The organism is Bacillus sp. EB106-04-04-XG123 (assembly GCF_058791855.1).
In genome coordinates this window covers 746,340-800,909 of the sequence record NZ_JBYTDZ010000001.1, presented here as the reverse complement: position 1 = coordinate 800,909, position 54,570 = coordinate 746,340, and the positions used below count along the sequence as shown (strand labels likewise).

At 40.7% G+C, this 54,570-nt stretch carries 70 protein-coding genes and 1 other annotated feature (2 of these 71 running past the window's edge); of the genes, 62 read left to right on the top strand and 8 right to left on the bottom strand.

Features of this window, described 5'->3' with window-relative positions; translation table 11 throughout:
- The 12 genes from AC3WTB_RS04240 to AC3WTB_RS04185 all read left to right on the top strand — a co-directional run.
- Positions 1-210: the 3' portion of a metal-sulfur cluster assembly factor gene (locus tag AC3WTB_RS04240; protein ID WP_024425066.1), read on the top strand. It extends 99 nt beyond the left edge of the window; only the last 210 of its 309 coding nucleotides appear in the window; its start codon lies off the left edge, out of view; it ends in the stop codon at positions 208-210.
- A gap of 123 nt (positions 211-333) precedes the next feature.
- On the top strand, positions 334-1,779 hold the full coding sequence (locus AC3WTB_RS04235) for an FAD-binding protein (protein WP_492333369.1): 1,446 nt from the start codon (positions 334-336) through the stop codon (positions 1,777-1,779).
- Entirely contained in the window at positions 1,776-2,324 is a 549-nt protein-coding gene (locus tag AC3WTB_RS04230) for an MFS transporter (RefSeq protein ID WP_039177758.1), read from the top strand. The genes AC3WTB_RS04235 and AC3WTB_RS04230 overlap by 4 nt, the downstream gene beginning before the upstream one ends.
- Before the next feature lie 137 nt (positions 2,325-2,461).
- Positions 2,462-3,499 carry an N-acetyl-gamma-glutamyl-phosphate reductase gene (argC, locus tag AC3WTB_RS04225; protein WP_047201777.1) on the top strand — a complete coding sequence of 346 codons (1,038 nt, stop codon included), beginning with the start codon at positions 2,462-2,464 and terminating at the stop codon, positions 3,497-3,499.
- Between the two features lie 22 nt (positions 3,500-3,521).
- On the top strand, positions 3,522-4,742 hold the full coding sequence (argJ, locus tag AC3WTB_RS04220) for a bifunctional ornithine acetyltransferase/N-acetylglutamate synthase (RefSeq protein ID WP_039177764.1): 1,221 nt from the start codon (positions 3,522-3,524) through the stop codon (positions 4,740-4,742).
- Positions 4,743-4,756: 14 nt separating this feature from the next.
- Positions 4,757-5,533 (top strand): acetylglutamate kinase, encoded by a 777-nt coding sequence (gene argB, locus AC3WTB_RS04215; protein ID WP_212040183.1) that lies wholly within the window; start codon positions 4,757-4,759, stop codon positions 5,531-5,533.
- The gene (gene argD, locus AC3WTB_RS04210) at positions 5,530-6,681 is read left to right on the top strand and encodes an acetylornithine transaminase (protein WP_492333368.1); all 1,152 of its coding nucleotides are present in this window, start codon (positions 5,530-5,532) and stop codon (positions 6,679-6,681) included. The genes argB and argD overlap by 4 nt, the downstream gene beginning before the upstream one ends.
- 70 nt (positions 6,682-6,751) lie before the next feature.
- Positions 6,752-7,813: a carbamoyl phosphate synthase small subunit gene (locus AC3WTB_RS04205; protein ID WP_039177774.1), complete on the top strand. Its 1,062-nt coding sequence runs from the start codon at positions 6,752-6,754 to the stop codon at positions 7,811-7,813.
- The gene (carB, locus tag AC3WTB_RS04200) at positions 7,806-10,886 is read left to right on the top strand and encodes a carbamoyl-phosphate synthase (glutamine-hydrolyzing) large subunit (RefSeq protein ID WP_268503016.1); all 3,081 of its coding nucleotides are present in this window, start codon (positions 7,806-7,808) and stop codon (positions 10,884-10,886) included. Before AC3WTB_RS04205 ends, carB begins: the two co-directional genes overlap by 8 nt.
- Positions 10,883-11,833, top strand: coding sequence for an ornithine carbamoyltransferase (gene argF / locus AC3WTB_RS04195; protein ID WP_144490910.1), 951 nt, complete (start codon positions 10,883-10,885; stop codon positions 11,831-11,833). Before carB ends, argF begins: the two co-directional genes overlap by 4 nt.
- A gap of 102 nt (positions 11,834-11,935) precedes the next feature.
- A complete protein-coding gene (locus AC3WTB_RS04190) occupies positions 11,936-12,115 on the top strand; it encodes a YjzC family protein (RefSeq protein WP_008348517.1) in 180 nt (59 codons plus the stop codon).
- Positions 12,116-12,278: 163 nt separating this feature from the next.
- Positions 12,279-13,544: an MFS transporter gene (locus AC3WTB_RS04185; RefSeq protein ID WP_492333367.1), complete on the top strand. Its 1,266-nt coding sequence runs from the start codon at positions 12,279-12,281 to the stop codon at positions 13,542-13,544.
- 126 nt (positions 13,545-13,670) lie between these two features.
- On the opposite strand, the gene AC3WTB_RS04180 is transcribed toward AC3WTB_RS04185, so the two are convergent.
- Positions 13,671-13,865 (bottom strand): YjzD family protein, encoded by a 195-nt coding sequence (locus AC3WTB_RS04180; RefSeq protein ID WP_003211779.1) that lies wholly within the window; start codon positions 13,863-13,865, stop codon positions 13,671-13,673.
- A 212-nt stretch (positions 13,866-14,077) separates the two neighbouring features.
- Here AC3WTB_RS04180 and AC3WTB_RS04175 point away from each other — a divergent pair, with 212 nt between their 5' ends.
- From AC3WTB_RS04175 to AC3WTB_RS04160, 4 genes are all read left to right on the top strand, one after another.
- Positions 14,078-14,818, top strand: a complete 741-nt coding sequence (locus AC3WTB_RS04175; protein WP_144495199.1) for a hypothetical protein — start codon at positions 14,078-14,080, stop codon at positions 14,816-14,818.
- A 73-nt stretch (positions 14,819-14,891) separates the two neighbouring features.
- Complete coding sequence (locus AC3WTB_RS04170; protein ID WP_059374928.1) at positions 14,892-15,467, top strand: hypothetical protein; 576 nt, start codon at positions 14,892-14,894, stop codon at positions 15,465-15,467.
- Between the two features lie 91 nt (positions 15,468-15,558).
- Positions 15,559-16,521, top strand: coding sequence for a BMP family ABC transporter substrate-binding protein (locus tag AC3WTB_RS04165; RefSeq protein WP_058838840.1), 963 nt, complete (start codon positions 15,559-15,561; stop codon positions 16,519-16,521).
- 13 nt (positions 16,522-16,534) lie between these two features.
- Complete coding sequence (locus AC3WTB_RS04160; RefSeq protein ID WP_024425054.1) at positions 16,535-16,732, top strand: ComZ family protein; 198 nt, start codon at positions 16,535-16,537, stop codon at positions 16,730-16,732.
- Positions 16,733-16,742: 10 nt separating this feature from the next.
- On the opposite strand, the gene AC3WTB_RS04155 is transcribed toward AC3WTB_RS04160, so the two are convergent.
- Positions 16,743-16,976, bottom strand: coding sequence for a hypothetical protein (locus AC3WTB_RS04155; RefSeq protein WP_058838841.1), 234 nt, complete (start codon positions 16,974-16,976; stop codon positions 16,743-16,745).
- A 171-nt stretch (positions 16,977-17,147) separates the two neighbouring features.
- Here AC3WTB_RS04155 and AC3WTB_RS04150 point away from each other — a divergent pair, with 171 nt between their 5' ends.
- The 9 genes from AC3WTB_RS04150 to AC3WTB_RS04110 all read left to right on the top strand — a co-directional run bounded on the left by AC3WTB_RS04150 (position 17,148) and on the right by AC3WTB_RS04110 (position 27,109).
- Positions 17,148-18,086: a beta-ketoacyl-ACP synthase III gene (locus AC3WTB_RS04150; RefSeq protein WP_024425052.1), complete on the top strand. Its 939-nt coding sequence runs from the start codon at positions 17,148-17,150 to the stop codon at positions 18,084-18,086.
- A gap of 21 nt (positions 18,087-18,107) precedes the next feature.
- Entirely contained in the window at positions 18,108-19,349 is a 1,242-nt protein-coding gene (gene fabF / locus AC3WTB_RS04145) for a beta-ketoacyl-ACP synthase II (RefSeq protein ID WP_039177794.1), read from the top strand.
- Positions 19,350-19,426: 77 nt separating this feature from the next.
- A complete protein-coding gene (locus AC3WTB_RS04140; protein ID WP_064498297.1) occupies positions 19,427-20,230 on the top strand; it encodes a DUF2268 domain-containing putative Zn-dependent protease in 804 nt (267 codons plus the stop codon).
- A 149-nt stretch (positions 20,231-20,379) separates the two neighbouring features.
- Positions 20,380-21,360, top strand: coding sequence for an ABC transporter ATP-binding protein (locus AC3WTB_RS04135; RefSeq protein ID WP_492333366.1), 981 nt, complete (start codon positions 20,380-20,382; stop codon positions 21,358-21,360).
- Positions 21,357-22,379, top strand: coding sequence for an ABC transporter ATP-binding protein (locus tag AC3WTB_RS04130; RefSeq protein WP_041089820.1), 1,023 nt, complete (start codon positions 21,357-21,359; stop codon positions 22,377-22,379). The genes AC3WTB_RS04135 and AC3WTB_RS04130 overlap by 4 nt, the downstream gene beginning before the upstream one ends.
- A gap of 85 nt (positions 22,380-22,464) precedes the next feature.
- Positions 22,465-24,099, top strand: a complete 1,635-nt coding sequence (locus AC3WTB_RS04125) for a peptide-binding protein (RefSeq protein WP_039177804.1) — start codon at positions 22,465-22,467, stop codon at positions 24,097-24,099.
- A gap of 216 nt (positions 24,100-24,315) precedes the next feature.
- Positions 24,316-25,266: an ABC transporter permease gene (locus AC3WTB_RS04120; protein WP_034621771.1), complete on the top strand. Its 951-nt coding sequence runs from the start codon at positions 24,316-24,318 to the stop codon at positions 25,264-25,266.
- 33 nt (positions 25,267-25,299) lie between these two features.
- Complete coding sequence (gene opp4C / locus AC3WTB_RS04115) at positions 25,300-26,199, top strand: oligopeptide ABC transporter permease (RefSeq protein ID WP_080772319.1); 900 nt, start codon at positions 25,300-25,302, stop codon at positions 26,197-26,199.
- Between the two features lie 157 nt (positions 26,200-26,356).
- Positions 26,357-27,109: a YjbA family protein gene (locus AC3WTB_RS04110; RefSeq protein ID WP_039177811.1), complete on the top strand. Its 753-nt coding sequence runs from the start codon at positions 26,357-26,359 to the stop codon at positions 27,107-27,109.
- A 35-nt stretch (positions 27,110-27,144) separates the two neighbouring features.
- On the opposite strand, the gene trpS is transcribed toward AC3WTB_RS04110, so the two are convergent.
- Complete coding sequence (trpS, locus tag AC3WTB_RS04105) at positions 27,145-28,140, bottom strand: tryptophan--tRNA ligase (RefSeq protein WP_024425046.1); 996 nt, start codon at positions 28,138-28,140, stop codon at positions 27,145-27,147.
- A 53-nt stretch (positions 28,141-28,193) separates the two neighbouring features.
- Positions 28,194-28,414: a binding site (T-box leader), on the bottom strand.
- 482 nt (positions 28,415-28,896) lie between these two features.
- Here trpS and AC3WTB_RS04100 point away from each other — a divergent pair.
- From AC3WTB_RS04100 to spxA, 8 genes are all read left to right on the top strand, one after another.
- Positions 28,897-30,534 (top strand): peptide ABC transporter substrate-binding protein, encoded by a 1,638-nt coding sequence (locus AC3WTB_RS04100; protein WP_059374935.1) that lies wholly within the window; start codon positions 28,897-28,899, stop codon positions 30,532-30,534.
- Between the two features lie 116 nt (positions 30,535-30,650).
- Complete coding sequence (locus tag AC3WTB_RS04095) at positions 30,651-31,595, top strand: ABC transporter permease (RefSeq protein WP_269103946.1); 945 nt, start codon at positions 30,651-30,653, stop codon at positions 31,593-31,595.
- A gap of 3 nt (positions 31,596-31,598) precedes the next feature.
- On the top strand, positions 31,599-32,516 hold the full coding sequence (locus AC3WTB_RS04090; protein ID WP_048238483.1) for an ABC transporter permease: 918 nt from the start codon (positions 31,599-31,601) through the stop codon (positions 32,514-32,516).
- A gap of 12 nt (positions 32,517-32,528) precedes the next feature.
- Positions 32,529-33,608 (top strand): ABC transporter ATP-binding protein, encoded by a 1,080-nt coding sequence (locus AC3WTB_RS04085; protein ID WP_064498299.1) that lies wholly within the window; start codon positions 32,529-32,531, stop codon positions 33,606-33,608.
- Position 33,609: 1 nt separating this feature from the next.
- Positions 33,610-34,530: an ABC transporter ATP-binding protein gene (locus tag AC3WTB_RS04080; RefSeq protein ID WP_024425041.1), complete on the top strand. Its 921-nt coding sequence runs from the start codon at positions 33,610-33,612 to the stop codon at positions 34,528-34,530.
- Between the two features lie 103 nt (positions 34,531-34,633).
- Positions 34,634-34,921 carry a hypothetical protein gene (locus AC3WTB_RS04075; protein ID WP_492333365.1) on the top strand — a complete coding sequence of 96 codons (288 nt, stop codon included), beginning with the start codon at positions 34,634-34,636 and terminating at the stop codon, positions 34,919-34,921.
- A gap of 137 nt (positions 34,922-35,058) precedes the next feature.
- On the top strand, positions 35,059-35,637 hold the full coding sequence (locus AC3WTB_RS04070; protein WP_024425040.1) for a GNAT family N-acetyltransferase: 579 nt from the start codon (positions 35,059-35,061) through the stop codon (positions 35,635-35,637).
- Positions 35,638-35,830: 193 nt separating this feature from the next.
- The gene (gene spxA, locus AC3WTB_RS04065) at positions 35,831-36,226 is read left to right on the top strand and encodes a transcriptional regulator SpxA (RefSeq protein WP_003211421.1); all 396 of its coding nucleotides are present in this window, start codon (positions 35,831-35,833) and stop codon (positions 36,224-36,226) included.
- A 39-nt stretch (positions 36,227-36,265) separates the two neighbouring features.
- On the opposite strand, the gene AC3WTB_RS04060 is transcribed toward spxA, so the two are convergent.
- From AC3WTB_RS04060 to AC3WTB_RS04040, 5 genes are all read right to left on the bottom strand, one after another.
- Complete coding sequence (locus tag AC3WTB_RS04060) at positions 36,266-36,931, bottom strand: TerC family protein (protein WP_064498301.1); 666 nt, start codon at positions 36,929-36,931, stop codon at positions 36,266-36,268.
- A gap of 230 nt (positions 36,932-37,161) precedes the next feature.
- Complete coding sequence (locus tag AC3WTB_RS04055) at positions 37,162-38,358, bottom strand: site-specific integrase (RefSeq protein ID WP_492333364.1); 1,197 nt, start codon at positions 38,356-38,358, stop codon at positions 37,162-37,164.
- Positions 38,359-38,362: 4 nt separating this feature from the next.
- Positions 38,363-38,842, bottom strand: coding sequence for an ImmA/IrrE family metallo-endopeptidase (locus tag AC3WTB_RS04050; RefSeq protein WP_492333363.1), 480 nt, complete (start codon positions 38,840-38,842; stop codon positions 38,363-38,365).
- A 460-nt stretch (positions 38,843-39,302) separates the two neighbouring features.
- Entirely contained in the window at positions 39,303-39,866 is a 564-nt protein-coding gene (locus AC3WTB_RS04045) for a DUF4352 domain-containing protein (RefSeq protein WP_492333362.1), read from the bottom strand.
- Positions 39,867-40,170: 304 nt separating this feature from the next.
- Entirely contained in the window at positions 40,171-40,554 is a 384-nt protein-coding gene (locus tag AC3WTB_RS04040) for a helix-turn-helix domain-containing protein (protein ID WP_211063162.1), read from the bottom strand.
- Positions 40,555-40,721: 167 nt separating this feature from the next.
- Here AC3WTB_RS04040 and AC3WTB_RS04035 point away from each other — a divergent pair, with 167 nt between their 5' ends.
- The 29 genes from AC3WTB_RS04035 to AC3WTB_RS03895 form a co-directional block, all read left to right on the top strand.
- Complete coding sequence (locus AC3WTB_RS04035) at positions 40,722-40,964, top strand: helix-turn-helix transcriptional regulator (RefSeq protein WP_492333361.1); 243 nt, start codon at positions 40,722-40,724, stop codon at positions 40,962-40,964.
- 12 nt (positions 40,965-40,976) lie between these two features.
- Positions 40,977-41,291 carry a hypothetical protein gene (locus tag AC3WTB_RS04030; RefSeq protein WP_024720071.1) on the top strand — a complete coding sequence of 105 codons (315 nt, stop codon included), beginning with the start codon at positions 40,977-40,979 and terminating at the stop codon, positions 41,289-41,291.
- Positions 41,288-42,034: a Rha family transcriptional regulator gene (locus AC3WTB_RS04025; RefSeq protein WP_024720072.1), complete on the top strand. Its 747-nt coding sequence runs from the start codon at positions 41,288-41,290 to the stop codon at positions 42,032-42,034. The genes AC3WTB_RS04030 and AC3WTB_RS04025 overlap by 4 nt, the downstream gene beginning before the upstream one ends.
- Before the next feature lie 58 nt (positions 42,035-42,092).
- Positions 42,093-42,662, top strand: coding sequence for a helix-turn-helix domain-containing protein (locus AC3WTB_RS04020; protein ID WP_284724883.1), 570 nt, complete (start codon positions 42,093-42,095; stop codon positions 42,660-42,662).
- Positions 42,659-42,943 (top strand): YqaH family protein, encoded by a 285-nt coding sequence (locus AC3WTB_RS04015; RefSeq protein ID WP_492333360.1) that lies wholly within the window; start codon positions 42,659-42,661, stop codon positions 42,941-42,943. The genes AC3WTB_RS04020 and AC3WTB_RS04015 overlap by 4 nt, the downstream gene beginning before the upstream one ends.
- 205 nt (positions 42,944-43,148) lie before the next feature.
- A complete protein-coding gene (locus AC3WTB_RS04010) occupies positions 43,149-43,436 on the top strand; it encodes a hypothetical protein (protein WP_492333359.1) in 288 nt (95 codons plus the stop codon).
- Positions 43,429-43,608, top strand: coding sequence for a YjzJ family protein (locus tag AC3WTB_RS04005; protein WP_492333358.1), 180 nt, complete (start codon positions 43,429-43,431; stop codon positions 43,606-43,608). Before AC3WTB_RS04010 ends, AC3WTB_RS04005 begins: the two co-directional genes overlap by 8 nt.
- Complete coding sequence (locus AC3WTB_RS04000; protein WP_492333357.1) at positions 43,608-44,501, top strand: hypothetical protein; 894 nt, start codon at positions 43,608-43,610, stop codon at positions 44,499-44,501. Before AC3WTB_RS04005 ends, AC3WTB_RS04000 begins: the two co-directional genes overlap by 1 nt.
- The gene (locus tag AC3WTB_RS03995; protein ID WP_492333356.1) at positions 44,473-45,270 is read left to right on the top strand and encodes a PD-(D/E)XK nuclease-like domain-containing protein; all 798 of its coding nucleotides are present in this window, start codon (positions 44,473-44,475) and stop codon (positions 45,268-45,270) included. Before AC3WTB_RS04000 ends, AC3WTB_RS03995 begins: the two co-directional genes overlap by 29 nt.
- A 188-nt stretch (positions 45,271-45,458) precedes the next feature.
- Positions 45,459-46,121: a DnaD domain protein gene (locus AC3WTB_RS03990; protein WP_492333355.1), complete on the top strand. Its 663-nt coding sequence runs from the start codon at positions 45,459-45,461 to the stop codon at positions 46,119-46,121.
- Positions 46,024-46,953 carry a DnaA ATPase domain-containing protein gene (locus AC3WTB_RS03985; RefSeq protein WP_335351097.1) on the top strand — a complete coding sequence of 310 codons (930 nt, stop codon included), beginning with the start codon at positions 46,024-46,026 and terminating at the stop codon, positions 46,951-46,953. Before AC3WTB_RS03990 ends, AC3WTB_RS03985 begins: the two co-directional genes overlap by 98 nt.
- The gene (locus AC3WTB_RS03980; protein ID WP_492333354.1) at positions 46,954-47,130 is read left to right on the top strand and encodes a hypothetical protein; all 177 of its coding nucleotides are present in this window, start codon (positions 46,954-46,956) and stop codon (positions 47,128-47,130) included.
- Positions 47,131-47,223: 93 nt separating this feature from the next.
- Positions 47,224-47,442: a hypothetical protein gene (locus AC3WTB_RS03975; RefSeq protein WP_034282981.1), complete on the top strand. Its 219-nt coding sequence runs from the start codon at positions 47,224-47,226 to the stop codon at positions 47,440-47,442.
- 118 nt (positions 47,443-47,560) lie between these two features.
- Positions 47,561-48,016, top strand: a complete 456-nt coding sequence (locus AC3WTB_RS03970) for a DUF1064 domain-containing protein (protein WP_492333353.1) — start codon at positions 47,561-47,563, stop codon at positions 48,014-48,016.
- A gap of 113 nt (positions 48,017-48,129) precedes the next feature.
- On the top strand, positions 48,130-48,285 hold the full coding sequence (locus AC3WTB_RS03965) for a hypothetical protein (protein ID WP_162842487.1): 156 nt from the start codon (positions 48,130-48,132) through the stop codon (positions 48,283-48,285).
- A 75-nt stretch (positions 48,286-48,360) separates the two neighbouring features.
- Complete coding sequence (locus tag AC3WTB_RS03960; protein ID WP_488701931.1) at positions 48,361-48,561, top strand: XtrA/YqaO family protein; 201 nt, start codon at positions 48,361-48,363, stop codon at positions 48,559-48,561.
- 17 nt (positions 48,562-48,578) lie between these two features.
- Positions 48,579-48,827, top strand: coding sequence for a hypothetical protein (locus AC3WTB_RS03955; RefSeq protein WP_492333352.1), 249 nt, complete (start codon positions 48,579-48,581; stop codon positions 48,825-48,827).
- A complete protein-coding gene (locus tag AC3WTB_RS03950; RefSeq protein ID WP_492333351.1) occupies positions 48,824-50,083 on the top strand; it encodes a DNA cytosine methyltransferase in 1,260 nt (419 codons plus the stop codon). Before AC3WTB_RS03955 ends, AC3WTB_RS03950 begins: the two co-directional genes overlap by 4 nt.
- Before the next feature lie 29 nt (positions 50,084-50,112).
- Positions 50,113-50,664, top strand: a complete 552-nt coding sequence (locus tag AC3WTB_RS03945) for a dUTP diphosphatase (protein WP_492333350.1) — start codon at positions 50,113-50,115, stop codon at positions 50,662-50,664.
- 3 nt (positions 50,665-50,667) lie between these two features.
- Positions 50,668-51,039 carry a hypothetical protein gene (locus AC3WTB_RS03940; protein ID WP_342488950.1) on the top strand — a complete coding sequence of 124 codons (372 nt, stop codon included), beginning with the start codon at positions 50,668-50,670 and terminating at the stop codon, positions 51,037-51,039.
- Complete coding sequence (locus tag AC3WTB_RS03935) at positions 51,039-51,467, top strand: YopX family protein (RefSeq protein ID WP_492333349.1); 429 nt, start codon at positions 51,039-51,041, stop codon at positions 51,465-51,467. Before AC3WTB_RS03940 ends, AC3WTB_RS03935 begins: the two co-directional genes overlap by 1 nt.
- Positions 51,464-51,940: a YosH family protein gene (locus tag AC3WTB_RS03930; protein ID WP_492333348.1), complete on the top strand. Its 477-nt coding sequence runs from the start codon at positions 51,464-51,466 to the stop codon at positions 51,938-51,940. Before AC3WTB_RS03935 ends, AC3WTB_RS03930 begins: the two co-directional genes overlap by 4 nt.
- Positions 51,941-51,949: 9 nt before the next feature.
- Positions 51,950-52,741, top strand: coding sequence for a DNA-methyltransferase (locus AC3WTB_RS03925; RefSeq protein WP_492333347.1), 792 nt, complete (start codon positions 51,950-51,952; stop codon positions 52,739-52,741).
- A complete protein-coding gene (yqgA, locus tag AC3WTB_RS03920; RefSeq protein ID WP_492333346.1) occupies positions 52,738-53,163 on the top strand; it encodes a cell wall-binding protein YqgA in 426 nt (141 codons plus the stop codon). Before AC3WTB_RS03925 ends, yqgA begins: the two co-directional genes overlap by 4 nt.
- 12 nt (positions 53,164-53,175) lie before the next feature.
- Complete coding sequence (locus AC3WTB_RS03915) at positions 53,176-53,316, top strand: hypothetical protein (RefSeq protein ID WP_492333345.1); 141 nt, start codon at positions 53,176-53,178, stop codon at positions 53,314-53,316.
- Positions 53,313-53,510, top strand: a complete 198-nt coding sequence (locus tag AC3WTB_RS03910) for a hypothetical protein (protein ID WP_492333344.1) — start codon at positions 53,313-53,315, stop codon at positions 53,508-53,510. Before AC3WTB_RS03915 ends, AC3WTB_RS03910 begins: the two co-directional genes overlap by 4 nt.
- 89 nt (positions 53,511-53,599) lie before the next feature.
- Complete coding sequence (locus AC3WTB_RS03905) at positions 53,600-53,722, top strand: hypothetical protein (RefSeq protein WP_255222326.1); 123 nt, start codon at positions 53,600-53,602, stop codon at positions 53,720-53,722.
- A gap of 17 nt (positions 53,723-53,739) precedes the next feature.
- Positions 53,740-54,195, top strand: a complete 456-nt coding sequence (locus AC3WTB_RS03900; protein ID WP_176966786.1) for a sigma-70 family RNA polymerase sigma factor — start codon at positions 53,740-53,742, stop codon at positions 54,193-54,195.
- 159 nt (positions 54,196-54,354) lie between these two features.
- Positions 54,355-54,570, top strand: the 5' portion of a protein-coding gene (locus AC3WTB_RS03895; RefSeq protein ID WP_492333343.1) for a hypothetical protein. The gene runs 6 nt beyond the window's last position; 216 of the gene's 222 nt are visible here — the first part of the coding sequence; its start codon is at positions 54,355-54,357; its stop codon lies beyond the right edge, outside the window.

Below are 54,570 nucleotides of genomic sequence, written 5' to 3'. Positions count from 1 at the left end.
GTCGATCTTGATGAGAATGGAAAAGCGGATATCACCATGACCTTAACATCAATGGGTTGTCCTCTTGCACCAATTATTGTGGATGAAGTCAAAAAAGCATTAAGTGATCTTCCAGAAGTAAAAGAAACAGAAGTTCACATCGTATGGAATCCGCCTTGGACACGAGACAAAATGTCAAGATACGCAAAAATCGCGCTCGGTATTCAATAAGCACAAAATGAAAAATGCCTGGTATGAGATAAACTCATGCCAGGTTTTTTTATGAAAAATTAAGGTGGAGGAAGAGAATGGCTTGATATAATGGATGTAATTTTATAGAACGGAGTACCTATCATGAAACGAAAATGGCTATGGGTCGTTCTTTTGATCGTATATGCTACTGCATTTTTTGTATCAATCACTATACGAGAAGGCCAAACACACAAAAAACAGGATCTTGAGGCTTTTACTGATGTTAGTCATCTCATGCCTGTCAAAATCAAAAAAGTTGTTCAAGGGAAAGAAATAGACACGTTAAAAGAAGTATTGAAAGAAGCAAAAGCAAAACACCTGCCGATTTCTATTGCCGGTAAACAGCATAGTATGGGCGGCCACACATATTATGAAAACGGCATCGTGCTCGATATGACGGAATTCCGCCAGATTTTAGCGTTTGATCCTAAAAAGAAAACGATTCGGGTTCAAAGCGGCGCTACATGGGATGATATACAAAAATATGTGAATCCATATGGTCTTGCTGTGAAGGTAATGCAATCGCAGAATATCTTTACAATTGGCGGATCTTTAAGTGCAAATGCACATGGACGTGACATTCGTTACGGGTCACTCATTGACACAGTTCGTTCCTTCAGGCTGTTAAAAGCAGATGGTGAGATCGTCACAGTAAAGCCAGGCGATGATTTATTTACTGCCGTCATTGGGGGATACGGTTTGTTCGGCGTCATTTTAGATGTGGAGCTTTCTTTAACAAAAGATGAACTATATAAAATGGAGACAACCTCTCTGGGTTACGATGAGTATACGGATTATTTTCAAAAGCATGTCAAACACAATAAAGAAGTACGCATGCATCTTGCCAGAATCTCAACAGCGAAATCAAACTTTTTGAAAGAGATGTATGTGACGAATTATTCACTCACTTCACAACAAGGGATCGCATCATATCAAGAGCTGAAAGAAGACCAACTCGTCATGCCTTTGAAATTTATGCTCGGCCTTTCAAGAAGATTTGATATGGGAAAAGATCTGCTCTGGAATTTGCAAAAAAAGTATTTCTTAAGTCAAAATGATCAGTTGATCACAAGAAACAATGTGATGCGTTCTGACTCTGCCTTTTTAGAATATGAAAATGAATCTGACACAGATGTGCTGCAGGAATATTTCGTCCCAGTTGACCGTTTTCGTTCGTACATTGATGACATGAGATCCTTTTTACAACAAGAAGATTTGAATCTAATGAATATCACAATACGTTATGTACAAAAAAATGAAAAAGCGGATCTCTCCTATGCGAAACAAGATATGTTTGCACTTGTGCTTTTAGTGAATTACGGGTTCGAAAAAGAAGAGAAGGCGAAAGCCGAGCGAATCATTCGGAAAATGACAGATATCACGCTGCAGCACGATGGAAGCTATTACTTACCGTATATGCCTTATCAAACGAAAGCGCAAATGAAGCGGGCGTATCCTAAAACCGATGTATTCTTCCAAAAGAAAAAACAAGCAGATCCAGATGGCACGTTCACCAACTACTTTTATGAGAGGTACAATACACAATGAATGCAAAAGCAATGAAATGGTTCGTTTACTCACAAAGTCTGCTGTTTTTCGCCAGCAGTTTGATTTTCCCTTTTTACATTCTTTTTATTAAAAATGTTGGGTCAAGCTATTCACAGTTTGGTCTTGCCTACGGCCTGTTTGGTTTAAGCGGAGCATTTATTCATTTACTCTTAGGGAAACTACCCGAAACCACCGACAGGCGGCTCTTTTTAATCATTCATTCGTTCGGTATGGCGTTTCTTTTGCTGCTTTTTCCGCATATAACAGAAGTGGAGCAAGTGTATATGATTCAGCTGGCACTTGGTGCGCTAGGCGGCTTTCAAAAGCACGGAGAGAAACTGCTCGTCACTGATCTGACAACAGAGAACAAAAGAATGAAAGAAGTCGGTCACTATCATTTTTGGACAGCCCTTTTTTCATCCATCGCCATTATGCTTGGAGGCCTGTTCGCTGATTTCTTTACCGTTTACTTCATTTTTTATGCAAGCTCTATATTATATTTATGCAGTGCGCTCATGGTCATCTATATCAAAAACGAAAGATAAATCCGCATGTCTCATGAAGATATGCGGTTTTTTTGTTGAAAAAAAATGAAAACAAATATTAAATATACAATTGAATTAATTTTTATACATGTTATAATGTTAAATAATTTCACAAAGATCAAGAGGGTGTATTGACGTTGAAAATAGGTATTATAGGTGCTACAGGGTACGGTGGTGCGGAATTGGTTCGTATCTTCAAGCATCACCCGCATGTGGAGGAATGTATATTGTATTCATCAAGTGGTGATGGGCAATCATACAGTCAATCTTATCCGCATCTAACAACGATTACTGACCAAACATTAAAAGCCATTGACCCGGCTGCTATTGTGCAAGAGACAGATGCTGTGTTTTTAGCGACGCCAGCAGGCGTATCAAGTGAACTGACGCCCAAGCTTATGAATCAAGGAGTGCCGATCATTGATTTATCAGGTGACTTGCGCATTCAAGATGGAGCCACCTATGAAGCTTGGTATAAACGAAGGGCAGCGGATGAAGCATCTGTTCAACAAGCGGTGTACGGTTTATCCGAACTGAATCGTGACAAAATTCAACAAGCTGAAGTGATTGCCAATCCGGGCTGCTTTCCTACCGCAGTTCTTCTCGGTTTAGCACCGCTCATCAAACAGAATGTCATCGATGAATCTATGATTATAATAGATGCAAAAACAGGGGTGTCCGGTGCCGGACGATCTGCCTCACTTGGAACGCATTTTTCAGAACTAAACGATAACTTTAAAATTTATAAGGTGAATGAGCATCAGCATACGCCAGAAATAGAGCAAATATTAAGAGAATGGAATCCGCAGACGGCGAACGTCACATTTTCTACGCATCTTGTCCCGATGACAAGAGGGATTATGGCGACGATGTATACACAGTTAAAAACGGATGTCACAAAAGAAGAATTGATGAAGCGAATGAAAGGCTTTTACGAAGATTCCTATTTTGTCAGAGTGAGAGATCACGGCGTTTATCCACAAACGAAAGAAGTATATGGCAGTAACTTCTGTGATATTGGCTTTCATTTAGATGAGCGAACAGGGAGACTTACAATCGTGTCGGTCATAGACAATCTCATGAAAGGCGCGGCCGGCCAAGCGGTTCAAAACTTCAACATCATCAAAGGCTTACATGAAGAGGCGGGCCTCACAATGACACCTCTTTATCCATAAGAGAACAGGGGAGACAACAAACATGATCGAATTGAATGAAAAAAGCATTGTCAAAATAGACGGTGACGTATCATCACCAAAAGGCTTTGAAGCGAAGGGGATTCACATTGGCTTGCGCTATTCAAAAAAAGACCTTGGCCTCATCGTCAGCGAAGTACCAGCAGCAAGTGCAGCGGTCTACACACAAAGTCACTTTCAAGCTGCGCCTCTCAAAGTCACACAACAAAGCTTAAAAAAGACAGGACAATTAAAAGGTGTCATTGTCAATAGTGCCATCGCCAATGCATGTACTGGTGAGCAGGGATTAAAAGACGCATACGACATGCAGGCAGCCTGTGCAGATATGTTAGGTGTAGCACCTGATTACATTGCTGTTTCTTCTACTGGTGTCATTGGGGAATGTCTGGAGATGGATAAAATCAAAAAGGGCATCGCCGAGTTAAAAGAAGCAAAAGCCGAAAAAGGCCATTTTGAAGAAGCGATCTTAACGACAGATACTGTCATTAAAAATACAACATACACCCTTACGATAGACGGAAAAGAGATCATCATTTCAGGCGCAGCAAAAGGCTCTGGCATGATTCACCCGAACATGGCGACAATGCTTGGCTTTGTCACAACAGATGCAAATGTCGAACAGGAAGCCTTACAGCAAGCGCTTCGTGACATTACGGATGTGACCTTTAATCAAATTACCGTCGATGGAGAAACGTCGACAAACGATATGGTGCTCGTGATGGCAAATGGCATGGCAGAAAACGATGTACTCAATGAAGAGCATCCAGAATGGCCATTGTTTAAAGAAGGATTAAAACTAGCTTGTGAGGATTTAGCCAAAGAGATTGCGAGAGATGGAGAAGGTGCAACGAAATTAATTGAAGCGAAAGTCGCTGGTGCTAAAAATAATTTGGAAGCCGGCATCATTGCGAAAAAAATCGTTGGTTCAAGTCTTGTCAAAACCGCCGTATATGGTACGGATGCTAACTGGGGCCGAATCGTTGGAGCCATTGGTCATAGCGCAGCTTCCGTCACTCCGGAAGAGGTAGAAGTTTATTTAGGCGGACAATGTTTATTCAAACACAATGAACCGCAGCCATTCTCAGAAGAGGAAGCAAAAGCATATCTAGAGCAGGATGAGATTACGATTTTCATTCAAATGAGTGAGGGAAATGGTGAAGCAGCAGCTTGGGGCTGTGATCTCACCTATGATTATGTGAAAATTAACGCGAGCTATCGCACATAAAGAAGGAGATAGGCATGGATAAAACGATCGTGTTCAAGTGTGGAGGCAGTGTCATTCGAGAACTTTCAGATACATTTTATGAAAATGTCCGCTCACTTCAAGCTGCTGGATTTAAGCTGGCTATCGTGCATGGCGGAGGACCTGAAATCACCGACATGCTGCAAAAATTAGAAGTGAAAACAGAATTTGTTGACGGTCAGCGTAAAACAACGAAGCCTGTGTTAGAAGTAGCCGAAATGGTTCTCTCGGGAACAGTCAATAAATACTTTGTGTCAGAGCTCGCAAAGCATGATATATCATCTGTCGGCGTATCCGGTAAAGATGGGCAGATGTTAGTCGCCGATTTCCTTGATCAAGAGGTTTATGGGTACGTTGGCGAAATCAAAGAAGTTCATCCAGAGATGGCGGAAGCACTCATGGAGAAACAATTCATTCCTGTAATTGCGCCGCTGTCTATGACGGAAGAATGCCAAACCTTAAATGTGAATGCTGATTTAGCAGCATCAGCTGTCGCCGGAGCCATGAAAGCTGATAAGCTCATGTTTGTCACAGATGTTGAAGGCATTTTAAAAAATGGTGAACTATTAGATGTCGTCACCGAACAAGAAGCCCTTTCACTCATTGATGAAGGCATTATTTCCGGGGGAATGATTCCAAAAGTACAATCAGCTTTGAGTGCTTTATCAGGTGATGTGGATGAAGTGATGATCGTAAATGGCAAAGGCAGTATCTTTACAGGAGAAACCTTTAAAGGCACAAGAATCGTAAAACAAAAGGAGGCGGTCCTGTGAGTCATCTTTTTCAAAACTATGGACGGTGGAATGTTGAGATTAAAGAGGCAGCAGGTTCTTGGGCAGTCGATACAAATGGAAAAAAATATTTAGACTTTATCCAAGGCATTGCAGTAACAAATTTAGGCCACAATCATCCAAAGGTCAATCAAGCCATTAAGGAACAGCTTGATCACGTCTGGCATGTGTCGAATCTGTTTGAAAATGGTCTGCAAGAAAAAGCAGCAGAAAAGCTGGCAGCAAACAGTTCAGGGGATCTCGTATTTTTCTGCAATAGCGGAGCAGAGGCAAATGAAGGTGCCATTAAATTAGCACGTAAAGCGACAGGGAAAACAAATATCGTCACATTTTTGCACTCTTTCCATGGGCGCACGTATGCTGGTATGGCTGCTACGGGTCAAGATAAAATCAAAACTGGCTTTGGTCCTATGCTAGAAGGCTTTCACTATGTACCGTTTAATGATCCAGACGCTATGTCAGCCTGTGCAGTCGATGATGTGGCAGCGGTGATGCTGGAGGTTGTGCAGGGTGAAGGTGGAGTGAATCCAGCGACACCAGAATTTCTAGAAGCAGTTCAAGCATTTTGCACAAAGCATGAAGCACTGCTGATTGTAGATGAAATTCAAACGGGCATTGGTCGTACAGGAACAGCATTTGCGTACGAAGAGACGTGTCTTGATCCTGATATTATCTCTGCGGCAAAAGGGTTAGGAAACGGCTTTCCAGTTGGTGCAGTTATAGGGAAAAAAGCTCTAGGAGATGCATTCTCCCCAGGTTCACATGGTACAACATTTGGTGGAAATATGCTTGCCATGGCTGCTGTGAATGCGACACTCGATGTAATTTTCCAAGAAGAGTTTCTTTCAGAAGTGAAAGAAAAGGGCGATTACTTGTTAGAAAAGCTGCAAAATGTCAAACAGCTGAATATTGTAAAAGAAGTGCGGGGAAAAGGATTGATGGCAGGTATTGAATGTGATCAGCCAGTTGGTGATTATATCACAGCTCTTAGAGAACAAGGGTTGCTGGTGCTTCCAGCTGGTCCAAATGTCATTCGTTTATTACCTCCGCTGAATGTGAAGAAAGCAGAGCTGGATCAAGCGATCGAAGCAATTGTTCAAGTATTAGCCAATAAAACAGTTTCGGTGTAAATTTTTTTACAAAGAAACGTATAAAAATACATTTATATCATTAATTATTCAATTTTGGGGTGACATAAGCATGAAAGGTTATTTAAATTTAGAAGATGGAGCCTCTTTTGAAGGAGATCTGACAGGAGAAGCTGGCATCACAGGTGAAGTGGTCTTTTTTACAGGTATGACAGGTTATCAAGAGGTGCTCACAGATCCTTCCTATAAAGGTCAGATCATTGTTTTCACATATCCGCTGATCGGAAATTACGGCATTAATCATGAAGACTTTGAGAGCAAAAAGCCTCAAGTAAAAGCGGTGGTTGTTTACGAGGCAGCAGAGCATTTTTCACATCATCTTGCAGCGGTCAGCTTAAAAGATTATTTACAAAAGTGGAATATTCCGCTTCTGACACATACAGATACGCGTGCAGTCGTGCAAAACATCCGGGCAAATGGAACGATGAACGCTGTGCTTAGTGTAGACGAAAACGAAACGCCGCCTGCAATGAAACAAGACAATGTCGTCGCACAGGTGACAGATAGCGAGATCTACACACAAGGCAGCGGTGAGGAACATGTGGCGCTCATTGATTTTGGCTTTAAAAAATCAATTGCAGATTCGCTTGCAGCGCGCGGCTGTAAAGTAACCGTCATTCCATATAAACAAATGGAAAAGGTGTTTGAGATCAAACCAGATGCCATCCTGCTGTCAAACGGACCTGGAGATCCGAAAACCATGACACCGTATTTAAAAACGATTCATGACATCATGATGACATTTCCGACACTTGGAATCTGCTTAGGTCACCAATTAATCGCTCTTGCACTTGGCGGAGATACGTATAAGCTGCCATTTGGCCACAGGGGAGCGAATCATCCTGTACAGGATACAGAATCCAAACGTGTCTTTATGACAAGTCAGAACCACAGCTATGTGGTGAATGAAAAAAGCATGAATGATAAAGAAGTGGATGTGAAATTCCTTCATGTCAATGATGGATCTGTAGAAGGGTTCATTCATAAAGAAAAGCTGATTATGTCAGTTCAATTTCATCCAGAAGCACACCCAGGGCCTGCTGAAAGTGAATGGGTATTCGATGATTTTATTGAGAAAGTGAAACAAGCAAGGAGAGAAGTCGCACATGCCTAAAGATCAAAGCATACAAACCATTCTAGTCATCGGGTCTGGTCCAATCATCATTGGTCAGGCAGCAGAATTTGATTACTCAGGAACACAAGGATGTATGGCCTTAAAAGAAGAAGGCTACAAAGTCATCTTAGTGAATAATAACCCAGCAACCATTATGACAGACGAGTCATTTGCTGATGAAATCTATTTTGAACCGCTTTCAGTTGATTCAGTGACAAGAATCATTGAAAAGGAAAAACCAGATGGTCTTTTAGCCAACCTTGGCGGACAGACGGCTTTAAACCTTGCTGTCGAGCTAGAAAAAGCCGGTGTGCTGAAAAAGCATGGGGTAACTCTGCTCGGAACGTCAGTTGAAACAATTGAAAACGGTGAAGATCGAGAGAAATTCCGTGCTCTCATGAAGCATTTGAACGAACCTGTGCCAGATAGTGAAATTGTGGATAATGCGGAAGATGCCCTTCAATTTGCAAAAGAAGTCGGCTTCCCAGTCATCCTAAGACCAGCATACACACTTGGCGGTAAAGGCGGCGGAATCGCTCTAACAGAAGAGGCATTTAAGCCGCTCATTGAAGGAGCTCTTTTAGCGAGTCCAATTCACCAGTGTTTAGTTGAAAAAAGCATAGCTGGCTTTAAAGAAGTCGAATATGAGGTCATGAGAGACCGTCAAAATACGTGTATCACGGTATGCAACATGGAAAATATCGATCCAGTTGGTGTGCATACAGGAGACTCAATTGTCGTTGCACCTTCCCAAACACTAACGGATCAGGATTATCAAATGCTCCGTTCAGCGAGCCTGAAAATCATTTCAGCGCTGGATGTAGTCGGCGGCTGTAACATCCAATTTGCCCTTGATCCACTCAGTAAAGAATACTTTGTCATTGAGGTGAATCCTCGGGTCAGCCGTTCATCCGCTCTTGCATCAAAAGCAACAGGCTACCCGATTGCGAAAATGGCAGCTAAGCTTGCGGTGGGGTATACGCTAGACGAATTGAAAAACCCGCTCACAGGCACAACCTATGCTAGTTTTGAGCCGGCACTCGATTATGTTGTCGTGAAATTCCCGCGCTGGCCGTTTGATAAATTTAAACAGGCAGACCGTCAATTAGGCACAAAAATGAAGGCTACTGGCGAAGTCATGGCGATTGATCGGAATTTAGAATCAGCCATCCAAAAAGCAGTTGCATCCCTTGAAATTAAAACGAAGGGCTTCCACCTGCCAGAACTGAAAGAGCAATCGACAGAACAATTATTTGAACTCATCAAAACACCAGACGATCGCCGATTTTTCGCAGTTATGGAGCTTCTTTCAAGACAAGAAACGGTTGAAACGATTCATCAAACGACGAAAATCGATCGATTCTTCTTACATGTGTTCCAGAATATGATTACGCTCGAGCAAGAATTGAACGATCATAAGGGGACGCTATCAAAAGATACCTTGAAAAAGGTAAAAGAAAAAGGATTCCTTGATGAAACGATTGCTCTTCTTACGGGTCAAACGGAAGAGTCAATCAGGCAGCTCCGTCAAGAGTACGGGATTGCTGCTTCATTTAAAATTGTCGACACATGTGCGGCGGAATTTGATGCAAAAACGAATTACTTCTATTCCACCTACTTTGGAAAAAGTGATGGTGAGCATCAAGAAAAAACAAAGCAGCGTGCTCTTATCATTGGCTCAGGTCCGATTCGAATCGGGCAGGGGGTCGAATTTGATTATAGTGCCGTTCATGGCGTTCTTACCTTGCAAAAGCTTGGATTTGAAACCATCATGATGAACAACAATCCAGAAACAGTCAGTACTGATTATGAGATTGCAGATCGTTTATATTTTGAGCCGATTACATTAGAGCACATCCTAAACGTTGTGGAAGCAGAACAAATTGATTTTGTCATTGTCCAATTTGGCGGACAGACTGCGATCAACGTCGCAGAAGGCTTAGAAAAAGCCGGTGTCACGTTGTTAGGTACATCCTTTGCTACGCTGGATGCACTTGAAGACCGTGATTTATTCTATCAGCTTCTTGATGAACTGAACCTTCCTCACGCAAAAGGAGATACAGCTCATTCAAAAGAAGAAGCACTCGTACATGCGAAAAGCATCGGTTACCCTGTATTAATTCGCCCATCGTATGTCATTGGCGGAATGGGAATGATCGTTGTTCAGTCAGAAGCACATTTGGCATCACTGCTCGATCAGCCAGATCATTTGCCATACCCAATCTTAATTGATGAGTACGTCACTGGAAAAGAAGTTGAAGTGGATCTTATTTCTGACGGAAAAACAGCCTTCATTCCAACGATCGTAGAACATATTGAGAAAGCGGGCGTGCACTCAGGTGACAGCTTTGCCATTTTACCAAGCATCTCAATCAGTGAAGATATCAAACAGCAGGTGCATACTGCGTCTGAACAAATAGCGAAGAAATTAGCGTTCAAGGGCATTATGAATATCCAATTTGTCATCAAAGGTGATCAGGCGCTTGTATTAGAGGTGAATCCGCGGGCAAGCCGGACTGTTCCAGTCGTCAGTAAGGTAATGGGCATTGATATGATCCCAATGGCCACTCAATTATTAGCTGGTGCGGCGCTTGAAGAGCTAAACCCTGCAACGAAAAACAAAGGGGGGACAGCGGTCAAATTCCCAGTGTTCTCATCCCATGCCATTCAAGATATCGACCTCAAGCTGACACCTGAAATGAAAGCGACAGGAGAAGGAATGTGTGTAGGCAAGAACGCCGAAAGCGCCTTGAAAAAAGTGTTTGCACCGATCTGGAAGAAAAAAGGAAGCCTCTTTATACAAGGCAGTGAGCAATTGATCGATGAAGCGAAACATGCAGGCTTTGACGTCTGGACTGGCAGCTTTGAATCCTGGCTGCAGAATGAAGATAAATCCCTTCATATTCATTTAGGAGAAGATGAAGAGGCAAAAGAGCAGCGTGTAAAAGCACTCACACACGGCGTTCAAGTTCTAACTGAATATGAAACAGTTCAAGCATTCCTGCAAGGGAAAAATGGAGATGTATCACCAGTATCACTCCATGAATTATATAAAAAGGAAGTGACGGCATGAGTCAAATCGACGTGCAACCGGCATTATACGGAAAAGACTTTTTATCGTTAAAAGATTTCTCAATCCATGAGATTGCTTATTTAATTGAAAAAGCGGAAGAAATGAAACAAAACCCATATCAAGATTTATTCAAAGGGAAAACGTTAGCAATGATTTTTGAAAAATCTTCGACTAGAACCCGTGTCTCGTTTGAAGCGGGGATGACGCAGCTAGGAGGACATGCGCTCTTCCTCAGCTCAAATGATTTGCAAATTGGCAGAGGGGAAACCATCAGTGATACAGCGCAGGTGCTGTCTGGCTATGTCAACGGTATTATGATTCGAACCTTTGAGCATGAGAAGGTTGAAGAGCTTGCACAATACGCGTCTATTCCAGTCATTAATGGATTAACGGACTACTCACATCCATGTCAGGCACTTGCTGATTTATTAACGATTAAAGAAACAAAAGGCACGTTAAAAGGAATCAAAGTCGCCTATATCGGTGACGGAAATAACGTGGCGCACTCCTTGATGGTCGGCTGTGCGCAGCTAGGCTGTGACATTGCGGTTGCATCACCAAAAGGCTATGAACCACTTCAAGAAGTAACAGACACTGCCCGTGAGTTTGCGAAACAATCAGGTGCAGAAGTGACCGTGACGACAGATCCTGTCGCAGCTGTAAAAGATGCAGATGTTATTTATTCAGATGTGTTTACAAGCATGGGACAGGAAGCAGAAACAGAGAAACGTCTTGCTGAATTTAAAGAATATCAAATCAATGACGAACTGATGAGTCATGCGGCAAAGGACTATATTTTCCTTCATTGTCTCCCGGCACATCGCGGCGAAGAAGTGACGGCAGATATTATTGACGGGCCGCACTCAAAAGTATTTCAGCAGGCAGAAAACCGCCTGCATGTGCAAAAAGCGTTAATGAAAGAACTTATGTATCAACCATCCAAATAAATCAAAGTGTCCCTGACTCGTATGAGCAGGGACTTTTTGCATAAAGGATTGGAGTGGCAAGGGACGGGACATAATAACATCAATCGAGAAAGGAGGATGAAAATGGGTCAGCAGCATCAATTTAAATCAGGGAATAAGGCACCGAATAATGGTGTATATATCGAGATCGGTGAAACTGGCAGTATGGTGAAAGATCCTTTAAAGATTAAGCTTAAAGCAGGCGATGTCTTTCCTGATAACTCGAACCATAATCGTGTTTGGACTTACCAAAGAAAGCCGTAAGCAATTGACTAAGAGTCATAAGGAATAAGTCTTTAGAGGCATGTGTCATGCCTCTTTTTTCTTTATAATAAAAAACAATTAAGTTCCAATTTTCAAATAAATAGTATGAAAAAAAGAGAACTTAAGGTAAAATATGTAATATATTGTTGAAAGGATTTGTGTGATGGAAAAGATGAATCTCAGTGAAAGTGTTTGGAATAAACGCTTCACCTCATTATTCATATCAAGACTCATTAAAAACACAGGGGAAAGTTTTGCTTTTACATCCGTCCTTTGGCTATTGATTTTAAGAGGGGATGGAGCGCTCGGTACAGGACTTCTTCTAGCAGTAACTGTTCTCCCTTCATCTTTGTTAGCCCCAATATTAGGACCTCTTATGAAAAAGCATCATTTGTCTAAATGGATGTTCGCTTCAGATGTTGTTCGAGCAACAATTGTACTCATTATTCCACTTCTGCACTTTTCGCATCTATTGCCTCTATGGTTATTGATCTCATTAATGGTTATTCAATCGGCAACAGGTGCAGCATATAATCCAGCTTCGGTGGCCATCTTACCGCAGATTGTTCCAAAGCATCTCATTCAAAAAGCAAATGCGATCCTGCAATCTTCTTTTGAGATTGTTGCACTTGCAGCAGTCATGGTGGCTGGTCTTTTGGTTAAATTAATTGGACCTGCTGATACCCTGCTGATCACCACTGCTTTATTTGTTATTTCTGGTCTGTTTATTATCGGGGTTAAGCTGAAGAAAACCGATGAAGAAAAAGCAGCAGGCATTAAACAAGCGAAGAATACATATTTGTATAACTTAAAAAGAGGGTTTCTCGTTGTCAAAAACCATCACACTTTATTTGCACTCACACTGTATTGTATCTTAATGAATGTCGCAGCAGCTCCGTGGCAGGCGCTCTCAGCAGTATACGTAGCAGAAGCGCTGCAAAGCGACTCCATGGTGTATTCCATTTTAAGAGGCGTTGCTGCAGTTGGCGCGTTTATGATGGGCTTTGCTCTAGCGAAGGTCAAAATTAAGAGATTTGGTTTGTTCTTTATTGTCGCTGGCATGATTGAAGGGGCTGCGTTCTTTATTACAGGGATGAGTACATGGCTGCCGGTCGTTCTGCTTGCTTCCTTTATTTTTGGAGCTGCTGTCAGTGCGATCAATGTACCGGAAATGGTCATTATTCAAACGTCTGTTGATCAAGAGGATCAGCCGCAAGTATATGCTGTGATCAATGCGTCATCAAATGTCTTTCTCCCGCTTGCAGCTGTCGTATCAGGCGTTCTGGCAGAAAGATTTGGAGCGGGACCTGTCATTGCTGGCGGAGGAATCCTTGAAATTTTATCAGGTATCGCGATCTTCCTGTTTACAGGGCTTGCGAAAAGCCATTTGACAGCGGACAAACAAAAGTCCGAAACTGTCGAGGTGTGAACAATAAAAACCCCCTGTATGTTATAGACAGGGGGTTTTAGCATGCCGCTTTTCAATCACGCAGAAAAAAAGAAAAAAGAGCTAAACATCATTTTAGCTCTTTTTCACAAATCGTTTTCTTGCATATTAAGAGTGTTTTGTTGAACTTTCCGTTTCTTTCATTGGACTTACTTCAGCAAAGATGAATAAAATAACCGTAAACACAACTGCAAGAATGGAAGTGAGCGTAAAATCATAAGCAGCTCCATTCATAGAGGCAACGATGTAACCAGCCATATGTGTCAGCAGAAAAGTCCAAATGAGGGTGATAATATAATGCATAATCCCACCGTCCTTTATGTAACAATCTATTGATTATCATACCATAGATGCAAGTGAAGGGAAAAGACTGTTTTCCGCCTTTATGTGACCATTTTTAGACCTTCTGCTATAAAAATAAAAAGAATTCTTCTGTCTTTAGGGGATTTCCTTATTCCTACAAGAGTTGTTGTTCATATCATAGAAAGCAGAATCACTGAAAGGAGGCTGGCCATATGGGTGTAAGCGAACGTTTTTTCCAGCTTGGTTCCCAGTGGAACATCATTCACCTTCCTCAAAAACCAAATGGCTTTGGCATTCTAATCCTCGGTGACCGAAATCACTTTGTGCAGGAAAATACATCATTCTGGCTTCAGCATTATGGAAGAAACCAGCTTTTAACTGCCTTAAAGGATGAAGGATATACATTGTTTAATAGTCAACTTCATGGGAATCACTGGGGATGCGAAGATGCTGTTTTTAGTGCCAAGCAGCTCGTGCATCACACATTAAAACAAGAAATATTAAACCGGGAAATTCATGTGCTCGCAGAGGGAATGGGCGCACTTGTTGCCATGAGCCTTGCTAAGGAGATGCCTGAAGTGTTAAGGTCCATTGCGATGATGAATCCATGTCTGAATCTGGATGCACAACGAGAAAGAGAAAAGGAACACAAATTCTTTTACAAGCAGCTGATCAAAGAGTTAGCAGAGAGCTATGGCTGTTCTGAAAAGGAAGCTGAAACGTATCCACTGCCTTCTTGCCCTGTTCATTCTGCTCATGTGCCGATTCATATATGGCAAAGACTAAACGGTGCACCTTATGCATATGAACTTCACGCAAAACCTTTTATTGATCAGCATATGAAAAATCCAGAACATTGTCAGATCGATCTCACACTGCATATGTTTGATCATCCGAGAAGAATCTTTCAATCCATTCACAAGTTTTATAAATCGCATGAAAGAGAATTGTGATGAATAGGATGATAACAGCCCTTCATAGAAAGGGCTCTTCTTTTTATTCGATATTAAAAAAGGGGACATGAACATGGAAACAGGACTGATCATAGGGGCAGATGAGTTTTTTGGCCTGACACTTTGTGAATATATGATGAAAGAGGGCATTCAAGTGGATATCACGCGTCCTCATGATCTTAAAGAAGAACAAAAAGGACTGTTAGAAGAGCGGATGATGTGGCTGGGCAGAAATGATCTCGTTCGTGTCATTGACCTTCAGGATAGCAAAGACACGTATGATCTCATTTTTATTCAATCAGAGGAACCGCATAACAGGCAGGAAGACATCAAAGCAAAGCATGGCATGTACCGGATTCTTTTTGATAAACCTGAAAACGAATCAGCAAAACAGAATGTGCCGGCAGTGATTCTTCCTCACATGTTCGGACCATGGACACTCAATGAAGATCAAACAAAGCGTGCAGATTCATTTTTTGTAGAAGATGTGGCGAAGAACTTGTTACAATGGGCATCAGACACAGGTCAAAGACAGGACATGACGTATGAATTGAAGGTAGAAAGCGAAACAGATGACAAAAAAGCAGAAGATATGATAGCTGAATGGAAAAGACAAAACTCAACATTTTTCGACAAAAAGCAAGAATGATCTTCCATCTTATCTTTTTTCAGTATAAAATAAACCTATATTTAACATACAGGTTCATCACTGCATGTTGCAAAAGGGAGTTGAACATGGCATGAAGTACCAGCGGCTTGTCATGATCTTTTCGTTCCTTCTTCTATTATCTGCCTGCTCGCAGGCGCCTTTAAAAGGAAAAATTGAGAAGGTGGGTTTACTCGTCCCCGATACGATCAATGATCAAGTTTGGGGAACGAAAGGTTATAAAGGCTTATTAAGTATCCAATCAACATTTGGTGTAGATGTTTATTATAAGGAAGGAATGGTCGACAAGGAGAAAATCGTTGATGCCATTGAAGAATTCCATAAAAAAGGAGTCAATTTGATTATTGGCCATGGCAATGAATACAGTGAAATTTTCAACTTGATCAGTGAAGATTATCCAAACATACAATTTATTACGGTCAATGGAAACAAGCCTCAGGCGGACAATGTCACAAACGTGACATTTAAAGGTGAAGCGATGGGCTTTTTCGGAGGCATGACAGCTGCACATATGTCTAAAACAAAAAAGATTGGTATTCTTGCTACATATGATTGGCAAAGTGAGGTAGACGGCTTTATCAAAGGGGCAAAATATCAAGATGAACATGTACAAGTGTTAGCAGAGTTTGTCGAAAACTGGGATGATGCTGACAAAGCGGTGGAGCTCTATCAAAAATTAAAAAAGCAGGGCGTAGATGTTGTGTATCCCGCAGGTGATGGTTATAATATCCCTGTCATTGAACAAATCAAAGCCGATAATTTATCAGCGATCGGGTACGTGACCGATCAATCCAACCTCGGAAGTCATACGGTTTTAACGAGCACTGTCCAGCATGTTGATAAAGCGTACAGCATCATTGCAAAGAAATTTAATGAAGGCAAGCTAAATGAACAAGGTGAGTACTCCTTTGATTTTAAAGAAGGAGTGATCGAGATGGGGAAATTTAGCACCACCATTGACGACGCTTTTGTGAAAGACATTGAAAGTGATATTGCGTCTTACAAAAAAACTGGCAAACTGCCAAATGAAAAGTGAGGAGACGACGATCATGCAGCACGAAAAATCGATGGAATTTTTACAAATTGCCATGAAGTATTTTCCGCAGGCAAAGGAAGAATTAGATAAAGCAGGGATTCAGCTTGAGCCTGAAGCGCTTCAGCCGCTGCTAACATTATTTACATCTGTCATGCAGGAAGCATACGAGCTTGGAAAAGCAGATGCAGAATCAGAAAAAGCCACAGAATAGTGGCTTTTTTTTATGATAATTTTTTCTTGAAGGCACTAATCATAGGACCAACATCTTTAAACACAGGCTTCAGCTCATCGATGGAGTTCATAATGTTCCCAATTTGATTCATGACATGCATGTAGTCAATTGAGTCATCACTTGAAGATGTCTCCGCACGTTCCTCCTTTGCCTCTGACTTGGTTTTCTCCTTTTCAATCGGCTGTCCAAACATCATTGCTGAGAAAATATCTTTTTGCGCCATATCACATGTTCCTTTCTACTATTGGTATATATCATTAATCTATGAAAAAAGTGAGAGGAAAGGTTAGACGTTTGTATTGCCAAGAAGAAAAAAATAAGGTAAAATTAGTACCAGATACTAATATAAGATCACAATATCACATGCTCGTATGAGTAAAAGGAGTCTTATTCAATGAATGCTGGAATTATTGGCCTTGGCCGCTATATACCTGAAAAAGTATTAACAAATCATGATTTAGAAAAAATGGTTGAAACTTCTGACGAGTGGATTCGTACTAGAACAGGTATAGAAGAAAGAAGAATTGCATCTGATGATGTCAATACATCTCATATGGCGCTTGCTGCTGCAAAAAAAGCATTAGCTGACGCAGATGTGGCTGCAGAAGATATCGATATGATTCTTGTGGCGACAGTCACGCCAGATCAAGCATTTCCGACAGTCGCTTGTATGATTCAAGAGCAGCTCGGTGCACATAAAGCATGTGCAATGGATATTAGCGCTGCGTGTGCTGGCTTTATGTATGGGCTTGTTACTGGAAAACAATTTATCGAATCAGGAACTTACAAACACGTGCTTGTCGTCGGTGTTGAAAAACTTTCTCGCATTACCGACTGGGATGACCGCAATACAGCTGTTTTGTTTGGAGATGGAGCTGGCGCTGCTGTGCTGGGAGAAGTCAGCGAAGGCAAAGGAATTCTATCATTTGAACTCGGAGCAGATGGAAGCGGCGGGAAGCACTTGTACTTAGATGAAAAAGATCATACAATCATGAATGGACGAGAAGTATTTAAATTTGCTGTAAGACAAATGGGCGAGTCAAGTGTAAACGTCATTGAAAAAGCTGGACTATCAAAAGAAGACGTTGACTTCTTGATCCCGCATCAAGCAAATATTCGCATTATGGAAGCAGCACGCGAACGCTTAGAGCTGCCAGTTGAAAAAATGTCGAAGACTGTCCATAAATATGGAAACACATCAGCAGCTTCTATTCCAATTTCACTATGTGAAGAAATCGAAGCCGGAAAAATTCATGACGGCGATGTGATTGTAATGGTTGGTTTTGGCGGCGGATTAACTTGGGGCGCAATCGCTATGCGATGGGGCCGATAAAAGAGTGGGGTGCACAAATTAATGGATAAGAAACGAGTAGTTGTTACAGGATTAGGTGCTTTGACACCACTTGGCAACGATGTAGAGTCAACATGGAAAAATGCTTTAGCGGGTGTATCAGGGGTTGGACCGATTACACGTGTCGATTCAAGTGAATATACCGCAAAAGTAGCAGCAGAACTAAAAGATTTTAACATTGAAGATTACATGGAGAAAAAAGAAGCGCGAAAAATGGCACGCTTTACGCAATATGCAGTCGTTGCTGCTCAAAAGGCGCTCGAAGATTCACGTCTTGAAATCACAGATGAAATCGCACCGCGTGTTGGTGTATGGGTTGGGTCTGGTATTGGCGGACTTGAAACATTTGAAGAGCAGTTCGAAGTGTATTCAAATAAAGGGGCAAGACGCGTAAGTCCATTCTTCGTCCCAATGATGATTCCTGATATGGCGACAGGTCAAATCTCTATTGCACTTGGTGCAAAAGGAGTTAACTCTTGTACAGTGACAGCATGTGCAACAGGTACAAACTCAATTGGTGATGCATTTAAAGTCATTCAGCGCGGAGATGCAGATGCAATGATCACAGGCGGAACAGAAGCGCCGTTAACAAAAATGTCGTTTGCGGGTTTCTGTGCGAACAAAGCCCTTTCGACAAATCCTGATCCAAAGACAGCAAGCCGTCCGTTCGACAAAAACCGTGACGGATTTGTCATGGGTGAAGGTGCAGGGATTATTGTTCTTGAAGAACTTGAGCATGCGTTAAAACGTGGTGCGACCATTTATGCTGAAATCGTTGGTTATGGTTCAACTGGAGATGCCTACCATATTACGGCGCCAGCTCCAAACGGTGAAGGCGGCGTCCGTGCAATGCAAGAAGCGATTCGAGATGCAGGTTTGTCTGTGGAAGACATTGATTATATCAATGCCCACGGAACAAGCACACCTTACAATGATAAATTTGAAACAATGGCGATTAAAGAAGTGTTCGGAGAGCATGCGAACCAGCTTGCAATCAGTTCAACAAAATCAATGACAGGTCACTTACTTGGCGCAGCAGGCGGAGTAGAAGCTATTTTCTCTGTTCTTGCGATTAAAGACAGCGTCATTCCTCCGACCATTAATCTTGAAACACCGGATGAAGAATGTGATCTTGATTATGTAGCAAATGAAGCACGTTCAAAAGAAGTACAAGTTGCTTTAAGTAACTCACTTGGTTTTGGCGGGCATAATGCGACAATTATTTTCAAAAAATACGAAGCGTAATACTTCCTGAGAAAGCGGCGGTCGATAAACAGATCGCCGCTTTTTTGCATATGATGAAAATGGAGGTGTTCAGCGGTATGGGTCTGATCAATACACAATATCTCATTCATCAATCATCATCATTTCAGGAGCTTGCGGCGCGCTTTGTTCCTTATTTTAAAGGGGCAGAGGAAAAAGAATGGTCGTCTATCCTCGCTCACCTGCAGCATCACGGTATGGTTCGGTCTTGGAGCTCGTGTAAAAACATGATCGACAAGCTCAAAGAAAAAGGGTACTTCAAGCTTGTCATGAAAGAATACCAAACGCTTCAAAAAGAGTGGGAAGGTCCTGACATCCCTGTGTTTATTTTACCTGTCAACGAGAGCAGCAGAGAAATCAGAGAGCAATTTTATTATCAATCCGGCATGGCATTTGATGACAAGGTCTTTCTTTTTTTGTCTCCAAATACCCCGAAGGAGCGAATTGGTACATTGCTGACTCACGAGTATCACCATGTATGCAGGCTGCATTTTCTCTCAAAAGAAGAAAAAGACTTTACATTCCTCGATACAATCATGATGGAGGGGCTCGCTGAATATGCTGTGTATCATAGATATGGTGAAAGCTATACAGCGAAATGGACCACCTTCTATAGCGAATCCCAGCTTCAGCGCATGTACAAGAAATGGGTATCCAGTCATCTTGATCAAAAAGTCCAGGACGACGAAAGGCTGATACAGAATCTTCTTTATGGAAAAGGGAACTACCCTAAAATGCTTGGTTACGCCACTGGGTTCTATATCGTGAAAAAATATTTTAATGAGCACCGAATCAGCGAGGAGTCTATGATTGCAGAGCCGTCAGAAACTTTTTTAAAGGCGATAGAATCAAAAAGTGAGTAATTAACATAAAAAGAGACATATTACAAATTTACTAAATACTTCTTGATTTCGTCATAGCGATGTAATAATATACAAATAATTCTTTTTATTTTAAAAAGACGGAATATTCAGGTTCAATTCTATTGATCTATGGAGAAAGGGGCGAATGAATGAGCACGCTGCTTGAAGTGCAAAACTTAAAAACATATTTTTTTCGAAAAAAGGAACCGATACCTGCTGTTGATGGCGTTGATTTCAGCATCAACAGAGGAGAAACTGTCGCGTTAGTCGGTGAGTCTGGATCTGGCAAAAGCATTACGTCCTTATCCATTATGGGTCTGATTCATGGAACTGGTGGGAAAATTATGGACGGTTCTATCAAACTTGATGGAAAGGACCTTGTTACATATAGTGAAAAGGAATTATGCAGCATCCGCGGTAATGAAGTATCTATGATCTTTCAGGAACCCATGACCTCACTTAATCCCGTCTTAACCATCGGAGAACAAATAACAGAAATCCTCATCTATCACAAAAAATTTTCAAAAAAAGAAGCGGTCAAAAAAGCGGTTGATCTGCTGAAGCTTGTTGGTTTTTCCCGTCCGGAGCAAATCATGAAAGATTATCCGCATCGATTATCAGGCGGCATGCGGCAAAGAGTAATGATTGCCATAGCGCTCAGCTGTGATCCGAAGCTTCTCATTGCAGATGAACCGACAACTGCCCTGGATGTGACCATTCAAGCACAGGTACTCACATTAATGAAAGATTTATGCTCTACCTTTGGTACTTCTATTCTTCTTATCACACATGATTTAGGTGTCGTGTCTGAAGTAGCAGATCGAGTGATTGTCATGTACTGCGGACAGGTTGTTGAAAATGGAACCGTGGAAGAGTTGTTTGAACAGCCGCTTCATCCTTACACAGAAGGGCTGCTTGAATCAATTCCTGTCATTGATGGAGACATCCAGCCGTTAACAGCCATCAAAGGAAATGTTCCTGCGCCAGATCAGCTTCCAGTCGGCTGCCGCTTTGCTCCTAGATGTCCGCAAGTGAAGGAACGCTGCCTGGGTGAACTGCCTAAGCTGAGAACATTTGAAGATGGCAGAAGCGTCAGATGTTTCTTATATGAGGAGGCAGATCAAACATGACCCTTGCTCAAAATCAAACACAAATAACGGAATTACCAGAGAAAGAAACGATTCTTGAACTGAAACAGATTCGAAAACATTTTCCGATTAAAGCGGGTGTCTTTCAGAAAAAAGTCGGTGCAGTAAAAGCTGTTGACGGCATAGACTTGAAGATTTATAAAGGTGAAACGTTAGGTATTGTCGGGGAGTCAGGATGCGGTAAATCCACATTAGGACGGACGATGATTCGTCTATATGAACCAACTGACGGTCAAATCTTTTTTAAAGGGCAAGACATCACGCGCGTATCAGAATCAAAGCTAAGACAATCTACACGAAAAAACATCCAAATGGTTTTTCAAGATCCCTTTGCATCACTCAACCCTAGAAAAACACTTCGAAGCATCATCAAAGAACCCTACAAAACACATCACTTATATTCCTTAAAAGAAAGAAATGAAAAAGTAGAACAGCTTTTATCAAAGGTAGGTCTACATCCAAGCTTTGCGAACCGCTATCCCCATGAATTTTCAGGCGGGCAGAGGCAGCGAATCGGCATCGCTCGTGCGCTTGCCATGAATCCCGACATGATCATCGCAGATGAGCCTGTATCGGCACTTGATGTATCCATTCAGGCGCAGGTCATTAATCTAATGGAGGAGCTTCAGGAGGAATTTGACCTTACCTATCTATTTATCTCTCACGATTTAAGTGTGGTCAGGCATATTAGCGATAGAGTCGGCGTCATGTATCTCGGCAAAATGATGGAGCTTGCCGATAAACATAGTCTGTACGATGAACCGCTCCATCCATATACACAGGCTCTGCTTTCTTCCGTTCCTGTCACCCGTAAAAAAGGGCAGGTGAAAAGAGAACGCATTATGCTGCAAGGCGACCTGCCGAGTCCTGCAAATCCGCCAAAAGGCTGCGTATTTCACACAAGATGCCCGCATGCGAAAGAAATCTGTAAAGAAAAAGTACCAGCATTTCAGGAGTTAAAAACGAACCACTTTGTTGCCTGCCACCTCTACAACGCTTGATCAAGCTTGTATGATCTCATCTTTGAGAGGGGGGATGAAACAGGATTCTGTCATGATTTTTAAAAAAGAATAGGGGGAATTGTCTATGAAAGTTAGAAATAGAAAGTCCATTTTGGTCAGTTTACTGCTGATTTTTACATTAATCCTAGCTGCTTGTTCTGGTGGAAATAAAACATCTGGAGACAGTGAAAAGAAATCCACTGGTAAACCGGTACAAGGCGGAGATCTTGTCATCGGTTCAATTGCAGAGCCAACATTATTTAACTCTCTGTATTCTACAGATGTGGCAAGCTCTGATATTGAAGAAAGAATCTACAGCTTCTTACTTCAAACAGACGGAAAGCTGAACCCTCAGCTATCGCTGGCAGAGGATATTAAAGAATCGGATGACGGCAAGCAGTTTGATGTCACCATTAAAAAAGGTGTGAAGTTTCATGATGGTGAAGAACTGACTGCTGATGATGTTGTGTTTACATACAGCATTCCAATCAATAAGGACTACAATGGGGAGCGCGGATCAGGCTTTGAAGTATTAGAGTCTGTTAAAAAGACAGGGGACTACTCGATCGAATTCAAGCTCAATAAAAAAGATCCTTATTTTTATAATGTTACATTAGGAAGCTACGGCATTTTACCTAAGCATATTTTAGGTGATGTGCCTATAAAGGATCTCGGTGAAAACGAATTTAACCGAAAAAAACCAATCGGTTCTGGTCCATTTAAATTTGCAGAGTGGAAAGAAGGAGACTACGTCAAACTAGAAGCCTTTGACGATTATTGGGATGGACGCCCATACCTTGATACCGTCACGATTAAAACGATTCCTGACCAAAATGCAGCCATTGCTCAGCTGTCAGCAGGCGATATTGATTTCTTTGCTGTACCAGGAGCAGAGCTGCAAACAGCTGAAAAAGTCAGCAACATTAAAATTGAATCTGACCTAGGCCTGAATTATTCATACATTGGCTGGAACCAGAAAAATGAACTTTTTAAGAGTAAAAAGGTTCGCCAAGCGCTGACACATGCCATTGATCGTCAAACGATTGTTGACCAAGTGTTAGATGGAGACGGCAAAGTAGCTAACATTCCAGAAAGTCCGCTGTCCTGGAACTATCCAAAGGATGAAAGTGTTCCAGTATTTGAATTTGATCAAGAAAAAGCGAAAAAGATGCTGAAAGAAGAGGGCTGGGAGGATACAGATGGAGACGGCTATCTTGATAAGGATGGCAAGAAATTCTCCTTTGTCATAAAGACCAACCAAGGAAATAAAGTTCGTGAAGATATCGCTGTCGTTGTCCAGCAGCAGCTCAAAGAAATTGGTGTGGAAGCGAAGCCGCAAATTGTGGAATTCAGTGCACTCATTGAGCAGACGACACCGCCTAAATGGGATTATGATGCACTGCTGCTCGGCTGGAGCCTTGCGACATTCCCTGATCAATTTAGCATCTTCCACTCAAGCCAGTCAGAAAAAGGCTTAAATAACATCTGGTATAAAAATAAAGAGGTCGATAAGCTGTTAGTCGATGCTAAAAAATTAAGCGATCGAAAAGATTATTCAAAGGCATATGAAAAAATTTATAAACTGATCGCAGAGGATCAGCCATATACGTTCCTTTACTATGCTAACTCACATCGCGCTATGCCATCTAATCTTCAAGGCTATTCTTACCACCCGAAAGATGAGTATTACAAAATCGAAAAATGGTGGCTTGAACAGTAGGCTGATAGTGAAGAGGGGGAGGATTCTCCCCTTTCACCGTGAGAACAATCCCTTGCATTTGGTGTCCGGTCTTAGCGTGGTGCTAATCGCGCTCTGCATCAGCACGAGAATTCAAGGGGGGTTATATCACGCTGAAAAGAAGACAAAGGGCTAAAATAACTTCATTTTAGCCTTTTTTTCACAGAATGGCGATCCGATGAAAAAGGAGTTGTGCATATGGTTACATATATCATTAGAAGGACATTGCTCTCTATTCCTATTTTATTAGGGATTACCATTTTGTCCTTTGCCATTATGAAAGCAGCACCAGGTGATCCGATGTCACTCATGATGGACCCTACCATTAGTGCGGCAGACCGGGAAGCCTTTATTGATAAGTACGGCTTGAATGATCCGGAATATGTGCAATATATGAAATGGCTTGGCAATATGCTTCAAGGTGACTTTGGCACATCCATTGTCAAAAAGGGAACGCCCGTGGCTGATTTGATTTTTGCCCGGCTGCCAAATACCCTCATCCTCATGATTTTTTCTACATTAGTTGCCCTGCTGATTGCCATCCCATTTGGTGTTCTTTCAGCAAAACGTCCGTATACAAAGCTTGACTATGGGATTACGGTTACATCTTTTATCGGACTGGCTATTCCAAACTTTTGGTTTGGTCTTATCCTCATTATGGTTTTATCCGTGAACCTAGGGTGGTTTCCGACTGGCGGAGTCTCTACCTTGAATGCTGATTTTAATGTGTTTGATCGGCTCCATCACATTATTTTACCTGCCTTTGTTTTAGCAACGGCTGATATGGCAGGGCTGACCCGGTACACAAGGTCGAGTATGCTTGATGTCATGAGGCAGGATTACATTCGCACCGCAAGAGCGAAAGGCTTTAGAGAAAACAAAGTTATTTTTAAGCATGGTTTACGAAACGGTCTTATGCCTGTCATAACGATTTTCGGATTGATGATACCATCCTTTATTGGCGGCGCAGTCGTGGTGGAACAAATCTTCACCTGGCCTGGACTTGGAAAGCTGTTCATTGATTCTGCCTTTTCGAGAGATTATCCGGTCATTATGGCGATGACCGTTATTTCCGCAGTGCTTGTCGTGGTGGGAAATTTAATAGCGGATATTTTATATGCGATCGTTGATCCGCGTATTGAATATTAGAAGGGAGCTGAAGGACAATTGGCACAGCCTAATATGGGAACACCTCCTGTTGATATCAAATTAAAGGAGGGCCTTCCGCCAAAGCCAGAGACAATGCTGCGTTTATTTTGCGAGAAATTTTTCAAAAATAAATTGGCAGTTGCCGGCTCCGTGATCTTATTGGTCATTATTTTTTCTGCCATTTTTGCTCCAGTGATCGCTCCATATGCACCAGAGCATCAAGATTTATTGAAGCGGCTCCAGCCGCCAAGTGCTGAGCATTTTATGGGCACAGACAAGTTTGGCCGCGATATCTTCTCAAGGGTGCTATATGGCGCGCGCGTTTCTTTATTGGTCGGTTTCGTCTCGGTGGTTGGTGCAATCACTATTGGAACTGTCGTTGGCGCGGTCGCGGGGTATTTCAAAGGGTTTGTTGATTCCTTGTTAATGAGGTTTGTGGATGTCGTGTTGTCGATTCCAGATATTTTTCTATTGATCACGCTCGTCACCATTTTCAAACCGGGCATTGATAAATTGATTTTAATCTTTGCTTTGACTGGCTGGACAACAACCGCTAGGCTCATTCGCAGTGAATTCTTATCACTTCGAACAAGAGAATTCGTACTCGCGGCAAGAACCATTGGAACGAAAAATCATGTCATCATCTTTTCGCATATTTTACCGAACTGTATCGGTCCTATTATTGTGTCAGCTACATTAAAAGTAGGCTCTGTCATTTTAGCTGAATCAACGCTCAGCTACCTTGGCTTTGGTATTCAGCCACCAACGGCAAGCTGGGGCAACATGCTGCAAGATGCACAAAATTTCTCGATTATGGTGCAAGCGTGGTGGTACCCGCTTTTCCCAGGCTTACTCATTTTGCTGACTGTTTTATGCTTTAATTTTTTAGGAGATGGGCTGAGAGATGCGCTTGATCCTAAAAAGCTGAAGTAAGGTTTAAAGGGGCTCTGCGTGCGCTCTCCGTTTCCTGAATGAAATAAAGACACGAAGCCGTCATTCATCCAGCTTGAAGTTTTGATAAAGTTGGAATAATTTCTCTATCCCTTGCCCATACTGTGGACAACAGTTTTTATAAAGTGAGGGATTGGTTATGTTATTTCTTCATGACGTATGGGTGAATTGGTTTGAAGGGGAAGAAAATGGCTACAATGTGTGTCATTTTCATGAGTGGCGAAAGGAGGACAGCGTTGAGCTGTTAGATCAAGTGCCTTTACTTAAGGTCCAGAGTCCTTTGTTTGATTACATAGAGAATGATCTTTCAGAGCTTCCAAAGACGCTGCTAGAGTCTGTTTTTGAGAAATCATATATTCGAAAAAATCATGAGCGCCGTAAATTAGAGTATTGCTTTGTAGTCACAGACGGCATACGAATCATTGCCGTGGATACGATTGGGTATTCCATTCCTGTGAGAAAAAGCCGCTTGATCCCAAGGCAGGAGCAATTGGTCTATGAAATGGTGAAAGATGTGAAAGCAGAAGAATATGAATTCTCTAAGGACAGTCTTGAATCGACGAAGGAGTACCACATTCTATCACTGCCGCCGCAGCATATCAGCGGATTAACGAGAAAAGAAAGACAGCTGAAACAGTTGATGTTTATGGCGCTCGATCAATTAAAGGGGCTCCAAAACAGGGCGGAGATTGCGTATTGGTATACGGAATGGAACCCGCGCATGTACAACCAAATCAAACGAATGTCATTCGAAGAGATTTGGAACATGCTTTACAATGAAACGATTGATGGATGGTCAGAGAATCATTTAGCCTTCTGTGAAAAAATGATTAAAGGACAGCCATTTTTCGAAAAACTTTGGGAAATGGAAAACGAATCAAAAGTAAATTAGAAAAAGCTTGCAGCGAGTAGTGCTGCAAGCTTTTTTTATTTGCGTTTTCTGCCAAGACCCATCGCATTCTCCATTTTTTTCAGCATTTTGTTTGCTGCGCGGTTTGCTTTTTCAGCACCTTCGTCTAGAATACGATCAAGCTCGTCTGATTCAATGAGTTCATAGTAACGATCTTGAATTGGTTTTAAAGCATCTACGACAACGTTCGCAAGATCTCCTTTAAACTCACCATATCCTTTGCCTTCGTACTTTTGCTCCAGCTCTGCAATCGATATGTTGCCTAATACAGAATAAATCGTCAGCAAGTTGGCAATTCCAGGCTTGTTCTCTTTGTCATACTTGACGATGCCTTCTGAATCCGTCACAGCACTTTTGATTTTCTTTTCAAGCTGCTTTGGTTCATCTAATAGGGTAATGAAGGATTTTTGGTTTGGATCGGATTTGCTCATTTTTTTCGTTGGATCTGTTAAAGACATAATCCGAGCGCCTTCTTTTGGAATTTTTACTTCAGGCACAGTGAAGATGTCATTGTATTTTCGGTTAAAGCGTTCAGCAAGCGTTCTAGTCAATTCAAGATGCTGCTTTTGGTCTTCTCCAACAGGGACTAAATCAGTACCATATAATAAGATATCGCCAGCCATTAATGGGGGATACGTTAATAGGCCTGAAACAACTGCTTCCTTACCAGCGGATTTGTCCTTGAATTGGGTCATTCTTTCTAATTCCCCAATATAAGCAACACATTGCAGCATCCATCCTGCCTGGGCGTGAGCAGGTACCTCTGATTGGATAAACAATGTCGCCTTCTCTGGATCAAGTCCAACAGCTAAATAAAGAGCTGCTAAGCTTCTAATATTTTGGCGGAGAGCTAATCGGTCCTGACTCACTGTAATCGCATGCTGATCTACGACACAAAAATAGCCATTATAGTCATGCTGCAAATCGACAAATTGCTTCATTGCTCCAATATAGTTCCCTAATGTGACAGAACCGCTCGGCTGAATGCCTGAAAAAATTGTCTTCTTTGTCATACTAAAACCTCTTTTCTTCAATATAAAAAGGCCCACCCATCACTTTTCAACAGAAAAGGGACGAATGAACCGTGGTACCACCCTTGTTATTTCACATAGAAATCACTCAAGACGTTGATAACGGAGACTGCTCCGTCTAAGCCTACTCACTTTTTTAGAAGTGTTCGGTTAGCTGCTCCAAAGCCCATTCCATACATGCCATTATCTGCTCACACCGGCCGCAGACTCTCTGTAAATGGTGAATATATGTACTCTTCTTTTTCATCGCAACAATATGTCTATCTATTATAAAGGATGCCCATGAAAAAGTCACGAAGCCATTATGTGACCTTCTCATCATGCCTATTGACACTTAAAATTTTAGATAAAATAACAAATATCTGTCAGAATTTTTTAAAAAAGGATGATTAATTATATGTATAAAACATTATTCCTGCTCAATTTGTTAAATTATTTTAATCAATTTACGCTTTAATTTGTTGAAGTGATTGAGACTTTAGTTTATAAAAATCCCTCTTTATCCCCATTTACGTTTTTAAAAAATATATGAAATTGATATTGCAATAAATTATTCTATTCATTATAATGAATTTGTTCACACGTTTGTGCTAGGCTCTTTACATAGTGAAAATTCAGAAAAAACAAAAGAAATAGAAAGTAAGCTATTCAGGGACTTTTTTACGCTATTTCTTAAATCTGAATCTCATCTTCTATCGAGACCTTTGAACTAAAAACATATTATAAGGGGGAATACAGTTGAAAAAGCGTTGGTCTGTTGTTACTTTAATGCTTATTTTCACACTTGTATTAAGCGCTTGTGGTTTCAGCGGAAACAAATCAGGCGACAGCACGAGCAGTTCTGGAGAGGCTAAAACAACATTAAATGTGAATATCTCCACTGAGCCTTTTTCTCTACATCCGGGATTGGCAAATGATTCAACTTCAGGTAGTGTCATCCGTCAGACTTTTGAAGGATTAACAAGAATTAACGCTGAAGGAAAGCCAGAAAATGCAATGGCTTCTGATATCAAAACAAGTGCTGATGGTAAAACATACACATTCACACTTCGTGATGCAAAATGGTCTAATGGTGACCCTGTTACAGCTAAAGATTTCGAATATGCTTGGAAATGGGCATTAGATCCTAAAAATGAATCTCAATATGCTTACCAGCTTTACTATATTAAAGGTGCTGAAGCAGCGAACAAAGGGAAAGCGAAAGTTGCTGATGTTGGCATTAAAGCTAAAGACGACAAAACGCTTGTAGTTGAGCTAGAGAACCCAACACCGTTCTTTACTGAACTAACTGCATTCTATACGTATATGCCAATCAACAAAAAAGTGGCTGAAAAGAATAAAAACTGGTACACAAATGCTGGTGAAAACTACGTATCTAACGGACCATTCGTTCTTTCTAAATGGAAACATGGCGGTTCTATCACGCTTGAAAAGAACAATGAATACTGGGATAAAGATACTGTGAAATTGAAAAAAATCAACATGTCTATGATCAAAGATACAAACACTGAACTTAGCATGTTCAAAAAAGGCGAGCTTGACTGGGCTGGTTCTCCAACTGGAAGCCTTCCAACTGAGTCTTTAAAAACATTGAAAAAAGAAGGCGGTCTGAAAATCCAAACGATCGCTGGTATCTATAACTACAAATTCAACACAAAAGTAAAACCTTTAAACAATGCAAATATCCGTAAGGCCCTGACATACTCAATCAACCGTCAAGCGATCGTTGACAAAATTACGCAAGGTGAGCAAGTGCCAGCAATGGCAATCGTTCCTCCAACAATGGAAGGATTCACTGATAACAAAACTGGCTACTTCAAAGATCACGATGTAGCAACTGCTAAAGAGCTTCTTGAAAAAGGTGTGAAAGAATTAGGTTATAAGTCTGTTTCTGATCTTCCAACATTGAAACTTTCTTACAACACTGATGAAGGCCACCAAAAGATTGCACAAGCAATTCAAGAAATGTGGAAAAAAGATTTAGGTGTGAAAGTTGAACTTGATAACTCTGAGTGGAACGTATACATCGACAAAATCCACAGCGGAGACTACCAAATCGGACGTATGGGCTGGTTAGGTGACTTCAACGATCCAGTGAACTTCCTTGAGCTTTACAAAGATAAAGACGGTGGAAACAACGACACTGGATGGGAAAGCAAAGAGTACAAACAATTGTTGAATGATTCTGCTAAAGAAACAGATAAAACAAAGCGTGAAGAAATGCTGAAAAAAGCAGAAGAAATCATCATCAACGATATGCCTGTAGCACCAATTTACTTCTACACTCAGCTTTGGGTACAAGATCCTAAACTAAAAGGTGTAGTTGTATCTGGACTAGGTGATGTTCAATACAAATGGGCACATTTCGAAAAGTAAGAGTCATAGTGTAAGAGATCTACGGCAAGGATCTTAAGGTATATGGAGGATGTCTCTCCATATACCTTTCTTGCTGATTAGAGAAATTGTTGTAAAATCATGGAGGTGCAATTCCGTTGCTTAAATATATCGGTAAGCGATTAATATATATTTTAATCACACTGTTTGTTATTGTAACTGCAACTTTCTTTCTCATGCAGGCAGCACCTGGTGGTCCATTCTCTGGTGAGAAGAAACTTCCTGCTGAAATTGAAGCAAACCTAAACGAGCACTACGGATTGGACAAGCCTTTATTTGTTCAATATGTAAGCTACTTAGGTTCAGTTGCAAAATTAGATTTTGGTCCCTCATTTAAATATAAAGGACAAACCGTAAATGACTTAATCAGTTCTGGATTCCCCGTTTCCTTTACCCTCGGAATTGAGGCAATTCTCCTCGCATTAGCATTTGGTGTATTGTTTGGGGTCCTTGCAGCGCTCTATCATAACAAGTGGCAAGACTATACGATTGCCATTTTAACGATCTTTGGAATCTCAGTTCCAAGTTTCATTTTAGCGGCGCTACTACAATATGTATTTGCATCTGAGGCAAGCATTATAGCGATCTTCCCAGTTGCAGGATGGGAGTCTTGGGCCAGCACCGTACTACCTTCTATTGCACTTTCCTTCATGCCAATGGCATTTATCGCTAGACTTGCACGGTCAAGTATGCTTGAAGTACTAAATAGTGACTACATTAGAACGGCTAGAGCGAAAGGATTAACAAAATCAGCTGTGACGATCAAACACGCCATCCGAAACGCATTGTTGCCTGTTATCACATACATGGGACCAATGGCTGCTTCAGTTTTAACAGGTAGTTTTGTCGTTGAGAAGATATTTGGTATTCCTGGATTAGGCTCTCACTTTGTCACAAGCATTACAAACCGTGATTACACCGTCATCATGGGTGTTACAGTCTTCTACAGTATTATTCTATTAGTCAGTATTCTAATCGTTGACGTTCTATACGGTATTATCGATCCTAGAATTAAACTGACGAAGGCGAAGAAAGGGGTCTAACACATGGAAGAGATGAGAAAAGATTTATTTGTGCCTGCGACAGCTGACGCAGCAGAATCTGAAAAAATTTCTAAACCTAGTCTATCTTTATGGAAGGATGCCATGCTTCGCTTCCGTGCCAATAAACTAGCAATGGTTGGACTCACAATCATTTTTATTATTGTGATGCTGGCCATCTTTGTTCCGATTTTTTCTAAATATGATTACTCCACGACTGATTTGCTGAATGCTGACCAGCCGCCTTCAAAAGAGCACTGGTTTGGTACAGATGACTTAGGACGTGACATGTTTGTCCGTACATGGGTCGGGGCAAGAATTTCGATCTTCATCGGTCTTGCTGCAGCGCTCCTTGACGTAATCATCGGTATTATCTGGGGAAGTATTGCTGCATTCAAAGGCGGCCGTACAGATGAAGTGATGATGCGTATTGCAGACGTTTTATGGGCAATTCCAACACTATTAATGGTCATCTTAATGATGGTTGTTCTTCCTAAAGGATTATTAACGATTATCCTTGCCATGACAGTCGTAGGCTGGATTAACATGGCACGTATTGTTCGGGGACAGGTTTTACAATTAAAGAGTCAAGAATACGTTCTTGCAGCACAAACATTAGGTGCGAAAACATCTAGACTTTTATTTAAACACTTAATTCCAAACTCAATGGGACCGATTCTTGTGACAATGACATTAACGATTCCTTCTGCTATTTTCACAGAGGCGTTCCTAAGCTATCTAGGGCTTGGTGTACCGGCTCCATTAGCGAGCTGGGGAACAATGGCGTCTGACGGAATTCCAGCCATGACGTACTACCCTTGGAGATTATGGTTCCCAGCCGCATTTATCTGTATTACAATGTTTGGTTTTAACGTGGTTGGAGACGGACTAAGAGACGCTTTAGATCCGAAGTTGCGTAAATAAGGAGTGATTAGGATGGAACGTGAACGTATTCTAGAGGTGAAAGACCTTGCAATCTCATTTAAAACATATGGTGGAGAAGTTCAAGCCATTCGTGGTGTGAACTTCCACTTAAATAAAGGCGAGACACTTGCTATTGTAGGTGAATCTGGCTCTGGTAAAAGTGTGACATCACAAGCGATCATGAGACTAATTCCGATGCCGCCGGGTTATTTCAAGCGCGGACAGATCCTGTTTGATGGCCAAGATATTGTCAAGAAAACCGAGAAACAAATGCAAACCATTCGAGGAAAAGACATCTCAATGATCTTCCAAGATCCGATGACGTCTTTGAATCCAACGATGAAAGTCGGGAAGCAAATTACAGAAGTGCTGTTCAAGCATGAACAAATTTCAAAAGAAGCGGCTGAAAAAAGAGCCATTGAACTATTGGAGCTTGTAGGAATTCCAATGCCTGAAAAAAGAATCAAACAATATCCGCACGAATTTAGTGGCGGGATGAGACAAAGGGTTGTCATCGCCATGGCGCTTGCAGCAGATCCAAAGCTGTTGATTGCTGATGAGCCGACGACTGCACTTGATGTAACAATTCAAGCACAAATTTTAGAATTAATGAAAGAAATTCAGAAAAAGGTTGACACTTCGATTATCTTTATTACGCATGATCTAGGTGTTGTGGCCAACGTCGCTGATCGTGTAGCTGTTATGTATGCAGGACAGATTGTGGAGACAGGGACTGTTGATGAAATTTTCTACAATCCAAAGCATCCGTATACATGGGGACTTTTAGCATCAATGCCGAGTCTTGACACTGATGGTGGAGAAGAAGGAAAGCTGACTGCCATTCCAGGAACACCACCAGATCTGACAAACCCGCCGAAAGGAGATGCATTTGCACTCCGCAGCGATTATGCAATGAAAATTGACTTCGAACAAGAACCGCCAATGTTCAAAGTATCAGATACGCATTATGTGAAATCATGGCTACTTCATCCGAATGCACCTAAAGTTGAACCGCCTGCTTCTGTAAAGGCGAGAATGCGTGAACTAGAAGGTAGCTACGAAAAACCTGTATTAGTAAAAGAGGGTGAATAGCATGGCAGAAAAACTGTTAGAAATCAAAAATTTGAAGCAGCATTTCCATACAGCAAGAGGAACTGTGAAAGCAGTTGATGGGGTTTCATTTGATATTTACAAAGGTGAAACGCTTGGTCTTGTAGGTGAGTCTGGTTGTGGTAAATCCACTACGGGTCGTTCAATCATTAGACTTTATGATGCGACAGATGGTGAAGTTCTTTATAAAGGGGAAAATGTACACGGGAAGAAATCAAGACAAAAAATGCTTGAATTCAACCGTCAAATGCAGATGATCTTCCAAGATCCATATGCTTCACTCAATCCTAGAATGACAGTGCTTGATATCATTGCAGAGGGCATCGACATTCATGGTCTTGCGAAAACAAAACAGGCGCGTAAAGAGCGTGTGTATCAATTACTTGAAACTGTTGGATTGAACAAAGAGCATGCGAACAGATACCCACATGAATTCTCAGGCGGTCAAAGACAGCGTATCGGAATTGCACGTGCATTAGCAGTAGAGCCTGATTTCATCATCGCCGATGAACCAATCTCTGCATTAGACGTGTCGATCCAAGCGCAGGTCGTCAACTTATTGAAAGAGCTTCAAGAGGAAAAAGGTTTAACGTACTTATTCATTGCCCATGACCTGTCCATGGTAAAATACATCAGCGATCGTATCGGCGTGATGTATTTCGGAAAATTGGTTGAGCTGGCACCAGCGAATGAATTATACGAAAACCCGCTTCACCCATACACAAAATCATTATTGTCTGCGATTCCGCTTCCAGATCCTGATTATGAGCGTAACCGTAAACGAATCAAGTATGATCCATCTGTTCACAAAGGAACAAACACCGAGTTCCGTGAAGTAAAGCCAGGTCACTTTGTGAGCTGCACAGAGGAAGAATTCAAAGAGCTTCAGGCGAAACAATCATAAGAAGAGAGAAGCACTGCTAATGCAGTGCTTCTTTTTTTATTTTACAAAAAAACAAGGTGATGGTAATTTTTAGTTAAGTACAAGCAGAACCGGAGGAAATCAAATGTCCAATTGGAAAACCTATCGTTATTCAATGCTTCATGTTCTCATTGTATTCATACTATTTTCAACGTCTTTTTTCAGGAAGCCAAACGGAGGCAAGTGGATGCTCTTGTTTATGGCGCTCATTGGGATTGTGTCTTTTTCAGTGGAATATATGCTTAACCGAAAGACAAGGGGGCAGAAGCAAGAAGCACGGCGCGTAAAATATCTTTATTTCATCATGTTTCAAATCACGATGACACTGATCTTGTTTGTCTGTATACAACTCGTCATGAATCGTTCGTTATAAAACTTTTTTTACGTTAATTGAAAAAAAGTGAAACTACTGAAGACTTTGCTGCGTCTTACTAGTACAGGCGTTTAAATAGCAGGAAATCGGGAATATCTAAGGAAGTGGTTCTTAACTATAGCATAAGGAGCAGATCCATGAATTGGTATGAAAAGCTCAGTGAATACTTCCCGATAGAAGAAATGAAGTCAAAAGAGCATATGGAAGCTTTATTAAAGGAAAGAAGTGATATTTATCATAAGGAGGAAGGACCTCATCATGTGATGATGTACGCCGAATTTGATTCTTTCATCTTTATTGATTATTTATTTGTTTCCAAAGATGCAAGAGGTGAAGGCCTCGGATCAAAGCTGATCCATAAACTGAAGGAAAAAAAGAAACCGATCTTGCTTGAAGTCGAGCCTGTAGATGAAGATGATGCAGATACTGCAAAACGCCTAAAGTTTTACCAAAGAGAGCACTTCAAGCATGCAGAATCAATCGGTTATAAACGCAGGTCACTTGCAACAAATGAAGTGAACCGCATGGAAATTCTTTATTGGTCGCCTCTTACAAACCATGAGGAAGAGATCATGGAAGCTATGAGGAAGACCTATGAACGAATCCATACGTATAAAGATGAAGAATGGTATGGACAATCGTATGAGGATGTTGATGATGTATTGAAGATCATTGAAAATAGAAAGCAAAAAAATATTTTCGATCATCTCGACTAAATGAGAATGTTCTGACATCAAGCAGCACCACAAAATGAATGAAATTGTCTAGTTTTTGTCACAAAAATTGCAAGAAAATCTGTTCACACTTACTTTTTTATAGTATAATCACTATAAAGATTACTTATTTAGAACAATTTTAATTTAAGAATACAGATCAATATTCATTCTACAAATTGAGGAGTGAAGATTTATGGTAACATTATACACATCACCAAGCTGTACATCATGTAGAAAAGCAAGAGCGTGGTTAGAAGAGCACAATATCCCGTATCAAGAGAGAAATATTTTTTCTGAGCCTCTTTCAATCGATGAAATCAAAGAAATTCTTCGAATGACAGAAGACGGTACAGACGAAATTATCTCAACACGTTCAAAAGTATTCCAAAAACTAAATGTCAATGTTGAGACAATGCCGCTTCAACAATTGTATAAACTAATCAATGAGCATCCAGGTCTTTTACGTCGTCCAATTATCTTGGATGAAAAAAGATTACAAGTTGGGTACAATGAAGATGAAATTAGACGTTTCTTGCCAAGAACCGTTCGTACATTCCAACTTAGAGAAGCTCAGCGACTTGCTAACTAATATAAACACGAAAAGCTGCCGATCATTTGGCAGCTTTTTTTATTTGGTTTCAGCCGTTTGTTCGTAAAAGAGACTGGCTAATATGACCACTATGACGGTTAAGAACGGAAGCAACAATTCAAGCGTGGCATGCTGTGACATAAATTCAGTCAATTTCACATCACGCACAATCATTTCTCCGCCAGTAAAGGCCAAAAGCGCACTTCCTCCGTATAAAAGAAACGGAAATTTGGTCAAAGCTGCATGAATCAGCTTGCTTCCCCAAATAATAATCGGTACAGAAATCATGAGACCAAAAGCGGTCAGAAGCATGTTGCCTTTTGCCGCACCTGCAACTGCGATGACATTATCAAGTGACATAAAGAGGTCGGCAATCACAATGGTTTGCACCGCACGCCAAAGGGAGCCGCTGCTCTTAATCCGAATCGATTCCTTCTTTTGTTCAATTAACAGATTGTATCCTATATAAAGGAGAAAAAGACCGCCAATAAACTGCAAATAAGGGATAGTCAATAAATAAACGGCGGCACCAGTCATTGTAATTCTCATCAGCACGGCTAAAAGTGTGCCGATCCAAATGGCTTTATTGCGTTTATCATGTGATAAATTTCGACTGGCCATTGCAATGATGAGCGCATTATCTCCGCCTAAAATCAGGTCTATGCCAATAATCATCAGTAAGGATACGATCCACTCTGTTTCCATCCATTTCACCTCATGTCCCAAATAGAGCTCGTACAACCAATATATGAAGACAATTCAAATATATGTTTCTGCAAGTTTTCTCTGCAAAAAATGCGTTTTTATTTCTTTTATTCATGTTTTATCATAAAATAGATGATCAAATGTTTTCGATAAATGCTTATAATGCTTAATTTTATAGGGGTTTATGGCTTTAAGAGCGCAAAAAAATCACAGAAAAATAACATTTCTTATTAAGATATCCCTAGATCAAGAAGTTTGCCGAAAGTGGTGCTTACTTTATTGACGGAGTTCTCTTTCATTTTTTTGGTTACGTGCGTGTATACTTGCATTGTAGTTTTCATATCACTATGTCCAACTCTCTCCATTATTGTTGGAATATCAACACCGGCTTCTGTAAGCATACTAATGTGTGTATGTCTAAATATATGAGGACTAGCCTTTTTTGTGATGTTTGTCATTATTAGTATTCGATTCATTCTGGTGCCAATGGTCTGCGGTAAATAGGGGTATCCATTGTCATCACAAAAAAGAAAATTATCATCATTATACATAGAAGAATCTATAGGTGATTCTAATCTTTTTTTGTTTTTTCTCTTTATTAAGGCTTTTAATAGATCAAGTATCTTGTCGTCTAAAGGGATAGTGCGTACTGATCCTGATGTTTTTGGGGGAGTAAGAATGTAATTCTTTCTATTCCCATTATCTGAATAAATTGTTTTCGTGATTCTAATTTCCTTGGTCTCAAACAATACATCATTGACTTTTAAAGCACATAATTCGCCGGACCTCATGCCAGTGAATGCCATTAAAAAAAATCGTTCGACATCCAATTCTAGTCCATACTTTTTTACAGCTCCTAAAAAATCCTCTAGTTCTGCATTTTCAAGGTATTTTTCATCAATGCTGTTATTTTCAATAGCTTCCACTGTCAACCGCTGCTTTTGTATGGCGGCTCTTTTTACGGGGTTATCTTTCAAGAACTGTACTCTTACAGCATAATCAAATATCATACCAGCTGCGGCATGTACTCCTTTAAGTGTATTTAAAGAAAGCTCCTCAGATAATTCATTTAACCCTTTTTGATATAGCCTAGTTGTCAATTTAGCAATATTTAATTTAGCAAATTTCCTATTAAGAATTTTAATTTCAGTTTTTCGGATTCTAAATGTATTATCTTTATTTCCAGATACTCTCATGTAATCTTCTAACCACTCGTTCGCAAGTTTATCAAAAGTCATCTTTTTTACAACAGATTCATCAATTCCGTCTTCTTCTAATGCTGCTATGGCTTTCAGAACTCTTTGTTCTGCTTCTTTTTTTGTTTTCCCTCGTCTGGGTATTTGTTTACGTTTACCGGTGACGGGATCAGGTGGGCCATCCCCAACAGCGAGCCATTTTTTCCCCTTGACTAACTCTTTGAAATGCATCGTTTTACCTCCTAGACAGTTTGTTAAAGTAAATTTTAAGTCTATGCTTAGCAAATTCACAAGTAACTTTGAAAATATCGGCGACAAGTAGCGCTGCTTTGTTTTGATCAGCGGGGAGGCTTAAATTTTTCAGCATGAATGTTGGAATGCAGAAGTGATATGAAAAATAATTCGCCTTGTACTCTTGGTATTGCTTCCATTGAATCGGCATTTCGGCATTGTTGCCGCCTTCAATTAAAATGTGCCATAGTTCATGTGCCAGTTCACATCTTTGTTGAAACGAGTCTGATCTACTATCAATGCTTACAACATAGACACCGCATATCTCAGTCATACAGGTTCGTTTTTCATGTTGCACGATGAAAATATTCATTTTTCGGCATAGTTCTATTAGTTCTAAGTCTGATGGAGAAGTAATCTGTTTACCTCTTAAAAACCTTTCGATCCAGTCTTCTAAATGGCTTTGAGTATATGTGTTTATCATGTGAAGCATCCCCTCCAAATTTACTGCATTAATACTGGATAAAAGTATGGTTTGAAAAACATTTATTGAGGCTGACGACTTATTTTCCAATCATAAAAAGAACGTGTGTTCTGTTTTTTGTTCTAAAAAATAGCCCAGAGTTAAAGGGCTTATTCAGCTTTTTTTAAATCTATGTCTTTAAAAAAGAAGATTGCTGTAAAACTTATGATGATTATTAGAAGAACAATACTTTCTCTTATGTCTGGTCTGTAGAGATATTGATGATAAATCCAGAAGACCGCACCAATGATCAAAAAGAAAAACTGCAAGAAGAAACCAAACATTTTTCATTCTCCTGTTCTGAATAAATTCTTCTAAAAAACCATAATTTGTTTATCTTTTATGATATTTTAATTTCAGTATAAAATCAATATAGAGAATGTACGTTCTTGTTTTTGTTTTAAAAAAGAAGCCCGAAGGCTTACTTAGATAATTTAATTGTACCGGTCTGAGTTCCAAAAACGCCAGTCTGTACTTCTAACTTTAAGTCATTTGCTTCAGCTACTTTTGCTGGGACATCAAAAACAACTTTCCCTTTCATTTCAACATCTGGGTTTAAATCTTGCATTAAAAAACTGTTATCAATAGATCCATCTTCTTTTTGATTAGCAGATATGCTTGCAGTTGAATCAGCTTCATATGTCTTTTCCCCGCGTTTCAACTTGAAGAACGAAGCATCGACCATGATTTTTTCATTTCCTGTATTTTTTAAATCAGCTTCAATGATTAGGTATTTTCCATTCGCTGTTTCTGGAGCAATTGAAGGACCCACTTTTTCAGAAGTTGATTTTGATTTAATGTTGTAGACCATATCACCAACTTTAACATTGGTGTTCATTTTAGCTTCTTTGTTTTTCTTTTTGTCTTCTTTTTTCGTTTCTTTAGATGATTCGCTGTTATTAGTAGACGAAGTGTCTTCTGATCCGCATGCTGCAAGTGCAAATGTTAAACCTAATGCTAAAAACAATACAAGTAATTTTTTCAAAACAAATTCCCCTTTTAACATAATTTTTATATAAACGATCTTTGTCTCTATTTACAGATCGGTATATACTCATTCAATTTTAAACAAATATCGAAAATTTTTACATCCTTACGCAAGATTTATCCTGTAAAAATTACAGCACAACCTTCAGTTGAGAAAAAAAGATTGTAGACTTTACTGTAATTTTTACAGTTGAATGGTCGTTCAATTGAAGGTATTACTGTAATTTTTACAGCAGAACCTTCAGCATTAATTAAACTAAACTAAACATTAATAATAAATATTCCATGTAAGCATTTTTGAATTATTTGTTGCGTTCATTGCTTTTTTTTTCAAGGTGTTCTTTGATGATCTTTTCAAGACCGTCAATCTGTTTTAAAGCATTCACTAGAATTTCATCTTTTTCTTCATCTTCAAAGTCATGTCCGTCAATGGCAGCATAACGAGTGTCAGGTCTTTTATTTATTTCACTTGCTAATTCTTTATAGTGTTCTTCGCCTCTCAATAAGTAATCAATAGAAACATTAAAAAAATCAGCTATTTTAACTAGCATTTCATGATCTGGTTCTCTGCTCCCTTGTTCATAAGAGGCATATGTTGTTCGTGCTATACCCAATTTAGAAGCTACATCTTCTTGATAAAGCTTCTTTGATTTGCGGAGTTCTTTTAAACGGGTTTTAAAATCCATTGATAATCGCCTCACGATTGTTGAGATACCTATATTATAACTACACAATTTGCGTAATTAAACATATGACACAAAAAGAGTAATATATTTAAAAAAGGGGTTTACAATACTCGAAATGCGTAGTATAGTTTATTTAACGACTCATTAAGTGTCATGGAGGTGTTGAAATGAATGTCCAGCCTAGAGAGTGGTTAAGGAAAAAAAGAACTGATAAACAAATGACTCAAGAAGATGTTGCATTGGAAGCAGGAATTGCTAGAACAACCTATGCATCTATTGAACAAGGTGAAAGAAATGCTGGAGTAAAAACAGCAAAGTCTATTTCTAAAGTTCTTGAGTTTGATTGGACTCTTTTTTTTGAAGAGTCATTACACATAACGCGTAGCGGTGACGAACAACACACCGCATAGGAGGTGAAGACAATGTTCACGATGCAGTATGACGAAAAATTCATTGATGCTGTTGCCAACAAGATTGCCGATCGTGCAACAGAAATTCTGACTGAAAGACTATCATCGCTTAACGAGCTTCCAAAAATTCTCACAAGAGAAGAAGCAATGAAGGTTTTACGATGCGGTCCAACTAAAATGGCTGAATTAATGGCTAGACCTGATTTCCCTGTGAATCATGAGTTCGGGAAAAAAATCCCGACCGCCATGTTATTTAAATGGATTGAGAACAACACAAGATGGGTTGAGGACAACACCAAGTATTTCAAGAAAGGAGTTACAGCATGAGCGAACTCGTTTTCGTTGAAGGAAATCAAGTTGTTACAGACAGCCTCACGATCTCAAAAGTTTTTGATAAAAGACATGACTTTGTTTTACGAGACATTGAGGTCCAAATCGAGAAGTTGAAACAAGCTGGTGAAACAGATTTTTCACTCCTCAATTTTGAGGAGTCAACTTATGAGAATGAACGAAAGCGAAAATACCGCAAATACAACTTAACAGAAGATGCTTTTGCTTTGGTTGCTATGTCATATACAACGCCAGCAGCTATGAAAATGAAAATAAGATTCATCAATGAATTTAAGAAAATGAAAAACTACATCCAAGAAATGAATGCTCCTTCTTACATGATTGAAGATCCTGTCAGCCGTGCAAAGCGTTGGATCGCCGAACAAGAAGAGAAGCAACAGTTACAACGAACACTGCAAATTCAAGAACCGCTCGTTAACTTCGCTGAAAGCTGTATGGCCTCAGAAAAGTCGCTATTAGTTCGTGAGGTTGCAAAGCTGGCATCAAAGCAAGGCATCGTCATAGGCGAAAGAAAGCTGTTTCAAAAACTGCGAGATTGGAAAATGATTTTCAGCCAAAAGAACGAGCCTTATCAAGAGTATGTAAACCGTGGTTACTTCGAAATTGCTCAAGGTGTCCGAGAAGTAAATGGTTCATCGAAAGCATGGCTCACAATGAAGATCACGCCAAAGGGACAAGCTTACATCATCAACCGTTTGAAAAAGCAGCAGGCCAGTTGAGCCTGTCCCTTCATTAATATTTTACCAATAAAAATCGAATAAAGAAGGATGGGAACAAATGCAGAACAGCCCGTATAATCAGCGGAATTTACCTGAAATTCTTAGAAAAGTAAGGAAGGAAGCTGGATATTCACAGTATCAGCTAGGCAAATTAATTGGGGGGCGTGATCAGAGAAATGTATCAGACATTGAAAATGGTTATGTCAGACCTACACCTGAATTGTGTATCAACTGGTTCAAAGCATGTGGAGCCTATGAACATATCGATCTCGTACACTACATCTTTAAAATGCATCCGCTTGCTGCAGCACCGATTGATCCCGCCTTGAATAATTGCGCTCATAAGGCCCTGATCAACTTGGTGCAGGAAATGAAAGACGCACAAAAGGCTATCGGTGAGCTTGCAGAGTGGTTAAACAATACCCGCCCGGGCAAGCATGGCGAGCTTCCAATGCAGGCGATAAAACAGATTTATGATCTAACACAGGCAAATAAAACACTCATGTACTCTATGGCGCGTGAATTTGACTTAAAGATTCAAGACCTAACAGAAAAATGGTCGAAAAAAGCCATTGTCGCAGAGGTGGCAATGCACAAAAGACAGGATAGGGAGGCTGTACTAGCATGAGCATGATTGAAAAACAGTTTTTAAGTGATGACGTTTCGAGAGCAAAGACGAAAATTGATTGTGTGAAAGAGCTTTTATATCTTGCTCATCAAGAATTACGTGACGGCAATTACGAAGAAGTGGCAAGTATGGCTGGCAGTATTAGAAACATTAGCGAGGATCTTGTACGGATGAATAACAAGGGGCGCTTAATCAGAACGGCTGAGGAAATACAGAAAAAACACGGTGCACGGCTTGAAGTTGTCACACGTACTGAAAGGACTGAAACCATTGAATATTGAGCATCCGATGGTAACACAGATTAATAGCTTTGGTTATCCGAAAGACTACTGGAAGGACGAAGCGGAGCGCAATGGATATGAAGATGAAGAAGATGAAGACAAATAAAAAAACCCGCTTGGCATAGCGAGTTTTGAAAAGGTGTACTGCTTCGATTAGGTACCGACAGTATACCAAATAATCACATGAAAATCAATGGAGGTATACATGATGGAATTATCAAAAAATCATCTGCAAGTAATGAAAGACATTGGAGAAGGCGCAATAATTTGGGGTTTCATGGAAGCTCACTTATTAAGAGAGGTTCAAGCGTTTGATCCATCATTTGTTAAATTGGTACCGCTTGACGAACTGGAGCAATATGATCCGAGCATTGCTGGCTTAACAGGGGCAGACCAACTTCCTTATTTCGGAGCCGTTCTGACAAGTGATGGTTTTGCCTACCTTGATAGAAATAAAAACAAACTATCTGAAGAAGGTGATTCAGATGAGTAAATTTCAAATCAGCTTTGACCACAGAAGAGAAGCGCAGGAGCGTTTAGAGAAAACAGGCGGTTGGATCGACTACAAAAAAGGGAAGCCGATGTTTAATTTCCCAAATGCTCAAGCAAAACAAAAATACATCCAATTGGGGCAGGCGGCATATCGCAGAAAGGTGGAAATGTAATGAATGGTTTAACCAATATTGATTACTCGAATTATATGCCTCAAGCAAATACAGCACCTTCCGTCACAACAGAAGCAATGGTGAGCAGGCAGGCGCAAGAGGTACAGGCGGCGATGGTGATAGCAAAAAAATTTCCAAGAGACGTCTATGCTGCATTTGAGCGAATTAAGAAAGCATGTGAAAGAAAGCTGTTAGCTGAGAGTGCCGTTTACGAATACCCGAGAGGCGGATCGAAAGTTTCAGGCCCTTCCATTCGTCTTGCTGAGGCATTAGCGCAAAACTGGGGGAACATTGATTACGGAATCATGGAACTCGAACAAAAAGCCGGTGAATCGTCAGTGATGGCGTATGCGTGGGATCTTGAAACGAATACTCGTCAAACAAAAATTTTCACAGTCAAGCACGAGCGGAAGGCAAAGGGAACAATAAATAAGCTTAATGATCCAAGAGATATTTATGAGCTTGTGGCTAATCAGGGTGCCCGCCGTGTTCGTGCCTGCATTCTTGGAGTAATACCGGGAGACATTGTTGATGCAGCAGTCGATATGTGCCAAAAAACGTTGATTAATGGTCACAAAGAGCCTTTAGAAGACCGACTCAGAAATGCCTTCTCTTTATTTAAAAAAGAGTTTGGTGTCACTAAAGAAATGATTGAGGAATATGTCGGCAGTAATGTTGATGCTTTCACTGAACAAGACTTTTTGAAAATCGGAAGGATTTACACTTCCTTACGTGATGGTATGGCAAAGAAGGAAGATTACTTCAATGTCAAAGTCAGCAGCGCAACCAAGTCAAAAGCAGAAGAAGATTTCCAAAAACAGAAAGAACAAAAAGAAAGCAATAAAAAGGCGGGTGATCCTGTAAATGGGGATTCCGGTGATCAATCAAGATAACTATTACTCTAACGAGATAGATAAAGTCTACATGTCTAATTCTCAATATAAAAGTTTCTTAGAGTGTGAGGCGGCTACTATTGCAAAGATTAACGGAGAATGGAAGCCGCCGTCTTCTGAGGCTCTTCTCTTCGGCCAATATGTTCATGCGTGGTTAGAAGGTGAAAAGGCATTCGATTCCTTCAAGATGAATACACCATCATTGTTCACTCAAAAGGGCCAGTTGTACAAGCAATATCAATTGGCTGATCTCATGATTGAATCAATTCAAAATGATGATCTGTGTATGTTTGTTCTTCAAGGAGATAAAGAAGTGATAATCACAGGTGAACTGTTCGGAGTGCCTTGGAAAGGAAAGCTTGATGTGTACAATCCAGCAGGTGGACGCTTTGCTGATCTTAAAACAACACGTTCCCTTCGTGAAAAAGTTTGGGATCAAGAGCTAGGCTATTGTTCATTTGTAGAGGCTTACGGATATATAGGACAAATGGCAATTTATGCAGAGTTAGAAAGGCAAATGTCTAAAAGGGATGAGTGGCTTGAGCCTCTTATCGTTGCCATTTCAAAAGAAGATCCACCAGACAAAGCTGTTATCAACATAGACAATTCCAGAATGGAAGTCGAGCTTGAAGATATTGAGAAGCATATGGAGCGAATCATTCAAGTGAAACATGGCGGTGAGCCGCCAAACCGGTGCGAAAAATGTAAGTATTGCCGTTCCACAAATCAACTAAACAGGATCATTCATTTTTCGGAGCTGATCAGTTGATGGAAAAGGATTTTTTGATAAAGGTCCCTATTCCTTATGCTTACTTGTCTTTATCAGAATCAAGCAAAGATCAAGCCAGTTTGTTTAGGTCATATGTAAAAGACTTCATTAAGAGAAACGAAACTGGGCTTACTTATATCAAAATTAGCGGTATGTATGCCCTATGTAAGTTGAAAGGGCGTGAATAGATGAACTACCTAAAAGAAATAAACGGCTTCATGAGGTTTCTCGAAACAACAGAATTAAAACCTACCACTCAAGCACTGTGGTTTCATCTGATGGACATAAACAACGGTTGCACATGGAAAGAATGGTTCACGGTGCCAAACAGTCGGCTTTATTCTCGGTTAGGAGTTAGCGAAAAGACTATGATTGAACACCGGAAAATCTTGATAGAACATGGCCGTATCGAGTACAAGCCTAGAGGCACTGGGGCGGGCAGTTATCGCATCGTAAGTCTTGAGACTAAAGCAAGCATTGCCCCTGTACCTGATGAAGAACCTGAAAAGCCAAAAGAAGAAAAACCATCACGACAGGAGGACGAGCAACCTATGAACCCATTCGTTTTTTTTGAAAGTCATTTTGGGGGCACATTAAGCCCAATTAATGCCCAAAAAATTGGTCAATTCATTGATGACCACGGAGAAGAAAAAGTGATTGAAGTCATGAAAGAAGCTGTTGAGAAGAACAAAAAATCAATAGGTTGGGTGTCTGCGGTGTTGTACAACCCTATCAACAAAGGAGGCAAGCAAGATGCCAAAGGCAACGCTGGACGAAGTGTTTCAAAGAATGAAGGCAAATCTAAAGTCACGCCAATCTTCGGCACCGGTCGTCTCAGAAGAAACGTATGAATGCGATGAATGCAAGGACAAGGGCATCATCGTGTATCGGATTCACAAAAGTACGGAAGAGCGCATGAAAAAAGAAGGGAAACGCTTTGATCTAGCAGCTCATGAAATGGTGCGAGAAGATGACTTTCTTGCTGGGCGTGTGTGTTCTCCTCAAGAAGCAAAGGAATGGAAGACAACCTTTTCCCGCCAGTGTCCTTGTGTTGCTGAAAGAGCGGCACGAAAGAAGCAAATGAAGCTGATGAGCGCCAGCAACATTTCAGAAGGATTCAGGAAACTAACCTTTAAAAACTTCTCTCTTGAAAAAAAGCCGGATGAGATTAAAGAGCTGTATGACTGTGCTTTTGAATATGCTCAGAAGTTTAAAGAGATCAGAGACACGAGACAAAATAGCATCGCCCTACTTGGGCAGTCAGGTGTGGGGAAAACTCATCTTCTCACAAGTATTTCAAATGGATTCATAGAACGATTTAAATTGTCTGTTATGTATTTCCCTTATCTGGAGGGGATGACCGATTTACGAAAAGATTTTGATGAATTAGCAGCCAAGCTGGAGCTTCTAAAGACCGTAGATGTTTTGTTCATTGATGACCTATTCAAACCCAAAGCGGGCGTACCTCAAGTGACACCGTGGCAGTTCACACAGATACAAGAGATCGTCAACTTTCGTTATTTGAATTATAAGCCAATCATGGTTTCATCTGAACTTGATTTAAACCAGCTCTTGGAGATAGATGAAGCATTTGCAACAAGAATCTATGAAATGGCAAAAAACTACACGGTCACTATCGAAAAGAATATAAAGCTGAATCATCGGCTAGAAGGAGCGGTTTAAATGTGTGAAACATGCAACGGCGAGAAAGTCGTCATAAACGAAAATACTTTTATGGCTGGCTACTATCCATGTCCTGATTGTAACACCACAGGACGTAAGCAAAGCCTAAAGCCAGTCATCGAAATGCTAGATCAAATGTTGGTGAAAGCAAGAGCACTAGAAGGAAAGACAGCATGAAGACGATGGCAGCACTAATCACTATCGCTTTCACGGCATCATCAAGAGAAAGGAAGCTCCTGCAATGGATGCGGGATGACGGGAGGTAAGCGAATGAAGCAGGTAAAGTTTAAATTTGGTGACATCATCGAAAATGGATGGGCTGGCACAATGAACCCAACCAAAATAGGAATTTTTGTGAGGCATAAACGGAGAACAATTGAGTTAACAGACGGGGAAGGAAAGTTTTGGGAAGTCTATCACAATTCAGACCACAGAAACACCAGAATCGGAAGCATCTATGAAAACCCGGAGTTGTTAACAGAAAAATAATGAATCCTAGCATCACTGAACTACTGAAACGAACCAATCTAAACGAATCTGAAAAAGAAAAACTCGTTGCCGAACTGAAAAAGCACTTCCAGCAACGGAAAGCGAGGATCAACAAAACATGTCCAATAAATACGGCGCACGCAAAACGTTAGTAGACGGCATCACCTTCGACAGCAAGGCAGAAGCCAAATACTATGAGCAGCTTAAATGGCTCAAGCAAGCCAAGCAGATAAAAGATTTTTCATTACAACCACGCTTCGAGCTTCAAGAAGCATTCAAAAAGAACGACAAGACTTTTCGGAAGATTGAATATATTGCAGACTTCGAGATCACTCATCTCGATGGATCAAAAGAGATAGTTGACATCAAGGGCATGGAAACAAAGGATTTTGCAATTAAACGAAAGCTGTACGAACGCAAATTCGATACGCCATTAAAGGTTATTGCTTTTGATCGGTCGCTAGGTTTTATCGAACTGGACAAACTCAAAAAGCTGAAAAGGAAGGCGGGGAAACCAACTGTTAAACGTGGTAATAGCAGACGATCGTCCGTTGTGGGTAAGGCAGGAAGATAAGCTTATGGCCTGTATGACACGTTGTTCGCAGTTCAAACAATGCTCAAGCCGCTTCGGAGCAGATTGCAAGCGAATGGGCGGAGCAGAAATACCGAGGATCGGAGGTGGAAAGCATGAGCGGAAAGCCTAACAATCCATATGCAGCTGGGCCAGTCATCGAGTGGAAGATGACTAAAGAAGAGCTTGAGGCATATCTAGCCAAGCATCCCATCGTGTATCGGGAAGAACTAAAACCATCACCATCATATCAGATGGATAAATGGGCATAAAAAAACACCGAAGCCGCTGCTCCAGTGCTAATTAAATCTGACACTTTAATTATAACACATGGGGGCATGAAGCGGATGAAACCAACTGAAATTAAAGACTTTGATACAACGATTCAAAACGCAATAGAACCCGGTAAGGTCCGCATCATCGTGATTGACGGCAATGAAGGAACTGCCCATATTACTGACGCACCTGAACACGGGAAAACAATCATTCAAACGGCCAAAGGCGCTTTTGCTAGGGTCGATCATGAAATAGGATTCAAGATCAAATAATCGGAGGTTGAAAGAGTATGAATCTACCAAAACACGTTGAACTGTCACAGGCCGTCAAAGCCTGCAAAAACAAAGCGATGACGATTGATGATGCAGCTGCATTTCTAGGTGTACCCACATTTTTTGTACCAGTGCTTGCTGACTACTGCCCTGACCTAATCATAGAGGGCAATGTAGTCATGGCTAAAAGGGAATCAAACGGACCTGTCATATTCACCCTGCTGTTTTTCATGGGGATTATTGCTGTCGCTGGGTTGATGCAATGAAACAGATTGATCTATTTAGAGAAATCATAGTAGACAACTTTGCAGGTGGCGGGGGAGCAAGCACAGGCATTGAGCTTGCGACAGGCTTATCAGTTGATATTGCTATCAACCATGATCCTGCTGCCATTGCAATGCATGAGGTGAACCATCCTGACACAGAACATTATTGTGAATCTGTGTGGGATGTTGATCCGAAAGAAGCTGTTAAAGGTCGAAAAGTCGGTCTAGCATGGTTTTCTCCTGACTGTACACACCATTCAAAGGCAAAAGGCGGCAAGCCTGTAAAACAGAGTATCAGAGGGCTTGCGTGGATTGCTGTTAGATGGGCGATAGCGGTAAAACCACGCGTCATCATGCTTGAGAACGTTGAGGAATTCAAAGATTGGGGGCCTGTCTCTAAAGAAGGTAAACCGATCAAGGAACAAAAGGGACAGACATTTCAATCATTCGTCAAAACGCTGGAATCACTTGGGTATGAAGTGCAGTTCAGAGAGTTAACAGCCTGCGACTATGGAGCGCCAACCATAAGAAAAAGATTCTTCATGGTTGCAAGATGTGACGGAAAAGAAATCGTATGGCCGAAGCCAACACATGGTGATCCTAAAAGTCTTCTTGTTCAAACGGGAAAGCTCAAGCCGTGGCGATCGTCTTACGAAATTATAGATTGGTCCATAGGGGTGCCTAGTATATTCATCAGAAAACGGCCCCTTGTTGAAAATACGATGAAACGAATCAAACGAGGCATTGATAAATTCATTGTGAACAATCCAAGTCCTGTAATGGTACCGGATAAGAGCAAAGCCGCTTTCTTGATTAGCTATTACACTGAACAGTCAGATAAAGAGGTAAGAGGTCTTTCGCTTGATCGTCCATTACACACAATCACAGCTGGCGGCAATAGATTTGGATTAGTGACAGTTGCATTTTTGACTAAGTATTACGGTCAAGGAGTAGGACAGCGATTAGACGAGCCATTGCATACCATTACAACCAAAGATCGTTTCGCATTAACAACTGTTTGCACAAATGGTCAGAGGATCGCAGACATCGGATTGCGTATGTTGCAACCAAACGAACTATTTGCAGGGCAGGGGTTCCCACCTGGATATACATTCAACATCGGTAATAAATCTGACCAAATACGCAGGGTGGGAAATAGCGTTCCACCGCAATTTGCAGAGCAGCTGGTGCGGGCGAATTTACCTGAGTTATGTGTACCTGAACATATGAACAAATATTATAGTAAAGCAAATTAGGCAGCCTAGCGGCTTAGGAGGAAAAAATAATGAACCTTGAAAAAATGTTTAAAATGCAAGCGGAGTTAGACCGCCGAATCATCCGAGAAAAAGGGCTGGAAGGTCGAGACCTTCTTCCCGGCCTTATCTTGGCTTTGCAGGTGGAACTAGCGGAATGCGCTAACGAGTGGCGAGGCTTTAAATTCTGGAGCAATGACCAGCAGCCGAGGGAAGAAAAGTTACTCGAAGAATATGTGGACTGCCTGCACTTCATATTGAGCATTGGAAATCAGATTGGATATTTAAATGCTAATGATGTTAATGATTTGCAATTTGTAGTTGTTGAGAACAAGGGTGTGTCTGCTTTCGGGGATTTGTTCAATTCCATTTCATCACTTAGCGGAGAATTAAGGGATGAATCAATATATTTGTCTTCACATGATAAATATTTCAAACGGAAATTTATTGAGCGTCATTATCAAGAAATCTTTCTGAGATTTAATGCGTTGGGAGATTATCTTGGCTTCACACCTGAACAAATAGAACAAGCATACACGGAAAAAAACGCCGTCAATCATAAGCGGCAGCAGGAGGGTTACTAGGTTATGAACTACTCACTATATTTGATTGACGATAGACTCGTTATTGATCTTGGAGCAGGCGAAAAGAGTCAGCATAAAGCGTTTAGCGGGGTTCCTGAATTAGTAGAAACACACACTTTCTATCAAGAACCAATCGGACAAGTTGAAATAAGTGATGAGCAACTAGCAAAGATCGAGCTTGATTTTCATAATGGCGGCTTGTGTGATTACTGCGATGAACTTTCAAACAAAGTACGTCCTTCTCCTTTTATGGGTGACATCGGCTCAAGCATGTGTAAAGACTGCTGGGACATGACAAAGAAAGAGTATGCGGCTTCACATGATGAGTATATAGGGGATTTTGAGGATTACCCTCACTGGAAGGAGCAAGCCTGATGGATATTGTAATCAGATATGTCTTTAAACACCGAGCCACCGGAAACATTGAAACTAAGGTATATTCAATCAGCCAATTAGAAGAGCGGGCAGCACAAAAGCTGTCGCCATGCTTCAATGAGACCGATTACGAATTGATTGCACGGAACTTGTTTACTGGATTGAAAGATTCAGAAGGAAATGAAATTTATGGGGGGGATGTCATCTTAATCACTTATGACGAAGCCTTTTCAGAACTCCCTTACTATATTGGAGAAGTTAATTTTAGAGCCGATGACAATTATCCTGCATTTGATTTGTTACCGTGGATTGATTGCGAAATGAACGCATTAAGCTGGCTGAAAAGCGAGAGCGATCCTTCTGTGAAAAGCTATGAAGTCATCGGGAACATCTATCAAAATCCTGATCTATTGGAGGAAACACAATGAACGAAAACAACCCGATTATCTCATCTGTAATTACAAAGCTGCACCAACAGCAGGAAAAGGGCCTGAAAAAGTACGGGGTTGAGGTTGAAACCTCTTCCCACGACTTAAAAGGATGGTTACGACATGCGCAGGAAGAAGCAATTGATTTTGCGACATACCTTGAAACGGCCATTCAGTTACTGGAGGAACAGGTTAAAAGCAAAAAAGAAGAAATGAAGTTTTATGAGACGCACGAGCCTTATTATGCATTAATCAAAGCGCGGAATATCGAACGTGCAATGCAAATTTACAATAATGACGTTGCAGATGACGGAGACGAATTGAAAATTTCCGAAGTCACTCAAACCTATGCAGCAATCAGACACAGTCGAACAGTTGGCGAGGACGGAAAACCGTTATCGGTTAAAGAAGTGCTAGAGGACATAACTAACGATAATGAAATGGTTCTAGGAAGAGACGGTAACTTGATATGAGAAAGGAAAATGGAAATGATAGAACAAAATAAAATATATAATTTTGACGCAATAACGTTTCTGGAACAGGTATATGAGGAGTTTGGGGATGAGTCCATAGATATGTTTTTGGTGGATTTTCCTTATACCTTTAGAGGTAAGAATCGAGTGACAGCTAATAAATGGGATTTACCTGTAGATACGGATAGATTCTTTAAATTGGCGGCAAAAATGCTTACTAAAACAGGAGTAATTGCTTTGACAGCTACAAACCCCTTTGCAAGTTACTTGGTATCAAATCACCAAGATATGTACAAGTACGAGTGGATTTGGGAAAAAGATAACGGTAGTAATTTTACTCATGTCAAATACCAGCCGTTTAAGGTACATGAACAAATATTGATATTTGGAAAGAGCGCAACTACCTATACAAAAAAAGGGATAAATATGACATACAACCCTCAATATTCGAAAGGAAAACCCTACAAGGTTAATCGTAGTGGTATGACTAGCAATCTTGCAACCTCTGTTGGGTATGAGCGCACAAGCGGAGATTACGAAGGGAAAAGATACCCAAGAAGTGTTCAAAAATTTAATATGGAAAAAGGTTTACACCCAACCCAAAAACCTGTTGCTTTATTTGAATATTTGATAAAGACATACACGAGTGATAACGGTATTGTAATCGACTGTTGTGCAGGTAGTGGAACTACTGGTGTAGCGGCTGTGAACACTGGACGTAGATTTATATTAAATGATATTGATCCAAAATCAATTTCGACTATGGAGCGCAGAGGACTTTCAAAGGAGGTTTTTGTATGAAAAAACTACTAATCACACTAACTATTATTTTTGCGGCGGTCCTTTATGCGCCGTCTGCTCAAGCTGTTTGGTCAAATTGGCAAACGGAGGGATATGGTCATCAAGTGCGAGTCTTTACCGATGACACCAATTATTATGCAGGTGCTTCTACCGTTGACTGGCGAGCTGAAAAGAAGGGATCAAGCACGCTTTATTACACTGCTGGCGTTTACAAAAAGCGAAGCGGTGGTGGTTTAACAGATACTAATTTAGTGCAAAGGGGCAGTTTCAAAGCGTCAACGCCTCTAAAGTCGTTTAGTGTTAAAGAAATTCGCAAGCGTACCGGCAAAGGAACATACGTGATCCAGCTAGACTGCTACACTGATTCAGCAAAGACAAAATATATCGGAACCTTTGAATCCGTTAAATTTAATATCCGATAAGGGGGAGCGAAAATGATAATCAAATTTGATAGATCAGAACTAGCGGCCATCAAGGACAACATTAAAATGCACGGCCATAAGCTAACGGAAACAGAAAAATGGATTTTAGCAAAGATGGGAGCTGCTTTATCAGAATTGGAGGTAGCGGAATGAAATTCTTAGAATTAACTAAACCAAATGGTAAAAAAATTATGATTAATTCCAATAAAATCATATTTTTTGAAGATCTGCTTAATGAAACTGGATGTAGGATTTTTGATGATAAAGGCTTCATTGATGTTGTTGAAAGTTATGATTATGTTCAAAGAATGGTAATGGTATTGGGTAGAGATAGAGTAACTAAATAAGTCCAAGACGGAGAGCCTGCGGACACTGATCAACACCTTTTACGGGTGCTGGTTGGTGTCCGTTTTCTTTTTGTCTGAAAGGAGCAGCCATGAAGAAGGAAAAGCCGAAAAAACAGCCGCAGGAGCTTACAGAAAGAGAGATACGTGAACTCATGGGGCAAAACATGCAAAGACTGAAAAGAGCCAAAGGCGGGGCGTACAAGCGTAAATAACAGAGAGGGGAAACAACATGAACAAAAAAGAGATTGAAGGACTCATTCACAATTATCACTGGATGGCGAAAGAGGTTCAGCGTCTCCAGCGTGTTTTATATGGTACTGACATTCCTATGCGCAGCTGGGGCGTTGCTCAATACGGCATCGAGGCAACTTTACCAAAAGGGAGCAAAGGAAAAAGCCAAGCTGAATTGCGTGATATGGATATGAGGGAAGAAAGATTATTTAAACGTCTTCGGAAATTCGAAGAACGTGTATACGCAATAGAGGCAGCAGCAAGCAAAATTGAAGGCGAAAAGCACAGAGTGGTCTATGACTGCATGATGGAAGGTATGAGTTATCGAGCCATCGGACTTCACTTGGGCCTGTCTCGTGAAAAGGTACGGCAGATGAAAGATAATATCATCGACCAATTATGCCAATATTGCCACTTTGTGCACTTGTTGAATGATGAAAAATCCGTAGTGTAAAATGGAAGGCAGGACGGGGAGGCACAATTTTCCCGCGTCACCACAAATTAATATATTTTCTCTTGCTCTTGCTCTTGCGAGCTTGGGATTCGTTCGACAAATTTCGCGAAAAGTTCCATGTGCTCACTTTCTGCCGATATAAATGCGGGAGGGGATAATATGTGGAACAAAAATCACTTGAGCATTCACAATCAAGCGGAAAAACCTTTTTTTACGATATTACAACAGAATGGAAATGTCGATATTCTTAATAAACAAGGTGACGAAAAAAGAATCGGTGTAAACACTGACGGCATGTATGTATTAATGCAAGCATGGCTTAAAACTAACCATATGCTTGATCGAGAAAAAAGAGATAAATTAATAGAACTATTG

Bases quoted from the DNA above. Each gene is read 5' to 3' on its own strand.
- AC3WTB_RS04235 (WP_492333369.1), top strand. From the start codon at position 334: ATGAAACGAAAATGGCTATGGGTCGTTCTTTTGATCGTATATGCTACT.
- AC3WTB_RS04230 (WP_039177758.1), top strand. From the start codon at position 1,776: ATGAATGCAAAAGCAATGAAATGGTTCGTTTACTCACAAAGTCTGCTG.
- argJ (WP_039177764.1), top strand. From the start codon at position 3,522: ATGATCGAATTGAATGAAAAAAGCATTGTCAAAATAGACGGTGACGTA.
- argB (WP_212040183.1), top strand. From the start codon at position 4,757: ATGGATAAAACGATCGTGTTCAAGTGTGGAGGCAGTGTCATTCGAGAA.
- AC3WTB_RS04205 (WP_039177774.1), top strand. From the start codon at position 6,752: ATGAAAGGTTATTTAAATTTAGAAGATGGAGCCTCTTTTGAAGGAGAT.
- carB (WP_268503016.1), top strand. From the start codon at position 7,806: ATGCCTAAAGATCAAAGCATACAAACCATTCTAGTCATCGGGTCTGGT.
- argF (WP_144490910.1), top strand. From the start codon at position 10,883: ATGAGTCAAATCGACGTGCAACCGGCATTATACGGAAAAGACTTTTTA.
- AC3WTB_RS04190 (WP_008348517.1), top strand. From the start codon at position 11,936: ATGGGTCAGCAGCATCAATTTAAATCAGGGAATAAGGCACCGAATAAT.
- AC3WTB_RS04185 (WP_492333367.1), top strand. From the start codon at position 12,279: ATGGAAAAGATGAATCTCAGTGAAAGTGTTTGGAATAAACGCTTCACC.
- AC3WTB_RS04180 (WP_003211779.1), bottom strand. From the start codon at position 13,865: ATGCATTATATTATCACCCTCATTTGGACTTTTCTGCTGACACATATG.
- AC3WTB_RS04175 (WP_144495199.1), top strand. From the start codon at position 14,078: ATGGGTGTAAGCGAACGTTTTTTCCAGCTTGGTTCCCAGTGGAACATC.
- AC3WTB_RS04170 (WP_059374928.1), top strand. From the start codon at position 14,892: ATGGAAACAGGACTGATCATAGGGGCAGATGAGTTTTTTGGCCTGACA.
- AC3WTB_RS04165 (WP_058838840.1), top strand. From the start codon at position 15,559: ATGAAGTACCAGCGGCTTGTCATGATCTTTTCGTTCCTTCTTCTATTA.
- AC3WTB_RS04160 (WP_024425054.1), top strand. From the start codon at position 16,535: ATGCAGCACGAAAAATCGATGGAATTTTTACAAATTGCCATGAAGTAT.
- AC3WTB_RS04155 (WP_058838841.1), bottom strand. From the start codon at position 16,976: ATGGCGCAAAAAGATATTTTCTCAGCAATGATGTTTGGACAGCCGATT.
- AC3WTB_RS04150 (WP_024425052.1), top strand. From the start codon at position 17,148: ATGAATGCTGGAATTATTGGCCTTGGCCGCTATATACCTGAAAAAGTA.
- fabF (WP_039177794.1), top strand. From the start codon at position 18,108: ATGGATAAGAAACGAGTAGTTGTTACAGGATTAGGTGCTTTGACACCA.
- AC3WTB_RS04140 (WP_064498297.1), top strand. From the start codon at position 19,427: ATGGGTCTGATCAATACACAATATCTCATTCATCAATCATCATCATTT.
- AC3WTB_RS04135 (WP_492333366.1), top strand. From the start codon at position 20,380: ATGAGCACGCTGCTTGAAGTGCAAAACTTAAAAACATATTTTTTTCGA.
- AC3WTB_RS04130 (WP_041089820.1), top strand. From the start codon at position 21,357: ATGACCCTTGCTCAAAATCAAACACAAATAACGGAATTACCAGAGAAA.
- AC3WTB_RS04125 (WP_039177804.1), top strand. From the start codon at position 22,465: ATGAAAGTTAGAAATAGAAAGTCCATTTTGGTCAGTTTACTGCTGATT.
- AC3WTB_RS04120 (WP_034621771.1), top strand. From the start codon at position 24,316: ATGGTTACATATATCATTAGAAGGACATTGCTCTCTATTCCTATTTTA.
- opp4C (WP_080772319.1), top strand. From the start codon at position 25,300: ATGGGAACACCTCCTGTTGATATCAAATTAAAGGAGGGCCTTCCGCCA.
- AC3WTB_RS04110 (WP_039177811.1), top strand. From the start codon at position 26,357: ATGTTATTTCTTCATGACGTATGGGTGAATTGGTTTGAAGGGGAAGAA.
- trpS (WP_024425046.1), bottom strand. From the start codon at position 28,140: ATGACAAAGAAGACAATTTTTTCAGGCATTCAGCCGAGCGGTTCTGTC.
- AC3WTB_RS04090 (WP_048238483.1), top strand. From the start codon at position 31,599: ATGGAAGAGATGAGAAAAGATTTATTTGTGCCTGCGACAGCTGACGCA.
- AC3WTB_RS04085 (WP_064498299.1), top strand. From the start codon at position 32,529: ATGGAACGTGAACGTATTCTAGAGGTGAAAGACCTTGCAATCTCATTT.
- AC3WTB_RS04080 (WP_024425041.1), top strand. From the start codon at position 33,610: ATGGCAGAAAAACTGTTAGAAATCAAAAATTTGAAGCAGCATTTCCAT.
- AC3WTB_RS04075 (WP_492333365.1), top strand. From the start codon at position 34,634: ATGTCCAATTGGAAAACCTATCGTTATTCAATGCTTCATGTTCTCATT.
- AC3WTB_RS04070 (WP_024425040.1), top strand. From the start codon at position 35,059: ATGAATTGGTATGAAAAGCTCAGTGAATACTTCCCGATAGAAGAAATG.
- spxA (WP_003211421.1), top strand. From the start codon at position 35,831: ATGGTAACATTATACACATCACCAAGCTGTACATCATGTAGAAAAGCA.
- AC3WTB_RS04060 (WP_064498301.1), bottom strand. From the start codon at position 36,931: ATGGAAACAGAGTGGATCGTATCCTTACTGATGATTATTGGCATAGAC.
- AC3WTB_RS04055 (WP_492333364.1), bottom strand. From the start codon at position 38,358: ATGCATTTCAAAGAGTTAGTCAAGGGGAAAAAATGGCTCGCTGTTGGG.
- AC3WTB_RS04050 (WP_492333363.1), bottom strand. From the start codon at position 38,842: ATGATAAACACATATACTCAAAGCCATTTAGAAGACTGGATCGAAAGG.
- AC3WTB_RS04040 (WP_211063162.1), bottom strand. From the start codon at position 40,554: ATGGATTTTAAAACCCGTTTAAAAGAACTCCGCAAATCAAAGAAGCTT.
- AC3WTB_RS04035 (WP_492333361.1), top strand. From the start codon at position 40,722: ATGAATGTCCAGCCTAGAGAGTGGTTAAGGAAAAAAAGAACTGATAAA.
- AC3WTB_RS04030 (WP_024720071.1), top strand. From the start codon at position 40,977: ATGTTCACGATGCAGTATGACGAAAAATTCATTGATGCTGTTGCCAAC.
- AC3WTB_RS04025 (WP_024720072.1), top strand. From the start codon at position 41,288: ATGAGCGAACTCGTTTTCGTTGAAGGAAATCAAGTTGTTACAGACAGC.
- AC3WTB_RS04020 (WP_284724883.1), top strand. From the start codon at position 42,093: ATGCAGAACAGCCCGTATAATCAGCGGAATTTACCTGAAATTCTTAGA.
- AC3WTB_RS04015 (WP_492333360.1), top strand. From the start codon at position 42,659: ATGAGCATGATTGAAAAACAGTTTTTAAGTGATGACGTTTCGAGAGCA.
- AC3WTB_RS04010 (WP_492333359.1), top strand. From the start codon at position 43,149: ATGATGGAATTATCAAAAAATCATCTGCAAGTAATGAAAGACATTGGA.
- AC3WTB_RS04005 (WP_492333358.1), top strand. From the start codon at position 43,429: ATGAGTAAATTTCAAATCAGCTTTGACCACAGAAGAGAAGCGCAGGAG.
- AC3WTB_RS04000 (WP_492333357.1), top strand. From the start codon at position 43,608: ATGAATGGTTTAACCAATATTGATTACTCGAATTATATGCCTCAAGCA.
- AC3WTB_RS03995 (WP_492333356.1), top strand. From the start codon at position 44,473: ATGGGGATTCCGGTGATCAATCAAGATAACTATTACTCTAACGAGATA.
- AC3WTB_RS03990 (WP_492333355.1), top strand. From the start codon at position 45,459: ATGAACTACCTAAAAGAAATAAACGGCTTCATGAGGTTTCTCGAAACA.
- AC3WTB_RS03985 (WP_335351097.1), top strand. From the start codon at position 46,024: ATGCCAAAGGCAACGCTGGACGAAGTGTTTCAAAGAATGAAGGCAAAT.
- AC3WTB_RS03980 (WP_492333354.1), top strand. From the start codon at position 46,954: ATGTGTGAAACATGCAACGGCGAGAAAGTCGTCATAAACGAAAATACT.
- AC3WTB_RS03975 (WP_034282981.1), top strand. From the start codon at position 47,224: ATGAAGCAGGTAAAGTTTAAATTTGGTGACATCATCGAAAATGGATGG.
- AC3WTB_RS03970 (WP_492333353.1), top strand. From the start codon at position 47,561: ATGTCCAATAAATACGGCGCACGCAAAACGTTAGTAGACGGCATCACC.
- AC3WTB_RS03965 (WP_162842487.1), top strand. From the start codon at position 48,130: ATGAGCGGAAAGCCTAACAATCCATATGCAGCTGGGCCAGTCATCGAG.
- AC3WTB_RS03960 (WP_488701931.1), top strand. From the start codon at position 48,361: ATGAAACCAACTGAAATTAAAGACTTTGATACAACGATTCAAAACGCA.
- AC3WTB_RS03955 (WP_492333352.1), top strand. From the start codon at position 48,579: ATGAATCTACCAAAACACGTTGAACTGTCACAGGCCGTCAAAGCCTGC.
- AC3WTB_RS03950 (WP_492333351.1), top strand. From the start codon at position 48,824: ATGAAACAGATTGATCTATTTAGAGAAATCATAGTAGACAACTTTGCA.
- AC3WTB_RS03945 (WP_492333350.1), top strand. From the start codon at position 50,113: ATGAACCTTGAAAAAATGTTTAAAATGCAAGCGGAGTTAGACCGCCGA.
- AC3WTB_RS03940 (WP_342488950.1), top strand. From the start codon at position 50,668: ATGAACTACTCACTATATTTGATTGACGATAGACTCGTTATTGATCTT.
- AC3WTB_RS03935 (WP_492333349.1), top strand. From the start codon at position 51,039: ATGGATATTGTAATCAGATATGTCTTTAAACACCGAGCCACCGGAAAC.
- AC3WTB_RS03930 (WP_492333348.1), top strand. From the start codon at position 51,464: ATGAACGAAAACAACCCGATTATCTCATCTGTAATTACAAAGCTGCAC.
- AC3WTB_RS03925 (WP_492333347.1), top strand. From the start codon at position 51,950: ATGGAAATGATAGAACAAAATAAAATATATAATTTTGACGCAATAACG.
- yqgA (WP_492333346.1), top strand. From the start codon at position 52,738: ATGAAAAAACTACTAATCACACTAACTATTATTTTTGCGGCGGTCCTT.
- AC3WTB_RS03915 (WP_492333345.1), top strand. From the start codon at position 53,176: ATGATAATCAAATTTGATAGATCAGAACTAGCGGCCATCAAGGACAAC.
- AC3WTB_RS03910 (WP_492333344.1), top strand. From the start codon at position 53,313: ATGAAATTCTTAGAATTAACTAAACCAAATGGTAAAAAAATTATGATT.
- AC3WTB_RS03905 (WP_255222326.1), top strand. From the start codon at position 53,600: ATGAAGAAGGAAAAGCCGAAAAAACAGCCGCAGGAGCTTACAGAAAGA.
- AC3WTB_RS03900 (WP_176966786.1), top strand. From the start codon at position 53,740: ATGAACAAAAAAGAGATTGAAGGACTCATTCACAATTATCACTGGATG.